Genomic DNA, 49,389 nt, shown 5'->3' with positions numbered 1-49,389 from the left:
CGCGATGTCGCCGTAGACGGGCGATGGTTCGACGTGGCCCGGCGTGATGGTCCGCCGGAGGGGTGGTGTTTTGCCTGCGGGCCGGGTGGGGGCTGGTCGCGCGGTTCCTCGCGCCCCTTTGGGGCGCGCGGCTGTTTCGCGCCTGGCTACCGCCCTGAGCGGCCCGCGCGGCGTCCCGACGGGGCGCTACGCCGGGGCCGCATCGCCCCGTCGGTTGGCCTGCGGCGTCCTCGCGGCTGCACGCCCCGAGGACGGTCGCGCCCTGAAGGGGCGCGGGGCTGTATCGATGTGCGGCTCCGCCGCGTGGGCGCGACCAGCCCCCACCGGCCCGCGGACAAAAAACCGCAGACAACGGACCGCTAGACGACCGGCTTCCCGGTCAACTCCACGCCGGCCGCCCGCAGTTCCTCCAGTGCGCGGTCGGTCGTCTCCTTCGCAACCCCGGCCGTGAGGTCCAGCAACACCTGCGTACGGAACCCTTCCCGCACGGAGTCCAGGGCCGTCGCCTTCACACAGTGATCGGTCGCGACCCCGACGACATCCACCTCGTCGATCTCCCGCGCCCGCAGCCAGTCCCCGAGCGACACCCCGTTCTCGTCGTGCCCCTCGAACCCGCTGTACGCCGCCGCATACGCCCCCTTGTCGAAAACCGCGTCGATCGCGCCGGAGGCGACCACGGGCGCGAAGTTGGGGTGGAAGCCGACGCCCTCCGTGCCCGCGACACAGTGCGCGGGCCAGGAGTGGGCGTAGTCGGGGTTGTCGGCGAAGTGGCCGCCGGGCGCGATGTGGTGGTCGCGGGTGGCCACGACGTGCCGGTAGCCGGCGGGCGCCTGCCCGATCAGCTCGGTGACGGCGGCGGCCACGTCGGCACCACCGGCCACCGCGAGACTGCCTCCCTCGCAGAAGTCGTTCTGCACGTCAACGACGATCAAGGCGCGGCGCATGGTGGTGTCCTTCGACGGTGGGCGAGATTCGAGCCTAGAGACTTCGGCGGCACTGCGGGAGGGTGCACCCCTAATTTTCGTACGGGTCTTAACCAGCGGGTCTTGGTCGGCGGTTCTTAACTACCCGACCGCAGATGCACGTACTCCGTCGGAAGAACAGCCTCCCCGCGCGACAACTGGGCCGCCGACAACGGCAGGTTGGCCCGCGCGACAGCGTGCCGGTCCCGTACGACGTCCAGCGGCTCGCGGGCGACGACCTCACCGCCCTTGACCAGCTCGACGAGCAGTTGCCGGTCGGCCAGCTCGGCCGGGACCGGCCCGGTGCCGATCACCTCGGCCTCCGCGATCCCGTCGCCGTCCAGCCGCCGTGCCGCCCACTTGCGCCCGCCGATCGACGTCTTGCCGCCGCTGGACTTCTTCGCGACCGGCACCAGCGGCGCCTTCGGGTCGGCGGACTCCGCGCGGGCGACCAGCTTGTAGACCATCGAGCAGGTCGGGTGCCCGGACCCGGTCACCAGCTGGGTGCCGACGCCGTACGCGTCCACGGGCGCCGCCGCCAGCGAGGCGATGGCGTACTCGTCCAGGTCGGAGGTCACGACGATCTTCGTGTTGACGGCGCCCAGCTCGTCCAGCTGCTGCCGCACCCGGTACGCGACGAGCAGCAGGTCGCCCGAGTCGATGCGGACGGCGCCCAGTTCGGGCCCGGCGACCTCGACCGCCGTACGGACCGCCTCGGTGACGTCGTACGTGTCGACGAGCAGCGTGGTGTTGCGGCCCAGCGAGTCCACCTGGGCCTGGAACGCGTCGCGTTCGTTGTCGTGGAGCAGGGTGAAGGCGTGCGCGGAGGTGCCGACGGTCGGGATGCCGTAGCGGAAACCGGCCGCGAGGTCGGACGTGGTGGCGAAGCCGCCGACGTAGGCGGCGCGGGAGGCGGCGACGGCGGCCAGCTCGTGGGTGCGGCGGGCGCCCATCTCGATCAGTGGGCGCTCCCCGGCGGCGGAGGCCATGCGGGAGGCGGCGGCCGCGATCGCGGAGTCGTGGTTGAGGATGGAGAGGATCACCGTCTCCAGGAGCACGCACTCGGCGAACGAGCCCTCGACCCGCATGATCGGCGAGCCCGGGAAGTACACCTCGCCCTCCGGGTAGCCCCAGACGTCACCGCTGAAGCGGTAGGCGGCGAGCCACGCCAGGGTCTCCTCGTTGACGACGTTCCGCTCGCGCAGGAAGCCGAGGACGTCCGCGTCGAACCGGAAGTTCTCCACCGCGTCGAGCACGCGTCCGGTGCCCGCGACGACGCCGTAGCGACGGCCCTCGGGCAGCCGGCGGGTGAAGACCTCGAAGACCGAACGCCGGTCGGCCGTCCCCGCCTTGAGGGCGGCCTGCAGCATCGTCAGCTCGTAGTGGTCGGTGAAGAGCGCCGTCGAGGGAACGTCCACCGGCAGCCCAAGGTCCGCTACGTCCACTGAACTCTCCTGGTCGTGGTTTTCCGGGTGCCCCCAGGTCCGCCGGGGGTCCGGGGGTCGTCCCCCGGTGTGTGCCGCATGACGATGGATCGTACTCCCATCTCGTCACTCTGACGATTTGTGGGGTCCATTTGTGCGGAGGCCCCCTTGTGGTGGCAGCATGGGCCGTGTGACGTCACCCGCACCCCTGGAGATCGAACGCACCGAGTCGGCGGAGGAGGTCTTCGCCGTACCCGAGCCGGACGTTCCTTGGGTCACGATCGTCCACAACGACCCGGTCAACCTCATGAGCTATGTCGCGTACGTCTTCCAGACGTACTTCGGCTACTCCAAGGACAAGGCCCACAAGCTCATGCTCGACGTCCACCACAAGGGCCGCGCGGTCGTCTCCAGCGGAAGCCGCGAGGAGATGGAGCGCGACGTGCAGGCGATGCACGGCTACGGTCTGTGGGCCACCCTCCAGCAGGACCGGAAGTAGCGACCCATCCCGATGCCAGGACACTTCGAACCGCTCCGCGACGGCGGCGCCGCCGTCGCCCTCGATGACGTCGAGATCTCGATCATCCGCTCGCTGGCCGTCCAGCTCCTGGAGCTGATCGGCCCCGGCCCGGGTGAGAACGCCTCCGCCGACCCCCTCGCCGAACTCTTCGCCGAGGGCCCGAGCGAGCCGCCCGCCGACCCGGTGCTCCGGCGCCTGTTCCCGGACGCCTACACCGACCCGGAGCAGGCCCCCGACTCTCCGCAGGACGCCGAGGAGAAGCTGGCGCACTCCGCCGAGTTCCGCCGCTTCACCGAGAACGACCTCCGGGCCGGCAAGCGCGAGAACGCCCTCGCGGTCGTCCGCACCCTGGACTCGCTGACCCCCGGCGGCGACGGCGGCGCGATCCTCAAGCTCACCGCCGAGGAGTCCCGGCAGTGGCTCGGCTCGCTCAACGACCTGCGCCTGGCGATCGGTTCACGCCTCGACATCACCGACGAGGACGACACCGACGACCTCTACCGGCTCCCGGACGAGGACCCGCGCAAGCCGATGGTGATGGCGTACCTCTGGCTGGGCGGGCTCCAGGAGACGCTGGTCAACACCCTGATGCGCTGACCGCGACAGCCGCCGTTCCGGTTGATCGGAGTTCGATCGGAGTCCGCTCAGAGGACGCTCAAATCCGGATAACGATCGCGTCACCGCCGTGGCCGGGAATGCCGCGCCCGGCCGCGTTTTGTCCGCTTCTCCCTGTGGCGCGCGCCACAAACTCCGCCGCTGGCCTCCGACGCGACCGTGATAGATCTTCACGACGCCCGGCGGACGCCACCCATGTCCCGCCGGGTTCGCCGTACGCCGACGGACCTCGGCCGGGCAGCTCCAGTCCATGGGGGGATTCGGAGAAAGGCGCACCACACATGACCTCCGCTCAGGTCGAGACGGACAAGACCCCCGAGGAGGGGTACGAGCGCGGGCTCGGCAGCCGTCAGGTCCAGATGATCGCGATCGGCGGTGCCGTCGGCGTCGGACTGTTCCTGGGAGCCGGGGCGAACATCGCCAAGGCCGGTCCCAGCCTCATCTTCATGTACGCCCTCGCGGGCGTGATCATCTTCTTCATCATGCGGGCGCTGGGCGAACTGCTCCTGTACCGCCCGGTGTCGGGCTCCTTCGCGGAGTACTCGCGCGAGTTCCTCGGCCCGTTCTTCGGCTACTTCACCGCCTGGACGTACTGGCTGATGTGGGTGGTGACCGGCATGGCCGAACTCACGGCCGCCGCCATCTACGTCAACTACTGGTTCCCCGCCGTCTCCCAGTGGGTGACCGCGCTCGCCTTCCTGGTCATCCTCTTCGTGGCCAACCTGATCTCGGTGAAGCTCTTCGGCGAGATCGAGTTCTGGTTCTCGATGGTCAAGGTCACCGCCCTGATCGGCATGATCGTGATCGGCCTGGGCGTGCTCACCTTCGGCTTCAGCAGCGCCGGTGACACCGCCTCCGTCGCCAACCTCTGGCAGTTCGACGGCTTCTTCCCCAAGGGCATCGGCTCCTCCCTGATGACCCTCCAGGGCGTCATGTTCGCCTACCTCGCCGTCGAGCTGGTCGGCGTCACCGCGGGCGAGTCCGAGAACCCGGAGAAGACCCTCCCCAAGGCGATCAACACCCTCCCGTGGCGCATCGCCCTCTTCTACGTCGGCGCCCTCACGGTCATCCTCTGCGTCGTGAAGTGGACCGAATTCGCCCCGGGCGTCAGCCCGTTCGTCGAGGCCTTCGCGAAGATCGGCATCCCGGCGGGCGCCGGAATCGTCAACTTCGTGGTCCTGACGGCCGCCCTCTCCTCCTGCAACTCGGGCATGTACTCCACGGGCCGCATGCTCCGCACCCTCGCGGACAACGGCGAGGCCCCGCGCGTCTTCAGCAGGCTGTCCGCCTCCAAGACCCCGGCGACCGGCATCACGATCTCCGTCGCCTTCATGGGCATCGGCGTGGTCCTCAACTACATCGTCCCGGAGAAGGCGTTCGGCTACGTCACCTCGGTCGCCACCGCCGCCGGCATCTGGACCTGGCTGATGATCCTGATCAGCCACGTCCTCTACCGCCGCGCGGTCGACGCGGGCCGCCTCCCGGCCTCGTCCTTCCCGGCCCCGGGCGGCGCGAAGTTCTCCTACGTGGCCATCGCGTTCCTGCTCTTCGTCACCGGCCTCATCGCCTACGACCCCGACTCCCGCGTCTGCCTCTACGTGATGGTGGGCTGGACCCTCGCCCTGGCCGGCGGCTGGTTCGCCCTCAAGTCCCGCAACCCGCGGGTCACCGAGCGCCGCGAGCCGGAGTTCGAGAAGGTCGGCTGATCACTCGGCTCACCATGTGGGCCGTCCCGTACCACCACTCGGTACGGGACGGCCCTTCTGCTTATCCTGACGACCATGCCGACCCTGACCATCACCCAGGCCCTCTTCGACCAGATCGTCGCCCACGCGCGCGCGGACCACCCCGACGAGGCGTGCGGAGTCGTCGCGGGCCCGGTGGGCGAGGGCCGCCCCGAGCGCTTCGTCCCGATGCTGAACGCGGCCCGCTCGCCCACGTTCTACGAGTTCGACTCGCAGGACCTGCTGAAGCTCTACCGCGAGCTGGACGACCGCGACGAGGAGCCGGTGATCATCTACCACTCCCACACCGCGACCGAGGCCTACCCCTCCCGCACCGACATCGCCTACGCCAACGAACCCGGCGCCCACTACGTCCTGGTCTCCACCGCCGACTCCGACGAGGCCGGCCCCTTCCAGTTCCGCTCGTACCAGATCCTGGAAGGCGAGGTCACGGAGGAGGAGGTCAAGGTGGTGGAGTCGTACTGATCCGGTCCTGATCTCGTACTCCGGATGAAATCCGTCCGAAGTGTGAGATCCCCTACCGAGGACCGGACAGGGAATCGATACGATGAGCGCATGGTTCTTCTCGACGTGAGCGACAAGGCGCCGGGCACGCTGCTCGTGGCGCGGCTGCACGTCGACCTGTGCAGGCTGAACAGCGCCATCTGTTGACCCTCGCGCAGTCGCCGTACGGCCCGTGTGCCGCGGCGCGCCCATGCTCATGCTCGTGCCGCGCGCCCACCGAGACCAGACCACTTCCGCTTCCGACAGGAGCCCCTTGCCATGGCCATCGAGGTCCGCATCCCCACCATCCTCCGCACCTACACCGGCGGCGAGAAGGCCGTCGAGGGTGCCGGTGAGAACCTCGCCGCGCTCTTCGCCGACCTCGAGACCCGGCACGCGGGCATCCAGGCCCGCATCGTGGACGGCGGCGAACTGCGCCGCTTCGTCAACGTGTACCTGAACGACGAGGACGTCCGCTTCCTCGACGGCATCAACACCAAGCTGTCGGACGGCGACAACGTCACGATCCTGCCGGCCGTCGCCGGCGGCATGCGCTAAGGCCAGCCGCCCCTCATGCGTTACGACTCCCCGCTGGCCGCGGTGGGCAACACCCCTCTGGTGCGCCTGCCGCGGCTCTCGCCGTCCACCGACGTCCGTATCTGGGCCAAGCTGGAGGACCGCAACCCGACCGGCTCGGTCAAGGACCGCCCGGCCCTGCACATGATCGAACAGGCGGAGAAGGCCGGCCGCCTCACCCCCGGCTGCACCATCCTGGAGCCCACCTCCGGCAACACCGGCATCTCCCTCGCCATGGCCGCCAAGCTCAAGGGCTACCGCATGGTCTGCGTGATGCCCGAGAACACCTCGCGGGAACGCCGCGAGCTGCTCGCCATGTGGGGCGCCGAGATCATCCCGTCCCCGGCCGCCGGCGGCTCCAACACCGCCGTACGGGTCGCCAAGGAGCTGTCCGCCGAGCACCCCGAGTGGGTCATGCTCTACCAGTACGGCAACCCGGACAACGCCGGCGCCCACTACGCCACGACCGGCCCGGAGATCCTCACCGACCTCCCGTCGATCACCCACTTCGTGGCGGGCCTCGGCACCACGGGCACGCTCATGGGCGTAGGCCGCTACCTCCGCGAACACAAGCCGGACGTCAAGATCGTCGCCGCCGAACCACGCTACGACGACCTCGTCTACGGCCTCCGCAACCTCGACGAGGGCTTCGTCCCCGAGCTCTACGACGCCTCCGTCCTCACCACCCGATTCTCGGTCGGCTCGGCCGACGCGGTCACCCGGACCCGCGAACTCCTCCAGCAGGAGGGCATCTTCGCCGGCGTCTCCACCGGCGCGGCCCTGCACGCGGCGATCGGCGTGGGCAAGAAGGCCGTAGCGGCGGGGGAGTCCGCGGACATCGCGTTCGTCGTGGCGGACGGCGGCTGGAAGTACCTGTCGACCGGCGTCTACACGGCGGCGACGACAGAGGAAGCGATCAAGACGCTTCAGGGTCAGCTCTGGGCATGACGCGAGCGCCCCGGGCGGTCACTCCCCGGGGCCGTCGGGGAAGACCGTCGCCGGCGGGGACCAGTCGTTCATGATCCCGTCGTCGACGCGGTCGAGCACCGCGGAGCCGAAGAGCGCGACCGCCATGCGCACCTGGCCCGGGTCGTACGGCTCGGTCGCCGGGCGCGTCGCCGGATCCGGCTCCGCGTGGCGTTCACGCGCCATCCGGAGCACCGCTTCCCCCTCGCCGATCGTGGTGGGCAGTCGGCGCGGCATGGTCGGTCCGTCGGGAAACGCCGTCTTCAGCGCCGCCGCTCCGACGACCAACGCCGGCACGGCCCGGATCCACGCCTGGTCGAGGACCAGCACGGTCACCACCGGCACCGCCGCCGCAGCGGCGATCGCCGACCACCGTCCCCAGAGCCGAGGTTCGCCGGGAACGGGCTCGAACCGACCCCGTGGACAGCCTTCGCAGATCCCGTCAACGCGATCACCGGACAACCCGCGAGTACGAGCCAGTCCGTCATACAGGTCAGTACCCCCACACCCCGGCGCCCGACCCCTCCGCGCACCGACCCCAATTACCCTGGATCCAGAGGCTGTTGCGCACCCCACGCCTACCGGGCGAGGTGACGGACCTGATCCCACAGGACCGGGTCCGCGACACCCACCTTCCGCCGGAAATCAGCGACCGGCACCGAACGCAACTCGTCGGTCTCCAGATAGCTCGCCCGCCCCCGCGCATCGCCGACAGCCCCCGGCGGCAACGGAATCACCCCGGCCCGCTCGTTGTGATACTTGCTGGTGATCTTCGCGACGGTGACCTTCCGCCCCCGCACGGCAAGCACCAGACAGGGCCGGTCCTTGGCCGCCCCGAGCTGATCCTCGTACGGCACATTCGCCCACCAGATCTCCGCGGGCCGCGGCCGATCCCCCCGCACTCTCCGCGAGGACCGGGCCGGCCGGCGCCCCCGCCCCCACCCGTCCACGAGCGTGGCGACCAGCGCCAGCAACATCACCGCCGCGAGCGCGAGCCACCAGGACGTGTCCATGAGGACGACGGTACCGGCGCGCAATCCAAGCCGCGCGCCCTCTTGCAGACCCCACGCGCCCCGGTTCCAGCCGAACCGGTGACACCACAGGTGAGTTCCCCCACAACGGCCCTTGGCGGAGGAGCGACCGGCCCTTTTGCGCCTTACGCTCGACGGACCGCACGACCCCCGTCTCCCAACTCCAGAAGTTACCCGCCAGCGGAGGTTTCTGCTTTATGAAGCTCACCGTCGTCGGCTGCTCGGGGTCGTTCCCGTCCGCGGAATCGGCCTGTTCGAGCTACCTCGTAGAGGCCGACGGCTTCCGGCTGCTCCTCGACATGGGCAACGGCGCCCTTGGCGAGCTGCAGCGCCACTGCGGTCTCTACGACCTCGACGCGATCTTCCTCAGCCATCTGCACGCCGACCACTGCATCGACATGTGCGCGTACTTCGTCGCGCGTTACTACCGCCACGACGGCGGCCGCTGCGACCCCATCCCGGTCTACGGCCCCGAGGGCACCGAGCACCGCCTGACCACGGCCTACGCCGACACCCCCACCGCCTCCTCCATGAGCGAGGTCTTCGACTTCCACACGGTGAAGCCGTCCACGTTCGACGTCGGCCCCTTCACCGTGCACACCGAGCGGGTCCGCCACCCCGTCGAGGCGTACGGCATCCGCGTCGAGCACGGCGGCCGGTCCCTGACGTACTCCGGCGACACGGGCGTCACCGAGTCCCTCGACGAACTCGCCCGGGACACCGACCTGTTCCTGTGCGAGGCCGCGTTCACGCACGGCAAGGAGAACATCCCGGACCTCCACCTCAACGGCCGCGAGGCCGGCGAGACAGCCACCCGCGCCGGCGTCCGCCGCCTGGTCCTCACCCACATCCCCCCGTGGACCGACCCCCAGGCCAACCTGGCCGACGCGCGCGAGGTCTACGACGGCCCGGTGGAACTGGCGGCGCCGAGAGCGGCGTACGAGATCTAGCACTGCCTGATTCGGCACCGCGTGCGCGAAGGGCCCGGCACCAACTCGGTGCCGGGGCCTTCGTCATGGCCGTACGAGGATCACGCCTTGGTGAGGTCCTCGAGCTCCTCCTCGGGCTCGCGGCCCGGGGTGGGGAGATTCCACCTGGTGATCGCGAAGCGGAAGACGAAGTAGTAGACCGCGCCGAAGACCAGACCGATCGGGATGATCAGCCAGGGCTTGGTGGCGAGGTTCCAGTTGAGGGCGTAGTCGATGAAGCCCGCGGAGAAGGTGAAGCCCGCGTGGACGCCGAGGGCCCAGGTGATCGCCATGGAGAGGGCGGTCAGCACCGCGTGGATCGCGTACAGCACCGGGGCGATGAACATGAACGAGAACTCGATCGGCTCGGTCACACCGGTCACGAAGGACGTCAGCGCGAGCGAGATCATCATGCCGGTCACGGCCTTGCGGCGCTCGGGGCGGGCGGTGTGCGCGATGGCGAGCGCGGCGGCCGGCAGGCCGAACATCATGATGGGGAAGAAGCCCGACATGAACTGTCCGGCGGTCGGGTCACCGGCGAAGAAGCGGGTGAGGTCACCGTGGACGACCGTACCGGTGGAGTCCTTGTAGTCGCCGATCTGGAACCAGGCCACGGAGTTGACGAACTGGTGCATGCCGACCGGGATCAGCCCGCGGTTGATCAGACCGAACAGACCGGCACCGAACGCGCCGAGACCGGTGATCCACTCGCCGAAGTTCGAGATGCCCTCGCCGATCGGCTTCCAGATCAGGCCGAAGAAGACACCCATGAGCGTGCCGACGAACGCCATGATGATCGGCACCAGCCGGCGGCCGTTGAAGAAGCCGAGCCAGTCGACCAGCTTGGTCCGGTGGAACTTCTGCCACAGCACCGCGGAGAGCAGACCCATGATGATGCCGCCGAGGACACCGGGGTTGTTGAAGGTCGCCGGTACGTCCGCGCCCTTGAGGATCTGCGCGTCGGTGACGGGGAAGGCCTTGAGCACATTGCTGTAGACGAGGAAGCCGACGAGCGCCGCGAGGGCGGTGGAGCCGTCGGACTTCTTGGCGAAGCCGATCGCGACACCTATACAGAACAGGAGCGGCAGGTTGTCGAAGATCGCGCCACCGGCGGTGGCGAAGACAGCCGTCACCTTGTCCGGCAGATGCAGCTTGTCGTGGATGTCGGCCTGACCGAACCGGAGCAGGATGCCCGCCGCCGGAAGCACAGCGATCGGGAGCTGTAGGCTGCGACCGATCTTCTGCAGGCCCTGGAACAGGCCGGATCCCCACTTCTTCGTGGGGGCCGCCGGTGGCGCGGTGGCGGTGCTCATAGACTTCCTCCATCGGGTGGTGGTCTACACCACTCAGTGGTGTAGACCTGTTGTAGCAGATGAAGTCCGCATAAAGGAACCCGCGAATCCTGCGACCGAATCGCTACGCGACGTACACGGCGACACGCACGGCGAAGGGCCCCCGGACCGATGGTCCGAGGGCCCAACTTGCGTGCTCCGCTTGCCTGTTCTGTCCGATCCGTCAGGCTTTGGTGACGTCCTCGTGCTCACCCTCCGGCTCCCGCCCCGGAGTCCGCAGATCGAACTTCGTGATCGCGAAACGGAAGATGACGTAGTACACCGCCGCGAAGCACAGCCCGATCGGAATGATCGCCCACGGTTTCGTCGCCAGGTTCCAGTTGATTGCGTAGTCGATCAGACCCGCCGAGAAACTGAAACCGTCGTGCACCCCCAGCCCCCAGGTCACCGCCATCGACACACCGGTCAGCACCGCGTGGATGGCGTAGAGGACGGGCGCGACGAACAGGAACGAGTACTCGATCGGCTCGGTGATACCGGTCACGAACGTGGTCAGCGCGACCGAGAGCATCAGACCGCCGACCTCCTTGCGACGGCTCGGCTTCGCGCAGTGTGCGATCGCGAGCGCCGCCGCCGGCAACGCGAACATCATGATCGGGAAGAAGCCCGAGGTGAACTGCCCCGCGTGCGGGTCACCCGCCAGGAACATGTTGATGTCACCGTGCACCACCGTCCCGTCCGGCTTGGTGTAGCTGCCGAACTGGAACCAGATGGGCACGTTCAGGAACTGATGCAGCCCTACGACCAGCAGCGCCCGGTTGGCGAGACCGAACACCCCGGCGCCCAGCGCACCCCGGGCGCTCAGCCAGTCGCTGAAGTGCTCAAGCCCGCTGCCGATCGGCGGCCAGATCCACAGACACACCGCCGCGACCGCGATGGCGACGAACGCCATGATGATCGGCACCAGCCGCCGCCCGTTGAAGAAGCCGAGCCAGTCCACCAGCTTCGTACGGTGGAACCGCACCCAGAAGAACGCGGCCAGCAGCCCCAGCACGATCCCGCCGAACACCCCCGGATTCTGGTACGTGAACGCCGAGACCGTGTGATCGGCGGCCTGACACCCGATCGCGGGCAACGCCTTCGTGCCGCCCGCGCAGTCCTTCGGGAACTGGTGCAGCACGGTGTAGTAGACGAGGAAACCGACGAGCCCGGCCAGCGCCGTCGACCCGTCCGACTTCTTCGCCATGCCGATCGCGACACCCACACAGAACAGCAGCGGCAACCCGAGCGACCCGTCGAGCAGCGCACCGCCCGCGCCCGCCATCACCTTCGAGACATTGGTCCACCCCAGCCCGTCGTCCCCGAACACGTCCGGCTGCCCGAGCCGGTTGAGGATGCCGGCGGCCGGCAGGACGGCGATGGGGAGTTGGAGGCTGCGGCCCATCTTCTGCAGCCCCTGGAACAGGTTGTTCCAATGGGTGCGCCCAGGACTGGCGGCGGCACTGTCGGCACTCATGGACGCCCCTCGGTAATGTGGTGTAGACCAGTTGGCGACGTGATCGTTTCCATCATTCGGCACGCACGACATGACCGCTCGCGAAGCTGGGCCAACTGTGGGTTACTGCGACAAAGCGGTTCGGATCAGGGAGAGAACAACATGGCCACCAAGGCTGAGAAGATCGTTGCCGGGCTGGGCGGCATCGACAACATCGAAGAGGTCGAGGGCTGCATCACCCGCCTGCGCACCGAGGTGAAGGACCCGAGCCTGGTCGACGAGGCCGCCCTGAAGGCCGCCGGCGCCCACGGCGTCGTCAAGATGGGCACGGCGATCCAGGTCGTCATCGGCACCGACGCGGACCCGATCGCGGCGGACATCGAAGACCTGATGTGAAGCGCGGGGATCATCCCCGGCTTCAACCCCGGCGCTGACCCCGGCTTCACGAACGGCGTCACGTACTGAGGGGCTCTTCCCACCGCGGGAGGAGCCCCTTCCCCATGCCCCTTCCCCATGCCTCGTCCCCCTGCCCCGTCCCCCTGCCCACTCCCCATGTACCACTAGGCTCTTCGCCATGTCTCGAATCGACGGCCGCACCCCCGAACAGCTCCGCCCCGTCACCATCGAACGCGGCTGGAGCAAGCACGCCGAGGGCTCCGTCCTCGTCTCCTTCGGCGACACGAAGGTCTTCTGCACCGCCTCCGTCACCGAAGGCGTCCCCCGCTGGCGCAAGGGCAGCGGCGAGGGCTGGGTCACCGCGGAGTACTCCATGCTGCCCCGCGCCACCAACACCCGCGGCGACCGCGAATCCGTCCGCGGCAAGATCGGCGGCCGCACCCACGAGATCAGCCGCCTCATCGGCCGCTCGCTCCGCGCGGTCATCGACTACAAGGCCCTCGGCGAGAACACCATCGTCCTCGACTGCGACGTCCTCCAGGCCGACGGCGGCACCCGTACGGCGGCCATCACCGGCGCGTACGTCGCACTCGCCGACGCGATCACCTGGGCCCAGACCAAGAAGCTGGTCAAGGCGGGCCGCCAGCCCCTGACCGGCACAGTGAGCGCCGTATCGGTCGGCATCGTAGGCGGAGTCCCGCTGTTGGACCTCTGCTACGAGGAGGACGTCCGCGCCGAGACCGACATGAACGTCGTCTGCACCGGCGACGGCCGCTTCGTCGAGGTCCAGGGCACCGCCGAGGCGGAGCCCTTCGCCCGCGACGAACTCAACGCCCTCCTCGACCTGGCGGTCGCCGGCTGCGACGAGCTGACCGCCGTACAGCGAAAGGCACTTGAGGCCGCGCTGGAGAAGTAAGAGGCTTGGCCGGTCAAGTAAAGGACGTACAAAGAGAGGCGGGCCGCAGGGGCAACCCGGTGGCCCGCCCCCGCGTCCCTACGCATACGGAACGGAAACGGGGAGGCCGCCGAGGCCCGCCCCACGGGGAGGACACCGAACCATGGCCGCAAGCCGACGAAGCCGAAGCAGCCGTCGTCGTATCGCCCTGGCCGCCACCGTGGTAGTGGTCGGCCTGACCGCCGGACTCGCCACCGGCTGCGACGCCGTCGGCAAGGCCATCGACTGCGTCCAGACCGCCGACACCATCGCCGACAGCGTCACCGGCCTCCAACAGGCGGTGGAGAACGCGGCCAACGACCCCACCCAGACCGACAAGTCGCTCAACTCCATCGAGAAGGACCTCGACAAGATCGGCGACAAGACCGACAACGCGGACGTCAACAAGGCGGTGGACGACCTCGACAAGGCCGTCGACAACGTTCGTACGGCGGTCAAGAACGGCGACAACACCCCCGACATCAGCCCGGTCACGGACGCGGCGGGCGAGTTGACGAAGGTCTGCACGTCGTAGGTGTACGCAGCCGTAGAGAGGCGGTTGGGATACTGGACGGCATGACACGCCTGATCCTCGCCACCCGCAACGCCGGGAAAATCACCGAACTGAGGTCGATCCTCACCGCCGCGGGCCTGCCCCACGAGCTCGTCGGCGCGGAGTCCTACCCCGACATCCCCGACGTCAAGGAAACAGGCATCACGTTCGCGGAGAACGCCCTGCTGAAGGCCCACGCTTTGGCCCAGGCAACGGGCCTCCCGGCCGTAGCGGACGACTCGGGCTTGTGCGTAGACGTGTTGAACGGCGCCCCGGGCATCTTCTCGGCCCGCTGGTCCGGCCAACACGGCGACGACAAGGCCAACCTGAACCTGCTCCTGGCCCAGCTCTCGGACATCGCGGACGAACACCGGGGCGCCCACTTCGCCTGCGCGGCAGCCCTGGCCCTACCGGACGGCACAGAACGAGTGGTCGAGGGCCAACTGCGCGGCCTGCTCCGCAACACCCCGGCGGGCACGAACGGCTTCGGCTACGACCCGATCCTCCAGCCGGAGGGCGAGACGCGAACCTGCGCGGAACTCACGGCCGACGAGAAGAACGCGATCAGCCATCGGGGGAAGGCGTTCCGGGCGTTGGTGCCGGTGGTTCGGGAGTTGTTGGGCTGAGACGACGGAGGGGCCGTCCTTGCGGGCGGCCCCTCCGAGCGTGCGGCCGATGGGAGTCGAACCCACATGGGCAAATGCCCCGAGGCACCTAAAACCTCTGCTTATACCATTCAGCAACGGCCGCGTGCCCGACCATGCTACCGGGGATGCGCGCGACTGCGGCTCCCACCTCTGCACCACGTGCTCGTGATCGCGTGGCAGTTCGGGCACAGCAACCGCAGGTTCTCCCGCCGGTCGTCACTCCAGTCGCCGTTGATGTGATCGACCTCCAGCGTTATGGGCTTGCCGAGCCACTCGGGGCCGATCCCGCATTCGGCGCACACCTCTGGTGCGCCTACCTCCAGGAGCGCCCGACGCAGCAGGTGGGTTCTCGTTCGGCGGCTGCCGTCGTGCTGGACGAGGATGTTCTCGGCGCGCCGAAGAAGCCCGCCGCCTGACCGTCCTCGCTGGTGCGCCTGTCCTAGAAAGTGGGAGGTGTCGAGGCCGTCTTCCGTCAGCCATTGGCGGAGCAGGGTGCGCAGTCTGCTGTTGTACGGCTCCATCCCCAGTGCGCGGAGCGCGTCCGCGATGGATGTGGCTCCCGCGACGGCGCGGCGCAGTTCGTCGGTGGCCGGTTTGGATGGCGCCGCGTTCGATCGTCTCCGGCGTGGCATGTGGGAGACATCGATTCCGAAGTGGTCGAAACGCCCAAAGAGGTGGCGGCGAAGTTTGCCGTAGGGCTGCGTACCGAAGAAGGCGATGACCTCGTCGATGTCGGAGCAGTGCGTGGCGGCTTCGGTCAGTCGCTCGCGGGTGTACTGCACACCGCTGCTCATGACGTGCCGCCTTTTCCGCGTCCTTTTCCGCGCCCCCGGTAACTGTCGGTCGTCGAATGGCAGTTGGGACACAGGAACCGCAGATTCTCGATGCGGTTGTCGCGCCAGTTGCCGTCGATGTGATCGACCTCCAGCGGGAGCGGATGCCCTCGCCAGACCGGTTCCGTCCCGCACAGAGCGCACCGCTCCTGCATTCCCAGGACTGTCATCGCCCACTTGAGCCGATCACTCGGGATGCGCCGAGCCTGGCCGGTCGGCTGCTCGACGAGTAGTCCCTCAGGTGTCCGTGGGTGCCGGGCTTCGCCACGTCGGGTCGGCAGCCGAAAATGCGAGGTGTCGATGCCGTACGCCTTGATGCGACGGCTTATGTGCGTGTGGTGTCCGCCCACGACCTCCAGCCCGAGACACCGCAATACCTCGCACATGTTCGTCGACGCCGAAACCGCCGCCTGGAGGATCTCCTTCGTCCACTTCGCGCCCTCTCGCTGGAAGTGCGAGACATCCACCCCCAGCTTCTTCATCCGCCCAAGGACATAGCGCCGCGTCGAACTCCCCGGATCCACCCCCAACCTCTCCAACGCCTCCGACAACGTCCGCGCCCCCTGAGCCGCCCTCTCCAGCCGCTCCCGCGAATACGCGCTGACCCCCATCGTTCCCCTCCGATCTCGACCACACGTTCGTGTTCTCGAATGGAGTAACGAGAGGCTTATCGGACAGTCACGCCCGAAACGTAAACCAGTTGGTAGACTGTGGGTCGCTGAAGCCTTCCAGGAACGGACCCTTGTCCGACCGGGAGGCTTTTTTCATGACCTCTTCCACGGCAGCAGTAGACGTACGACCAGCCACCCCCGCCGACCGCCCCACCGTCGAGCGGCTGTGGCTGATGTTCCGGCACGACCTGTCCGAGTTCAGGGACGGAGGGCAACTGCCCAACCCCGACGGGACGTTCCGCAGTGAGCGGGTGGGCGCGGCGTTCGACGACGGGGATGGGGACTGGGTGCCGTATCTGTTCGTGAGCGGCGAGCATCCCGTCGGGTTCGCGTTCGTGCGGGCGGTCGGTGCGCCCACGCGTGTCCTCAACAGCTTCTTCGTCGTGCGCGGCGCCCGGCGTGGTGGGGTCGGGCTGCGGGCCGTGCGGGAGGTCGTCGCGCGGCATCCAGGGGCCTGGGAAGTCGCGTTTCAGGACGGCAATCCTGGCGCCGTGGCGTTCTGGCGGCGGGTCGGCGAAGAGCTCGCCCCGGGGGAGTGGGGCGAGGAGCGCAGGCCGGTGCCCGAGCGGGCCGACCTGCCTCCCGATGTGTGGATCTCGTTCAGGTACGGAAAGGCGGTAGAGGTCTGACAGCCCTGGAGCCCTAGAGCCCTGGAGCCCTAGAGTCCTGGAGTTCTAGATCCCTAGGTCCTTGATGATCTTCGCTACGTGGCCCGTCGCCCGTACGTTGTACAGCGCGTGTTCGACCTTGCCGGACTCGTCCACGATGATCGTGGAGCGGATCACGCCCATGTAGGTCTTGCCGTAGTTCTTCTTCTCGCCGAAGGCCGCGTAGGCGTCGAGGACCTTCTTGTCGGGGTCCGCGAGGAGGGTGACCTTGAGGTTCTCCTTCTCGCGGAACTTGGCGAGCTTCTCCGGCTTGTCGGGGGAGATGCCGATGACGTCGTAACCCGCGCCGGCCAGCACCTCCAGGTTGTCCGTGAAGTCGCAGGCCTGCTTGGTGCAGCCGGGGGTCAGGGCCGCCGGGTAGAAGTAGACGATGACCTTGCGGCCCTTGTGGGCGGCGAGGGAGACCTCGTTGCCGTCGGCGTCGGGGAGCGTGAAGGCGGGGGCAACGTCCCCGGGCTGGAGTCGTTCACTCATCGCGCTAGCGTAACCGGGGGTGCTGACAGTGCACTCCGCCCGAGAGCTGACAGACTGTCCGGCACCAGTACCAGCAGACTTCGGAGGCCGTACGGTGGCGGACACGTCGAACACGCCGGACACCAGAACCCCGGCGCAGATCGAGGCGGACATCAAGCGTCGCCGCGATGTCCTCGCCGACACGCTCGACGAGATCGGGGTGCGGGTGCACCCGAAGACCATCGTGGGCGACGCGAAGGCCAAGGTCGCGTCCACCATCGATCACACCCTCGGCAGGGCGTACGTCGGCGTCAACCGGGTCGTGGGTGAGGTCAAGGGTCAGTTCGTGGACGAAGAGGGCGCGCCGCGCGTCGAGCGGATCGTTCCTGTCGCTCTCGTCGCCGTCGGCGTTGTGGGCCTGTTCGTCCTCGGCTCCCGGCGTCGTAACGGTCGTAAGGGCTGAAACCGTGGGCCACCCGCCCGCGTACGGACGGGTCCTGGGCAGGTAGGTTCGTGGGCGTGAGCGCCAAGAGAGACGAGCAGAGCACCGAGCACGACAAGCTGCCCATCCGGATGCTGCACGACCGTGTGCTCGTGCGGCAGGACAAGAGTGAGGGCGAGCGGCGTTCGGGTGGCGGGATCCTGATTCCCGCGACGGCGGCCGTGGGTCGCCGGCTGGCCTGGGCCGACGTGGTCGCCGTAGGGCAGAACGTGCGGACGGTGGAGCCCGGCGACCGGGTTCTGTACGACCCCGAGGACCGTGCCGAGGTCGAGGTGCGCGGGACCGCCTACGTCCTCATGCGTGAGCGGGATCTGCACGCCGTCGCCGCGGACCGTTTCGAGGGGTCCGAGGACTCGACCGGCCTGTACCTGTAATACGGAGCCTCAAGAAGCCTCAAGGGGCTGGTGACCATGGTCACCAGCCCCTTTTGCCGTTCCATTGCTACGTTGGAAAGGAGCCCGACGAGACGCGCCGTACCGGGACGCAGGCAGAGGCAGGACGCGAAGACGACGCACCCCTGTCAGTCAGGAACGCGTCTCGGAGGTGCCTCCCATGGCCTGGGTTCAGCCGACTCGTCCCCAGTGTGCTCACCGGCGCCGGCGCCGGCATCGTCGCCGGCATGCTGTTGCTCTCGTACGCCGCGAAGTCGCTGCCCATCGGTACCGCCTACGGCGTGTGGGTCGGGATCGGTGCCGCGGGGGCGGCGGTGCTCGGCATGGTGGTGCTGGGGGAGCCTGTCACCGCCGCCCGGATCTTCTTCGTGTGTCTGCTGCTGGTCGCCGTCGTGGGGCTGAAGGCGACCTCCGGTCACTGAGACCGGAGGTCCCCCCTGAGCCCAGCCGTTACTCCTTCTTGCGGCCGGTGCTCTGGGGGCCCGCCGTCGTCCCTGCGGTCGTGGCTCCGGTGGTGCCGTCCGTCGTGGTCCCCGTTGTGCCGCCCGTCGTCGTGGTCCCGCCGTCCGTGGTCGTGCCCGTGGTGCCGCCGCCGGTGGTCGTGGTTCCGCCGTCGGTCGTCGTGCCGCCCGTTGTCGTGGTGCCGTCCGTCGTGGTGCCTGTGGTGCCCGTGGTGCCGCCGGTGGTCGTGGTGCCGCCGTTCGTCGTCGTACCGCCGTTCGTCTGGCCCTGTGTGCGGCCCTGGTCGGTCTGGCCGCCGGTGGTGGTCGTGCCGCCGTTGTCCTGGTTGCCTGTCGTCGCCTGCTGGGTGGGCTGCAGGCTCGGGGGTGCGACGGTCTCGGCGCCGTCCTGGAGCTGGAGGTCGAAGTCGCTCGCCTGGGTGCCCTTGAGGGCGGACTTGGTGAACTGGGCCCAGATCTCGGCGGGCGCCCCGCCGCCGTTGACGCGTTCGAGGCCCATCGCGCCGTAGAGCGACTTGTGGGCGGCGGTGGTCGGGTCCTGGCCCATGACCGAGACGACGGTGGCGAGGTCGGGGGTGTAGCCGGCGAACCAGGCCGCCGTGTCCTCCTCCGCCGTGCCGGTCTTGCCGGCCGCCGGGCGGTCGGCGCCCTGGGCCGCGGTGGCCGTGCCGTTGTCGACGACGCTCTGCAGGACCGAGGTCGTGGTGTCGGCGGACTCGCGGCTCACCGCGCGGGTGGTCTTCCGGGCCGGCAGCTTGATGTCGCTGGTGCCGTCCTTGGTGACCTTCGAGATCATGGTGTACGTGTGCCGCTCGCCGTGGTTGGCGAGGGTGGCGTAGGCCTCCGCCATGTCGAGGACGCTCGCGGTGGACGGGCCGAGGGCGATGGACGGGGTGGCGGTCAGGTCGGGGGTGTCGGACGGGATGCCGAGGCCGATGGCTGTTTGTTTCACCTTGTCGGGGCCTACGTCGACGGCCATCTGCGCGTAGACCGAGTTGACGGACTTGTCCGTCGCCGTACGGACGGTGATGTCGCCGTAGGAGGTGCCGTCCTCGTTCTCGGGGGCGTAGGAGCCGCCGTTCCAGCCTTCCACGGGGCGCTTGTCGGTGCCGTCGTAGTAGGTGTTGGGGGTGATGGTCTGGCCGTCCTGGGTCTGGGAGCCGTTCTGGATGGCCGAGGCGAGGACGAACGGCTTGAAGGTGGAGCCGACTTGGAAGTCGCCGCGGGTCGCGCCGTTCGTGTACTGCTTGACGTAGTCGATGCCGCCGTAGATCGCGACGATGTTGCCGGTCTTGGGGTCGACCGAAGCCCCGCCCGCGCGCACGTAGTTGTCGACCTTGCGGCTCTTCTTGTCGAGCTTGGACATGACTTGGTCGTTGACGGCCTTCACGAAGGCGTCCTGCTTGCTCTTCTGCAGGGTGGTGGTGATGCGGTAGCCGCCGGCTTCGAGGGTGTCCGCGTCGATGATCTTGTTGGTGGTGAGGTAGTCCTTGATCGCGCCGACGATGTAACCGCGCTGCCCTGACATGCTCGTTGAGGCGGTGGCCTCCTTCGGCATCGGGAACTTCATGCCGGTGCGCGCGGACTGGGTGAGCCAGCCCTTCTTGACCATGCCGTCGAGGACGTAGTTCCAACGGGCCACCGCCGCGGCCTTGTTCTCGGGATGCGCTACGACGTCGTACTCGCTCGGCGCGTTCAGGAGCGCGGCGAGGTAGGCGCCGCGGCCGGCGTCGAGTTCGGTGGCGTCCTTGCCGTAGTAGGCCTGGGCGGCGGCCTGGATGCCGTAGGCGTTGCGGCCGAAGTAGCTGGTGTTGAGGTAGCCCTCCAGGATCTCGGACTTGGACTCCGTGCGGTCCAGCTTGATCGAGATGAAGAACTCCTTCACCTTTCGGGTGACGGTCTGTTCCTGGCCCAGGTAGTAGTTCTTGACGTACTGCTGGGTGATCGTGGAGCCGGACTGGGTGCCCTTGCCGGTGGCGGTGTTCCACGCGGCGCGGACCATCGCCTTGGGGTCGACGGCGGACTCGGTGAAGAAGTCCCGGTCCTCGGCGGCCAGTACGGCGTGCTGGGCGTTCGCGGAGATCTGGTCGAGGCCGACGCTCTCGCGGTTGACCTCGCCGTCGCGGGCCAGTTGGGAGCCGTCCGCGTAGAGGTACACGTTGGACTGCTTGGTGGCGAGCGCGTTGGCCGGCGGGATCTTGACCATCGAGTAGCCGAGGTAGAACGCGCCGATCAGCAGCGCCACGAGCGCGACGAACCCGGCGAGCGTCATGCGCCAGGTCGGGATGATCCTTCGCCATCCGGTGCGCTTGGGCCGCTTGGGCTTCTTGCCCCCGGGCTTCCCGGGCTCCTGAACCGCTTCCGGCTCCCTGGGTGCCCAGCCCTGCTCGGGCTGTTGCGGCTGCGGCTGGTCGCTCATGTCGTGCACGGACTCCTGTTTCGCGTCGTACCGTCCCGCACTGCCTCGTACGTTCCTGTACGGCCTTGTGCGCTTCTGCGCCCCCAGACGAAGACTCTCGCACCATGCGTTCCGTTCCCACCGATCGGCACGCACTTGCCCGGAAAATGCGTGGCGTGCGTCACCACCTGCGGACTAGGCTCCTGCGCTTCGGTGTCAAGACGTGGTGGAGGGTGGATTCTGTGGGTGCTGGGCGGTTGTACGCGGCCGTCGCGGCGGGGGGTTTCAGGCGGTACGCGACGTACCGGGCGGCGACGCTCGCCGGGGTGTTCACCAACACCGTCTTCGGCGTGGTCCTCGTCTACACGTATCTGGCGCTGTGGGACGAGCGGCCGCATCTCGGGGGGTACGACCAGGCGCAGGCGGTGACGTACGTGTGGCTGGGGCAGTGCCTGTACGCGACGCTGGCGATCCAGGGCGGCGGGTTCGAGAAGGACCTGATGGAGCGCATCCGCACGGGCGACATCGCCGTCGACCTGTACCGGCCGGCCGACCTCCAACTGTGGTGGCTGGCAAGCGACTTCGGGCGGGCACTGTTCCAACTGGTGGGCCGGGGCGTGATCCCGTTCACGTTCGGCGCGCTGTTCTTCCCGATGGCGCTGCCGACGGACGTCATGTCCTGGGCGGCTCTCCTGGTGGCGCTGCTGCTGGCGATCCTCGTCAGCTTCGGCATCCGCTATCTGGCGGCCCTGAGCGTGTTCTGGCTGATGGACGGCACAGGCATCAACCAGGCCATGATGATCCTGGGGATCTTCTGCTCGGGCATGGTGCTCCCGCTGAACGCCTTCCCGGGCGCGCTCGGCGATGTCGTACGCGCGCTGCCGTGGGCGGCACAGATCCAGGTGCCCGCGGATGTGCTGATGGGGAAGACCGATCCGCTGGGGGCGTACGCCTTCCAGGCGACCTGGGCGGTGGTGCTGCTCGCGGCGGGACGGTTGATGCAGTCGGCGGCTACGCGGAGGGTGGTGGTCCAGGGTGGTTGAGACGACCCGCCGGAACGAGTACCGAACGGCGGAACTGCCGCGCTGGCGCGAGGGGTTGCGTGCCTACGGGATGATCGCCGGGATGTGGATCCGGTCGAGCATGGCCTACCGCGCCTCCTTCGTCATCACGGTGGTCGGCAACCTGATGGTGACCGGCCTCGACTTCGCCACGATCCTGCTGATGTTCTCGCAGGTCCACTCGCTGGGCGGCTGGTCGCTGCCCGAAGTCGCCTTCCTCTACGGCCTGTCGTCGACCGCGTTCGGCATCTCCGACCTGGTCCTCGGCTCGATGGACGTGCTCGGCGCCCGCATCCGCGACGGCTCCTTCGACTCGCTGCTGGTGCGCCCGGCACCGGTGCTGGCCCAGATCGGCGCCGACCGTTTCGCGCTGCGCCGCCTGGGCCGGATCACCCAGGGCGGCCTGGTGCTGGGGTACGCGCTGCTCCACATCGACGTCAACTGGACTGTCGGGAAGCTGCTGCTGGTGCCGGTGATGCTGATCTGCGGTGCGGCGATCTTCGGGGCGCTGTTCGTGGCGGGCGCCGCCTTCCAGATCCTGGCGCAGGACGCGGCCGAGGTGCAGAACGCGTTCACCTACGGCGGCAACACGCTGCTGTCGTATCCGCCGGCGGTGTTCGGCAAGGACTTCGTGCGGGGCGTGACCTTCATGCTGCCGCTCGCCTTCGTCAACTGGGTGCCCGCCTCCTATGTGTTGGGGCGGCCGTACCCGCTGGATCTGCCGCCGGGCGCGGCGTTCGCGTCGCCGCTGGTGGCGCTCGCCTGCTGTGTGCTGGCCGGGCTGGCGTGGCGGGCGGGACTCAAGTCGTACAGGAGCACGGGGAGTTGAGCGTGACAGAGCAGGCGTTCATTGAACTGGACCGCGTCGAGAAGGTCTTCGACGTGCGCAAGAAGACCGGGTTCATGAAGCGGGAGCGGCGGCAGGTGCGGGCCGTCGACTCGATCTCCTTCGGTGTGGCGCGCGGTGAGATGGTCGGCTACATCGGTCCGAACGGTGCCGGGAAGTCCACCACCATCAAGATGCTGACCGGCATCCTCACCCCGAGCGGGGGCCGGTTGCGGGTCGCCGGCATCGATCCGTCCCGCGAGCGGACGCGGCTCGCGCACCGTATCGGCGTGGTGTTCGGCCAGCGATACCGCGAACTATCCAGTGACGATGGATCAAGTGTACTGCTGTGGTCGGTCGTTGGGCACGCCTCCTGACCTGCCCAGACGCCCCCAGGGTCCATGATCGTCCGGCCCTGCGCCAGCGCCAGGTCCAAAGATGATCTTGCCGCCACGCGCAAGCCTGGTGCTTTCCGGCCATATCAGGCGCACTCTTAGGACATGACAGACGACAGCAGTCTTCAGGCTGCGCTCACGGTCTACGCCATGACGTTTGCTGAAGCCTTCGACAAGTTCGCCGTCGATGACATCCGTCCGGCGCTCCAAAAGATGATGGACAACCACTGCCGGGACGCAGCCAAGAACCTGCGGGCCGCGCTAGAAGAGCAGATTGACTTCCAGGATGACCCCATCTTCAACGACCCAAGCTTCACCGAAGAGCGCCGGAGTCAGGCCGCAATGAAGGTCATCGACGGCAAGGTCGAGCGCGAGCAAGAGAAGCTGAACCTCTTGGTCCGTCAACTCCTACTGTGGGATCAAGACTTGGGCGTCCACACTCTGATGCAGATCGGTGAGGTCATCCGGTCCCGTTTCCCTGAGGACGCGACCGAAGAGCAGAAGTGGGACGTCATCAAGGGGACGTTGGGCGTATGAAGACCGGCAAGCTCTGGAGCGCGATGATCCTGCTCCTAGTGGCCATCATGCTGTTGTCGGTCCTGATAGATCTGATGCGCCGTGACTTCTGGTGGATAGCCGGTGGTGCATTGGTCCTGGTGGTGGTTGTCGGGGGCGGTTACAAGCTCGTCCGCGTCGCGATCACTCGGACATGGCACCACTGATGTGCGAAGATCATATGCGTGGAAACTGCTTTATCCCTTATAGGGAGTCGCAGGATGGCCACACAGCGCCCCGTTGACGACTCGCGCCGGACGTACCTCGTAACGTTCCCGCGCGAGGTAGCGCATGACTCCGTCCTGAACTTCATCCGCGCCCTGTCTGGACTACCGAAGCCCCGGCTTCTTCGCCGTATCCACACGGTTGTCTTCGAGACCTACGCCGATGCTGCCGGGATCAAGCACTACATGAGCATCCCCGGTCACGTCGTGGCAGACGTCGAGGGACAGCTACGGACTCACGTACCCGGCGCCAGCTTGCTTGCGATTGAGTCCACCGAGGACTTCATCGGTCTAACAACTTGGGATCACGTCCTTGAGATCGGTATGTCCCACGGAGCCGTGCCGTTGCACATCGTTAAGCCTGAGGCCGTTGTCGCCACGATGCTGACACCGTTCAGCCCGCTCAAGCCCCGCCAGTCCGTGATGATGCAGTGGGTCATCTCCCCGGCCAAACGCCAGGCCCCGCCCGCTAAGAAGGATGAGGACCGCCGTCCGCCGTGGCCTAACAAGCATGTCGACCCGGCAAGACGACGAGACAAGCTCAAAGAACCGACCTTCATCGCCATGGCTAGGATCGCGGCCGGCGGGCCGGATGCCGAGGACGTAACGCAGCGCGTCTACGGGGCGCTTGCTTCGACTCACTCCTACGGGGTCAGCTTCACCAAGCTCTTGGGCAGTCAGAAAGCCAAGCAGGAGCGGTTGAAGGCTCGGGCTACAAGCCTGGTTCTGCCCTGCCACCTCAACGCCTATGAACTGTCTGCGGTCATCGGTATCCCGTTCGGTATGCCCAACGTTCCGGGACTGCCTCAAGGGCGTGCGCGTCACCTCGCGCCGGATGCTTCTATCCCTAGTACTGGGGTCCTTGTTGGGACGAGCACCTACCCCGGTTTGCACCGGCCGCTTGCCATAGACCCGATGGGCACCGGGCATCGGCATGTCCTAGGTAAGACCGGCACCGGCAAGAGCACCTTCATGGGTAACACGTTCATCCAGGAGATGGACCAGGGCTTTGGTGGGGCGCTCATCGACATCCACGGCGACCTAGCCGAGGACGTCATGGCTCGCATCCCGCGTCATCGCATCGGGGATGTCATCGTCTTCGACCCCACCGACACAGACCATCCCATCGGGTTCAACGTCTTCCACGGCAACACAAGCCCGGAGGTTGTGGCCGACCAGATGATGGCGATCTTCCACGGGATCTACAAAGACTCGGGGATCTACGCCAACAACTACCTACGGGCCGTCATCCAAACGCTCGCGGCTGTACCGGGCATGACTCTGGTAGAGGTGCCGCATTTCCTCAGTGACGAGGGGTTCCGCCGCTCCATCGTGTCGCAGACAACCGACCCTGTACTGAAGAGCACCTGGAATACCTATGACAGCAGCAAGCAGGCTACTCAAGCGCAGATGGCCGCGCCGGCGATCCACCGAGTCCAACCGTTGCTCATGCGGAGTGCCGTCCGGCTAAGCCTGGGACAAAGCAACAACAGTCTGAATATGCGCGAGATTATCCTTGGAAAGAAGATCTTGATCGTCTCCATCCCTAAGGGGTTGCTCGGCCCTGAGACGTCGATCCTCTTCGGTTCACTGGTCGTGGCTCAGCTCTACCAAGCCGCCCAAGGCATCGCTCCTGCGGATCGGTACCCGTTCCACTTCTACGTGGACGAGGCTCAGAACTTCCTCAACATGCCACAGTCGTTGCCGGACATGCTGAGCGAGGCGCGGAAGTACAAGCTCAACTTGACGCTAGCCCACCAACTCGAAGCTCAGATGCCCTTGCTCTTCCGGGAAGGACTGCACTCCAACACCCGGAGCAAGTTCATCTTCCAGGTCAGTTCGTCCGATGCTGCGGGAGCCGTCAAGGAGATAGGCCCGCCGCTAACGCCGGTTGACTTCACCTCGCTCGGACAGTTCGAGATGGTCATGCAGACCACAACCCACGAGAACAAGACCAGCGCACCTGCGACAGTCCGCACCAATGACTGGCTGCCAAAGACGATCTCTCCGGCCGCTCTACGCGTCGCCTCACGCACGCAGTGGGCTCGAACCGCATCCGAAGTCGAGTCAGAGATCAGGACGCGTCAGACGGCTTCTCAGCAGGTCAAACACAAGCCAGCAGTGGGTTGGAAGTCAGAGGGGGCAACCAATGACTGATCTTGTGGTTGATCCTTGTGCTGTCTCGCTCGGCGTATCCCTCCCCGGCTCGGTCGCTGTATCGGCGGCGATACGGGGGCTAGGGCTGTGGCCTGCGTGGGGACGTCAGACGAAAGTAGGACGTGGGTCCGCCCATGTCTGACTCATACCTCTCCACACGGGACCAGGCCATCATCCGTTCCATCCACCTCCTCAGACAGCTTACTTCCACCCAAATCTCCAGACTGTACTTCCAGGACAACAGCCCAGTATCAAGATCGGCTAACGTCCGGCGGTCCCTGCGAAGACTGGTCAAGTGGCAAGAGATAGCCCGGATTGAAGAGCGGGCTATCGGAGGGTGGGCTAGTGGCTCACACGGCTATGTCTACGTGCCGCCTAAGAGCAGTCCCCAGATACGAGACCCGCACACCTTGGCTGTCACTGAGCTGTACGTAAGGCTTAAGGAAGCCGAAGCCGCCGGGGGCCGTCAGGTAGTGGACTACGAGCCAGAAGCCCGGATTAAAGGTATGACCGCCATACCTGACGCGGAGATAGTTCTAGGCGGCGGGCGCTGGGTCTGTCTTGAGGTAGACCACTCAACCGAGAGTAAGAGCCGGATAGTCGCCAAACTCGAAGCTTACGAGAAGGCTTACCGGGCCTGGACGCGGCCGACGTTCCCTTTGGTGCTCTTCACGACCCGGGACGACTACCAACAGCGGATGATTGAGCGGGTCATTGCTCAGAGTCGTGAGTCGGAGTTGTTCGTGGTTAAGCCTTTTGATGAGGCAGTGCCGTTTCTACTTTCTTAGGCCAGCCCTGCGCTCGTCTATGCCCTTACTAAAGGCTGACCCACGGGGCGCGTCCTTCCAGCGGTTACGACGCTTCATTTCAGCTTTTACGAGCTCATAGAGCATCTGGCGCGGCTTCATAGCTGCCAGCTCTTTTTGTAGTTCATTGAGGTCTATCATGTAATGCAGCTTAACACGTCCTAATCGACAATAAAAGTATTGCAATTGCATATCTACACGTGTTAATATACATACATAAGTAAGGATCAATCGAAATGGCACGAATATATGGACGAGACTTAAAGCCGGGCATGATGATTCAGAGTTGGATGCCTGGCCACTCCGAACGAGTCGAGCGCATCGGGGAGTACCGTACGCAGGTGCTCGATGGTGAAGAACATCGGCTAGCCACAGCCTTCTGCACAAACAACTACAATGTAACTATTCTTCTTGATCACCGAGACATCAGGTTGCATGAACTGGTAGCGGCGTAATGGCACTACAACCATGCACCCTAGATAACTTACGTGTGGTCTGCGAGGTGAAGCAATTCGACCATTTTACAGTCGACAGTATTGGCGACCCATTAGAAGTGACAAAGGAAGAAGTAGAGGAATCCAATATAGCCCTCTTCCGGCCCTACTACTGCCTCAAGTGTAGCAAGCAGTTTAATAACTGGGGCGAAGCCAAGACCCACGCGGGGGCTGCCAAATGATTACCACCCCACACCTCACCGACTGGCTCGTCAACAATGACCTCGAAGTCCAACTAGCCAACCGCGATTACAACGCCATCTTTGAGTACATGATTGACGGTCACCCCGACCCAGACGGCGAGAACATCAGCGACGAGCAGCTAAAGGAAGCTGTAGAACTGGCGTTAGACGACTCGTATGTGCAGACGTTCGCGGTCCCATTGGTTAAGCAGGAGACCGTATAGCATGGCACGAGAGATTAAATTCAGGGCGTGGGACATCGGCAAATCTAAGATGGTCCAGACAAATCGTCACGCATTGAACTTCGATGGTACTGGTGTCGCCTATCATCAAACTGCGGGGCGTTGGAACTATCTAGGTAGTGATAGTTACCAGCTCATGCAATACACCGGCCTCAAAGACAAGAACGGGGTGGAGATTTATGAAGATGACATCGTTGAGATAAAGGGCTCAGATAGGCTCGGCGGTTTTGGTACCGGCTATCAAAGAGGCGTGGTCGAGTGGGACGGGTTCGGTTTTGCCATAGACCGCACGTTGACTGGAAAAAAGTACGGCGGTCATGATCTCGGGTTCCTTCGCCTTGAGTTAGCCGTCATCGGCAACATCCACCAGAACCCCGAGCTCCTAGAGGCCAACCATGGAGCATGAGCTATTCGGCAAGTACGCCGACCTCTGGCCTGAATATGTTGCTCACATCGACGCGCTGAACGATGATCTATTGAAGGATCGCAGAGTTGAATACGAAGTCCGCCAAGCGGAGCACGAGCGCAGTCAGACGGAGTACGATGCTCTCCCCTTTTATCGTAAATGGGGACGACCAAACCCCGACGGAACTTTTAGCCATGTGCTACTACGCCCTAGATTTCCAGGCTATACCGCCACGGTTGAAGACTTCTTGATATGGGCCGCTCACCAAGAGAAGAAGCCATGACCTACGTCGTCAAAGCCACCGGCGAGATTATCGAGCCAGCTCAACTCGCCCGCTACCGAGTCCGCGCTAGAACCCACGAGCCCACCCCTAAGCGCAAGAGCAGACGGAAGCCGGCGCGCTGGTTGTCTCACCTGGTATGGGCGGTCGTATGCACGCTACTGGCTTCTGTCCTACTGGTCCTGACCGCATAAAGAAAAGACCCTCGGCTCCTTGGAAGGGCTAGGGATCTTTGCGTAGGAGGTAACTAACCTCTGAAACGTTCTCTTTTGGTACGAGCACACCAGGTTGCTTAGGCTCACATTAACATAAGACTATTGCCAACGATATAGTCAATAGCGTAATGTACGAAGCAAGCTGGTCCATACTTCAATGAACTAGCCCAGAGGAAGTATTCATTGCTTTTATGGCTAGTTTTGCTATGCTTAAAGAGAAGTATGGACTACCCCCTCGAACCCCGAGGGGTTTTTCTTTTTCCCTCGCAAGCCTGACACCCGGGCTCTGTCTAAACAAACGGGTACCGGCACCGATCCGGGCGCACATTCATAGGCTGATCGCGGCTGCTAATGCCCTAACCAGGCGTGAATCGGCCGGGAGCTATTTCGTGGCAACGTAGGCTCCTATGGAGAGCTGGCATGGTGCCAGCCTGCAACCCTGCAGCCGCCGCGATCAGCCTATGAACAAAGCGCATCCCGGCACGCACCAGGCCAGACCTAAAGGCTTCCCACCGCTCGATCTGTTTGAGGCTTCGGCACCAACCAGGCAGACGAGTACCGTGCAACATAAGAGAGTGGCTAACAAGAGGCGCCTAAAGAATTTTAGGCCAGGGAAGTATGTAATAGAGATGGGACGGCCGTAGGCTAAAGACCATCAGTAGACCTGTGCATAACCTCGGAAACTGTGGATAACTCCCACCTAACAGGTACGAAATAATACCCTTGCTTTTTACTGCGCTTGCTTCATACTTAAGTCATAAGCAAGGAACAATCAAATGCACGTATCAACCCCACCGGCGGACTTCAAGCCCCGCCACGGCCGCAAGCCATTAGACACCTCTCCGATAGAAGCCATTGGCGCAGTTGTCTTCATGGTCGGTGCCCCGTTCGTACTCGTCATAGCAGCTAAGCTCTTGGCCTCGTAATGGCACCGATCGACGGACCAGTAATGTATGGCCTGATGGCTGTGTCGCTTGTATTAGTGGCTGCAGGTAACCGTACCTATCGAGGTACAGCGTTGCATAACTACGCGATCTATTACCTACTTCTGGCTATCGCTTATGCCCTAGCTCGGATGCTTGTGCTGTGAGGCCCGAGTACGACCAAAAGCGCTTCTTCGAGGTCATACCCGAGAAAATCGCTGATACCCCAGTCGAAGCGCCGGCCGAGGTAGTCACGTACGGCAATGCTGACATCAACGAAGTCATCGCGTACTTCGAGACAGCGTTCAATCTGACCATGCCCCGAGCCAAGCAGCAGCGCTGGGCTGCTAAGAGAATGCTCACCAAGCACGGTATGGCCGACCTCAAGCAGGTTATCGACGCCGCTAGAGCTGTCCGCGGCATCCAATACGCCCCGGTCATCCTGAGTCTTGAAGACCTCGCCGAGAAGTGGAACAAGCTCGCCGAGTTTTACCGGAAGCAGCGCAATAACAAGACCTGGTCAATCTGATGGGCCAGAACTGGTGGAAAGCTACCCGCTTCGATCACGACGACTTGTATATCAAGCCTAACGAGGCCATGTTCATCATTGAGGCCCAGGGCAGTAAACGCCCCGTCTTCCTCTCACGCTTGAAGATGTCGATCCAGTCAGAGAAGTGGGAGCTGACCGAGACTCAGCGCAAGGTAACTGACTCCCTCGTAGCGCTACCTTCCTATAAGGAAGAGTCGACTGACCAGGACGCCGTCATTATGACTGAGCGCGGCGCCAGGGCTCGCTATGTAGCTCGTGACATCCCCGAGCAGCAGTGGGCCAGCAAGAGCACTCTATGGAAGTTCAGCCATCTGCCGCTTCACCAGAATGCCGACTATGGCACTTTGACCATCGTGTGCACTCGCGTTATCACCCGCAGAGAGCTTGACCCTAAGAACCTCCCCGAGGGCTTGAGACCGCTGGAGGACTGGGAAGAAGAGCTGATGCAGAAGAAGTTCCCGGCCAGACGATGAGTCAGATGGACTACGCGGAGCATCAGTGCTTCTCATGCGATCAGCCGGCGGCCGGATACATGAAGGGCAAAGGCCATGAGTACTACTTCTGCACCAAGCATTTCGACGAGATGCACGCTAAGTGGTTCAAGGTCCCTCGCCCTCCCGGCATTGGGCGGTTCATCGCCGCAGAGCGCCGAGAGAGGGCGAACAAGAAGTAACAGATCAAACAATAAACAAGGATCCATAACCATGGGTCGTATCGGAAACTCAACTAAGCGCATCCCCAACTCGGGTGGCGTATTCATAAAATTTAACGATGGTGACAAGTTCAGGTTCCGCCTCCTAGAAGAGCCGTGGGTCCGCATCACTCAGTACGGTAATGACGACCCTTCTCACAGCTACCTGTTCCCCGTCTGGGACTACGCAGCCGAGAAGGTACGCATCCTCTCGCAGAGCATCGCTGGCGCTAAAGCCATTGACGATATGAACGATGAGTGGGGCGGTGAGGAATACCCGTCCAAGTTTGACCTCACGGTTTCTGCAGTCGGCTCCGGACAGAACGGCCGTAAGTACACCCGTACTTCCTCACCACATCAGGGCACGATGCCGCCCAGCAACCAGTTAGAAATGATTGATATGGCCAAGGTAGCCGATGGCGCTATCCCCTTGGTCGACTTCGAGGCCGGCAAGGATCCTGAGGTCCGGACATTGGACAATGCAGAAGAGCCTAAGGCTCCGAAGTCGGATGATGTCTTGCCCACTGAGGCTGACCTTAAGAACATCAACCTTGACGACATCCCCTTCTAATGGCACCCCGAGTAGCCGCTAGAACCGAGAAAGACTTCGCGGCCATCAAGGCTTATGCCGAGAAGCACAACCTCAAGCCTGAGCTTTCCGCCTGGCCACAGATGCGCTTCACTAACCGGGACACGGGGGAGGAGGTGAAAATACTCCTCTCCCATATCAAGGACGAGCTTAAAGCGGATGACGCCAAATGAGCGGCCTCATAGTACAGCGCAAAAACAACTGGGTCTCGCTGAAGTTCCCGAGTCGGTTCAGCACCGTCCTCATATCCGCTACCGACTTCGCCGCCCTACTGGCCGAGATGAGAACTCCGGACAACGATGCCCAGACAGAGCTACGAGCGCTAGACGAGCTGTTAGAGGCTGCGGGAGATGGTAAGCGAGTGAGTGTTGCATATTTCCGCGACTATATCGCACGCAGGCTCTCAGCCCGTCAGAACTTAACTAACGAGGAGGCATAGACATGCCTGGAACAGTCGAAGGAGGCAAGCGCGCCGCCGCAACTAACAAGCTCAGGTACGGGGATAACTTCTATCGCCTTATAGGTCGCCGCGGCGGCACCGTTTCCCGAGGGGGGGGGTTCGCCAAAGACCCCGATTTAGCTCGTTGGGCTGGCTCATTAGGCGGTCGCGCATCACGTCGCACCAAGCAGAGCGGTTAGATGAGGACTAAAACCTTCATCTGTCGCAAAGAAGGCTGTGTCATCGAGACCGAAGTTCCTTATGTATCAGGTCGTCAATACTGCGACACCCACCGCCCACGTCCGTCTCAAGCAAAACTTACCCCTGAACAACTCCTCAAACGGATGCAGGCCGGCGCCCGTAATGGACTTAGAGGCTTCGCGGTATCAGAGGAAGCAGCCAGAACCGCTGGCAGTAAGGGCGGATTGATCTCATCCAAGCAACGTAACCAGGAGAAGTCTAATGCCAACTCAAACTAAGCCCGTATCAATCCCAGTCCGCAACAAGCGCCTAATCTGCCTCTACTGCAAGCTAGCTAAGCCTGGTCTATGCCGTTACCACGTCGTGAAGGCGGTGGAGGGGAAGAAGCGATGAGCAACCAGGACGGCTACAACAGGCCCACATATGATGATGCGCTGAAGTCGATTCAGGAGTCCGACCACACTAAGAGGCACTCCCGAACCGATGCGGCCCCAGGAGTCTCAACGGATTCGCTGCCCAATAGTGAGCCCACTAAGCCGGAGACATGCCCAGACTGCCAGCATGTCAGTAGAAGCAAGTATGGGCTATGCGACAAGTCGGTTGGACAAAAGAAGTACCACATGTGCATGTGCAGAAATACCAGCCATGCTTACGTGCCCACTCCTGTATTAGAGGGTGATGAGCTAGCGCGGCTAATCAAGAATTTTGAAGATGGAGAACTCGGCCACCCCATAGCTACAAGCGGGCGGAGAGAAAACCTCATCAGGTCTATAGGCGCCCTCATCACCAAACAGAACCAGGCCTACCACGCCGCTGGGTTGAGGGAGCTGCAACAAGCCTGGCTCACTGGTTATGACGGAGCCATGGTCTACAAAGAGCATTTCGACCAGGCAATAGCCAAAGAGGAGAGCAAATGAGTGACTATCGACGAAGCATTTAAGGCAGGCCATACCAAGCTCCGACTTGAGAAGTGGGCCTTACCCGAAGACCACATTGAACTCTACGACGCAGGTAATGGCTATCTTGGCCCATGGGTGCACTTCCACTCGCCATTACTAGATAAGCCCCATCCAATATTCATCGGCGATGCGGAGCAAGAAATTGACTGGGTACCGTATTCGGCGGCATTACCGCCTCAACCACAGCCCAGACCGGCAGAGAGTGACGCTGCCAAGCCAGTAACCAAAGAACAGGAGAATAGCAGGTGAAAGCATACCTTTTGTCAGTAAAAGATGAGGACGATGCCGGTCAAGCGGTGGTGTTTGCCAATACCGCCAAAGAGGCTAAGAAGCAGGTTTTCGCACACGACTCATTGGTCGAAGCACTAGAAGGTGGATGGATTGACCTGAGGGTGCATCGTAGCAAGCGATACGACGGCATGGAAAAGCTCAGTGCTGCCGAGCTAGCGCTGCATCAGTGGCCTGATGGCTGGCAATGGTTTGACATGGATTTCCCCTACCCAGACGAGTCCACCGACGCCGAGTTTATCGAATGGTACAACGATACCTTTCCCACCCCAACCAAGAAGGAGAACAGTCATGAGTAAGACATATGTAGTGGCCGTAAATTGCCCCGGTTATCAACGGTTCGTCGTCGAGGCCGATGACAAAGAAGATGCTGAGCGTAAGGCAGAATGCGCCTTTCAGTGCGACCAGGTGGGCGGAGAGGCTGTTGGTGAGGACACCGAAGAAATAGCCCAGGCCACGGCTAAGCACGAGCATGGCACCCATATCGACTACGAGGAATACCCCGATGCCAAGTAACCCCAACACAAATACCCCATGCAAAACCTGCGGAGGCGTCGGGAAAGCAGCACCTATGCGGATGTTCAACTGCCGCGATTGTGACGGCACCGGCATACAGCCCACAGAGAGCTTTGAAGACCAGCTCTACACCGAACTTCACGATGTTTCCGCACTAGTTGGTGACACTTCCCGTGAGGGCCGTGAATGGTTAGCCCGCGTGCAATCGCTTATCCAAGCCACCACAGACCAGAGAGTAGCTGAAGCCCGCATCGATGAACTTACCGGCATGGAAATGGCCAGCGTGAGAATCCTGCATAAAGACGGCTTCCGTTCATGCATAGACGTTGATGTGGTCAGCCGCCGTAAAGCGAAGCTAGCCGCCAGCCTCACTAAGAAAGAAGGAGACAAGTCATGAAGACGAAAAAGCCAATGGTAAAAGCGCACAAGCCCCTGTTCCCCCGCTTCATATCCGAATGGTTATGCCGTAGACGTGGCCATTGGCCGCAGAAACATGCCCGACTAGTCTGTGTGCGCTGCGGAGATTACCTAAGTGTAGATGGGCCGATTGACCGTAACTATGAGGGGGACAGGTAAATGGACGACACCGCTATCACCGAGGAGCCAAGGGGCTTACGCATTTGGGGCGGTCTATCTAGGGATAACATTGCACTGCCGTTCTCAATCAGCTACATGACTGGCGGTGGGTACTTATACGTGGGTCTGCACGTGCTGTGCTTCATGGTCGCGTTTAACTACTCGCCCAAGGAGCAGGTGTGACCGGCGAAGAACGCTGGGCTCTCCTCCAGAAGAAGCCTGTAGCTAAGAAGACCCCCAAGCCAATCAAGCAGGTTGGCAAGGTAGGTGAAGCACGAGCCGCGGACCGCAAGGCCAAGCTCAAGGCTGAGCCGGCCAACCACCAAGGCTTGCGCCAGTGTTACATCGGCCTAGAGTGGACTGAGAACGTAATCAATGAACACGTCATCGACGCTAGCTCCCGACCTGATCTCCGGCATAACCCCGATAACCACCGTTATGCTTGTAATCCACATAACCTAGCCAAGAAGAACGGCACACTAACTAAAACACAGCAGATGCGCGTAGCTACGGCCGTCGAGGAAGTCTTGGAGGCAACCAATATGGGGTCATAGGTGCCAGAAAACACGGTGTTTCACTTGACTGCAAAGATTAGTTGTTGACTGATTGACCTTAAGACCTCCTGCGGGCCAGTAGGCCCGTAACTAAAGGAGGCACTATGCCAGACGAAACATCAGCAGAGCGTGAACTAACTTATGGTGAGAAGGCTGTTGGACTGACGTTCAACCCATCGGGCAACGAAACCGTTCAGGCCATCAAGGTGGCTTTCGCAGCTGCCATTGATGTGATTCAAGAAGAACGCCTTAAGGACACAACAGCGAGCGAAAAGGGTGCGATGCTTACGCTCGCGATCCGTGAGGCGCAAGCAGCTCAGATGTGGGCGGTCAAGGCCGCTACCTGGAAGAGCTAGTCAGCTCAGATCAAAGAACCCTCGGCACTATCGGGGGTTCTTTTCTATGTCGCCTAATACTGCCTCCAATATACATTGGGCGACCCGAACAAGCTGCTTCTCGCTCAAATCATTGACGACTCGGCCGCACTCTTGTGTGACCGAGTTTTTCTATTGCTCGGCTGATATGCAGCTATGCCATGTCGTCCCGTGGGTTGTAAATAGCGTTCGGTGTCACCTTTGACAAACAGGGCTAACGATTAGATTCTATCGAAACTTGACGCTCTTAAGCCATTGCTTCAATATAGGACGGGTTGGTTCATTCACAACGACTAAGGCAGCTGTATGGTCAGCCACACGGTTCTGCTCATAAAGGTATTTCCGACGTGCTTTCAGTACGAGACCGTCGACAACGTGGTCACTCGATGCCCTAAGTCATCAACGAACGTGTTGGTACTGGGGGGCGTCTTCCACTTCTACTGCGACGATCACATAAAGCACTTCGTCGGAGTGCTTCTGTCCTTCATCTCGGAGCAAGCGCTGATAGCGAAGGGCAGCCCGAAATGCGAGTACATCGGGGTCATCCCCGGTTCGGAAGAGTTGTACCAATGCCCGTTCGCCGCAATATGGCTCGTTGGATGCGACGAGGCCGAGGTGAAGTGTTGCCACCCACACAAAGACGACTTCCTCAAGGACGAGCCCGGCGCACGGGTTGAACGTCTGGATAGGAACGACCCTTTCTGATCCCGAGGCATAAGCCTCCCAATCCCATAGGGGACCAGCATGGCACGCAAGGTAGTCCAGATCGATGACCTCGATCCGGAGCAGGAGGCCGAGCGCACACTGACGTTTGGCTGGAACGGCGACTACAGGGAGATTGACCTCTCAACGGAGAACATCAAGAAGTTCGCCGATGCGATGGCTCCGTTCTTCAAGGCTTCGCGGCCGATCGACCCCAAGACCGGTCAACGCCGCTTCGCCAACGGAAGCAACGGTCAAGGCGTTCTCTCCTACGGTGACTTCGAGCCGAGTGAGGTACGAGCATGGGCAGCTGACAACGGCGTCGAGGTGAGCGATAAGGGGAGGATTCCCCAGGACATCGTGAACCAGTGGCAGTCCGCCATGAAGAAGAAGGCCGAGGAAGAAGCCGCCGCTAAGGCTGCTCCCGCCCCGGCGACCCCGCCGCCCCCGGCCAAGGCCGGAGCAACATCGAAGTGATCGTCAGATCGCTTCTCTACCCCTGACATAGTCGGGGGGCTTTTTCTTTGCTACTCGACTAGCTATTGCTCCGCTTATGAGTAAGCTTCTCCTTGCAACTCCCGTACGAGCAAGGGGGCCTGGTGGCCAAGAAGACCGTAGTCATAGACGACCTCGATGGGACCGACGGCGCCGAGACCATGACCTTTGGTCTGGACGACAAGCGGTACAGCATCGACCTGGGCGAGAAGAATGGCAAGAAGCTCCGCGAGTTCCTGGCTAAGTACATCGAGGTGGCTGAAGAGATCGAGGAGCCGGCGCCTACGATGAAGGTGACTGGTCCGCGTAAGGCAACCAGTGATTACGACCCGGCCGCGGTACGTCAGTGGGCGACTGAGAACGGCATTGAGGTCAACCTCAAGGGGCGGGTGCCGGAAGCCATCATCAGTCAGTGGCGGCAGGCTACGGCCCCCAAGGAGGAGCCTGAGTCGGAAGACAAGACGACGCCGGCGGATGCGGAAGAGAAGGCGACCGCCTAAGGTTCAAGACGGCTAGACCCCCGACAGGACACAGCCTGTCGGGGGTCTAGTGTTTCCTACTGTCACGAACTACTACAGGTCGAACTCCCCTGCCTGTACTCCGCTCTTGAACGTGGCCCACTCTCCGGGGGTGAAGACCAGCACCGCACCATCAGGGTTCTTGCTGTCGCGCATAGCGACAGCTCCAATCACAAACGCCACTTCGACGCAGTCACCGTTCGCTTGACTTGCCGAAGCCTTAGTCCACTTTGCTTCGCTGAGGTCTATCATTCCCTTACCAGCTTCTTCATGAGCGCCTGCGTCTGCGGGACGCTAAGCGCGGCGGCCCTTAGGTTATCGAAGATGAGTCCATACCGCTCTATGTCGCCCTCGCGGTCTGGATAGGGGTCGCTACTGCTTTCCAGATAGACGACGTCCGGATCAGCTGGATGTACATACTTGAGGATGTTGAACGCTCCTACAAGTGTTCCGTGATGCGCCCCGGCCGAGAACGGGATTACTTGGATGATGATGTTGTCTTGGTCGCCCAGCTTTAAGAGATGTTCGAGCTGAGCCTTCATCACTTCCTTACCGCCGACCTCTCGGCGCAGTGCGGCTTCGTCCAGCACTGCCCTAAGCTCCAAAGGCTCTGGCTTAGCAAGGACAGCTTGGCGTTGCATACGGACCTCTAGACGTGTTTCTAGAGCATCGTCCGTCAGGCCATTCATAGTGGCTTGGTTGATGGCCCTGGCGTAGTCCTCTGTCTGCAAGAGGCCGGGGATCACATGCTGATAGGTCAGCAGGGTCGTGGCTTCTGCCTCAAGACCGATGTACGTGGAGTACGGGATATCGCTGTAGAGCTGCCACCATCCCTTCCGCTTGGCTTCGCGGTTGAGTCGGTTCAGCTCGTCCTGGCGTTCTTTGTCCGCCACGCCGTACAGCTCGATCAGCCGTGCTAGGTCTCCGGCTGTGACCGGAGACCGTCCCAGCTCGATGCGCGACAGCTTGGAGTTGGACCACGTCAACTGTCGGGCTGCTTCGTCACCCTTGAGTCCAGCGGCCTCCCTGAGCGCACGAAGTTCCAGGCCAAGCCGCCTGCGGCGCACCACTGGGCTTGTCGTCGTCATGGCTACCAGTGTCGTCACAATCCGTCGTCGTAGCAAGCGCCCGTGGGATTGCATGAGGAGACGGTATTGCATGGATCTGTGGTTGTGGAGCAGACTCGTGCAACAACGTAACAACCATCCCCGACCCAGGGGGCAAGACCGCAATGAACCAACCCCCACCTCCCAGCAGTCGGTTGGAGTTGATCTGTGAAGAGTCGTCCGTTCGTTGGGCACGCGTACACACGCGCGATGTGCTGAGCAAGTGGTCGGTACCTGACTCGGTCCTCCAGGACGTGGTCCTGGTGGTCTCCGAGCTGTCGACCAATGCCGTCAAGCACACCCGGCGACCTGCGACTTTGCCGCAGATGCCTGCACCGGCTCCGCTCAAGTTCGTCTTAACGCTCTGGTTCATGCCGGAGTACGTCATGGTCTACGTCTACGACCAGGACAGAACGCCGCCTGCTATCCGCAGGGCTAACCCTGATGCCGACGGCGGCCGTGGGCTGGCCCTGGTAGAGCAGCTGACTAGTGAGTGGGGCTACATCTACCCGACTCCCTACTCGGGCAAGGCCGTGTACGCCAAGGTCCTGATGCCCGGCAACCCACTGCCAACTGACCTACCGGCAGCGGAAGTGCCTCTGCCTCGCGGTCGGAACCTGTACATAGTGCGTGAGGGATTGAGCTATGCCTGAGCCCAAGCAAGTCGGTCTCTGGAGGCCGCTGGAGAACGGCTACCTGTGCCAGTTCCTCTATCTGACTGGCACCCGGCAGAAGGTGACGCCGGTCTACGTCTCCTACCGCGTAGTCGCGTCACCGTTCGAGGGACTGCGCTGGCTGCACGAGGTCATGGCCCCTCTGCCGCAGACCAACAAGGGCAACTACTTCGAGCGGCGCGGCTACTGGTGCATCAAGGACGAGCTCCAGGACGTCATAGAGGTCGTTGAGCTCGGTGGCCGGTGGTGGTCTACCTCGTTCAACGTCCTGCGGGGTCAAGTGCAGATCGTCGTCAGTCCTGTGCCTGTACTCCCGCTTGTCCCGCCGGATAGCAACGTCCGCCGGCCTCCGTTGGCTAACCCGCCATCCCTCACCGCGGCAAGGGACATCCCGTAGGGAGAACAACTCCATAAGCGAAGCCCCCGAGGGATTTGAGTCTGACTCTTCCTCGGGGGCTTCTTTGTGTTCATAGGCTGGTTCAGAGCAGGGCGGCACATAGCGCTGGTGGTCATCTAACACCTCACGGAGGGAACTTGTCCTCGACGCTTAGCCCTGAATCAGCCTATGAACCTGTCAACGATCTGCCAGTATATCGGCGGCTAACTCTGGTATCTCCTTAGCGAGTCCGGACCAAAAGAGACTAGCTACACTAACCTTCTCGCCGTTGTTGCGCGTTCGGGCTATCTCGTCAATCTTGGCCTTAAGGCTCGGACTTGGCGTGAGGTGAACGTGCCCCTTGGCTTTGCGCTTACCCATTACGTCTGGCCTCCTTAGCCTGATGACTTAGCCAGGCGCTAAAGACAGTCTTAGCGCTTTTGACGAAGTGGGCTCGTGATCGCGGCTGTATGACGACGTTACGACCTTGCTCCCAGCACTCCAGTAGCAGTACCTCGTTGGGTCTTGGTCGACGACCTAGGAATTGCTCGGCAAACTCTATGAGGTTGATGTCTCGCTTAGCCATGGGGATGCTCCGCACAGGCTGGCGCACTACCCGGGGTCGCACCATGAACCTCGACAACGATGAGATCAGGCGCGAGGTGATACATGCATGAGTACGTCTTGGATCCGGTACCGGCTTGTAGTTCCACGCTAGGGACGAACGGCGCCGGTGTTGGCTCGACGGTAGGCGTGGGCTCTGTGGCCGTTGCTGTGGCGCTAGGAGCGTTGGCAGCCACGGCGCCGGCGGATGGGTTACCTACCAGGGCAACGCTTATCTCAGGGCTCGTAGATGGCTCAGGTGTAGGAGCGGCATCCGTGTTAGTCGTGACCTCAACGGACGGCCGAGGGGTTGCTGTCTCTTGGTCGGCCTTACCAGTGCCGGTGAGATTAAAACTTCCGGTGACTAGAACAGCGGCGGAGACGGCTAGAGTTATGACCTGTTTCTTCATGGGGTGGTTCCTGTTTAACGCTACTCACCTCGTCTTCGATTATCTAAAGGAGGGTGCATTCAGATAATCGAAGACCAAGCGGGTAACTGCTTTGATGATACGCGTAATGATCATCAATTGCAACACCCCTATGGCTATTTAGATGATCAATGCCGTACTATGCAAATAGATAAGCAAGGAAGAGCGCAATGCCAGGTGGACGACCGACAAACTATTCATCAGAGATGGTTGACCTGGCGGCGAAGTACCTTAAGGGCTGCAAAGATTCGTATAAGCTCGTTAGTGGAACACAGACCACTGACGAGCGCATAGAAGAAAAAGACGGCGAGAAGGTGACGACTGTCCGTACTTCTAGTCGTAAGGCGCGCGAGCTACACGTTAAGTTGCCCAGCATCGAGGGCCTTGCTTTATATCTGCACATCCGGCGTTCTACAGTCTATGACTGGCAGAAAGCACACTCAGAGTTTTCCGACATTGTCGAGGAGATTTTGACGACCCAGGCCGAGCGTCTGCTTAACGGCGGGGCCTCGGGGCGCTATAACCATTCGATCTCTAAGCTCATCCTAACCAAGCATGGTTACGTGGATAAAGTTGAAACACGCGAGGTCGAAGACTGGGATGACTTAGTAAACAAGGCCGACGAAACCAATGCCGACAGCGGAACAAGCCAAGAAGGTAACTGAAGCCTGCCGCCGGTCTCCGCGCTTCTTTCTGATTGATTACATAGGCGCCGACCCCTGGTATAAGCAGCTCGACATCATCGAGAGCGTCAGGGACAACCGCGTTACTACTGTCCGGTCATGCCACGGCATCGGCAAGAGTTGGATAGCGGCCCGTACCGCGGCTTGGTTCCTCTTGGCCTACCCAAACTCGGTAGTGGTCACTACGGCTCCCACCGGACGCCAGGTCAAAGAGATCCTTTGGCGTGAGTTCCGTGTGGCAGTCCGCAAGTCTAAATACCGCTTTCCTGGCAAGACGCTCACCCAACAGCACGAGATATCAGAGAAATGGTATGCGGTAGGGGTAAGCGCCAAAGATCCTGACGCCTTCCAAGGTTTCCACGCTGATCACATCCTTGTCATCGTGGACGAAGCGGCCGGTGTAGCCGAGCCCATTTTTGAGGCAGTGGACGCTCTTGTCACCAGTACCAACGGCCGTGTGCTCTACATCGGCAACCCGACCAGCGTCGGCGGGACGTTCAAGGAAAGCCACCGCTCGCACCTGACAAACAAGATTCATGTGTCGGTCTGGATGACACCCAACTTCACCGTCAACGGGATAGCCAAGTGCACAGATCCAGGGTGTGAACGGCCATTCCATCCGGCCGAGGCAGTAGTAGAAGCCATTGAGAGCGGGCGAGAACTCAAGGTAGCCAACCCGCACTTGGTCTCCCCCATGTGGGTCTATGAGCGCATCTTCAAGTGGGGGATAGGGACGCCTCTTTGGGATGCTCGTGTAGAGGGAGAGTTCCCGTGTACGAGTATGAGTTCGCTGATACCACTGAACCTCGTTGAGGCGGCTATGACCGAAGAACGCCACAACGAGGTGGCCGTAGGCTCCTCTTGCTTTGGCATCGACGTAGCCGGCCCCGGCGCCGACAAGAGCGCTATCTATCATCGCAAGGGTCAAAAGGGGGAGTCTATCCGCTCTTACCACACGCCTGACACCACCACCCTTAACGACGACATCGAGCAACTCAACCCCTCGGATCACTTGACCCATGTGGTGATTGAGGCGGCGGGTATTGGTATCCCGGTGTACGACCACGCGTTACGTCGAGCGAGGGAGAAGCCGGGCACGCTGCATAAGATCCTTGCTTTCCGGCCATCAGGAGCCCCGACTGTCAAGGACCCGATGCCCGGTCAAGAGGACTTCGTTAATCAGCGAGACGAAATGTGGTGGAAGGTTAGCCGCATGTTTGTCAATGGCACCATTGCTATACCTGAGGACGATGAGCTAGTAGCAGAGCTATCCGCGCTTGAGTGGAGCGATCAGGGCGGCAAGATTAAGGTGGAGAAGAAGGAAGACTTTAGAAAGCGGCTCGGCCGGTCACCGGACAAGGCAGACGCATTGATGATTTCGTACGCTGCAGTCGGGGTTCAGAACGTACTCCAGTTAGAAGAAATACCCTACACCACCCCCGACACATATACGGCTGGCTTGCTCGGTAAAGAGTTTTAAGCGCATAATGGCGGCAATGGATACAGAAGCCCAGAAGATAGAGGCCGCCGCAAAGACCGCCGCTCAATACGGTGAGCTTGGTCGTTCCGGCACGCTTATCTTCAGCGGCATCATCACTGGTGAGGAGTACAGCTCTGATCTTACTGGGCATCAGGCTGTAGTCGTTTACGACAAGATGCGTCGTGGTGATGCGACTGTTCGGGCTTCATTAGCTGCCTGCTATCTGCCGATTGAGCAGGCTCAATGGGAGTTCGACGCTGCTAGTGACGACCCTATAGACCAAGACGTTGCCGAGTTCTGCGACGAGGTTTTCATCAAGGGGCTCAACTGGCACGGCTTTATCTCGGAAGCCTTGACATTCTTGCCGTTTGGCTTCTCGGTCTTCGAGATGGTCTTTGGTATGAAGAAGGTCAACGGCAAGGATCGCATCGTCATCACTAAGTTAGCTTTCCGCAAGCAGAAGACTATCTACAAGTGGACCAGTGATAAGTACGGCGAGGGCATCACGCAGATGATCGCGGATGGTTCCACTCCCGAGATCCCCTGGAGCAAGCTCGTCGTCTTCACTAACCAGAAGGAAGGTGATAACCACGAAGGCATTAGCGTTCTTCGGTCGGCCTATAAGCATTGGTTTATCAAGGACACGCTCTACCAGATTGACTCAGTAGCACACGAGCGTCATGCCCTGGGCGTAATTGACATCACCGAGCCAGAGCAGGCAGACGACAAGGACCGGCAGAAGCTCATTACGGGGGCTCGCAACCTCCGCGCCAATGCTCAGTCTTACGTCAATCACAAGGTTGGCTGGACCGTTGGCTTCATGGACATGAAGGCTGGCACGCTGCGCGACATGAAACCGAGCATTGACCACCATGACCGACAGATAGCCAAGAACACATTGACACAGTTCCTGGAGCTTGGCTCTAACAGCTCGGGTAGCCGTTCGTTGAGCGAAGACCACAGTGCATTCTTCACCTTGGCCGAGAAGTCAACAGCTCAGATCATCATCGATACTTTGATGCAGACAGCCGTTAAGACAGTCGTAGACCTTAACTTCACTGTGGACAAATACCCGCAACTTAAGGCTACTGGCCTCGATGACCAGAACATCACTCTGTTCTCTGATGCGTACGAGAAGATCGTAGGAGCTGGCGGTATCGTCCCCACCGACGAGGATGAGAACTTCCTCCGTAGCACGTTAGGTATGGCCGACAAGGCCGAGGGCGCCACTGGTCGCAAGCCAACGGACAAGGCCAAACCTAAGGCTGACGTCAAGAAGGAAACGGCTCCGGTACCCGAGGACAAGACCAAGGCAGCCATCGTCCGTGCCAACCAGCTCTACGACGAGCTGACCGAGGCCCACCGTGCACAGCGAGCTGCTTGACGCCCGTGAGCGTCTGGGCGTAGTCATCCGTGCCTCAGACGACTGGGAGGACGACTACCGGGCAGACCCGGCAGCGTTCAAGCAGCTAGTCAAAGCTGAGAGAGCGTTAGAGCGCAGTGTACTGACCTACCTTGGCGGCTTAGCTGACCGGGTGCCGGCGCTCGTCCAATGGCACCAGCTATCTATTAGGGCTGCCGCGGACCCTCAGGTCATAGACCCGAACGATCCCCGCCTCCAGGAGGAGAAGACCGAGTTCTTTCGTCAGATGTACGACGGCATAGAGAGCCTGGTCTTGCTCGGTGGTCTGTCGGGTGAGTACCTGTATGGCGTGCAGCTCGGGCTCAACCCGGCCAACACTCTAATCCTCGATGCTGCCCGCTCTCATACGGGCACGCTCATCAAGGAGATCACGGCAACCAACCTCAGGTTGATCCGGCAGTCCATCGGTACAAGCATCGAGCTAGGCGAGGACGGTAGCGCCACCATCGACCGCGTACAGAAGGTCATAGCCAACCCTGTCCGGTCAGAGATGATCGCTCGTACTGAGACGGTCAATGCGTATCAAATTGGGCTTGAACAGTTCGCCCACCTGACTAATGCAGTGTCTAAGACCTGGCAAGCAAAGCAGGCCGGCGCCTGCCGTGTGTGTGCGCCTTTGAATGATGTAACTGTGGCCATAGATGAATCATTCGCCACCCTACTCGGTCCCAGGATACGACCGACTGCTCACCCTCGATGTCGCTGTGGTCTGCGCTATAACTATAAATAAGATTGACAAGCGTATTCGCTAAGCCGCAATATAAAACAAAGAACGCCGGGCAAGCGGCGTCCTGGGTTAATCATAAGGGACGCACGTCTTGCCAGCAATGAAGGTCAGCCAGCCGATTGAGCTTAAGGCATCCGCACAGGGTGGCCAGGCTGCTGAGTTGCCGACAGAGATTCAGGTTGTCCGTCCTGGTGTGTGGAAGACCCCCAACCATGGCGATTTCACCATTGCCGATAGCGATCTAGTACAGGCTGCTGAGAACTTTCAGAAGTTCTTCAAGGCCAAGGGTCGTCAAGCCCCCATCGATTATGACCACAACGACGTCACCAAGGGTGCCGCTGGTTGGATTAAAGACGTCTACGTCAAGGCCGGCGAAGGTCTATGGGCAAGCGTCGAATGGACGGACATCGCGGCTCAACAACTGAAGAATCGGGTTTTTCGGTACCTCTCACCCGAGTACTACTTCAAGGGCTGGGAGAATCCCGAAGTCAAGGGCGAGTTTCACGACAACGTCCTATCTGGTTTTGCTGTCACCAATCACCCGTTATTCAAAGACCTGCACCCGCTCGTCGCGAATGAGCAGGGTGGTAAGGGTCAGATGTTCATTTATGTTAAAGGAGACGACCGTATGAAGTTAGAAGATGTACGCAAAAAGGCTCTCGCTGACTTGACCAAAGAAGAGAAAGACTTCTTGGCTAAGAACAAGGCTGAGCTGACTGACGCCGAGCGCAAGACGTTCGAGTTGGGTGAGACGGAGGCAGAAGCTAAAGCTGCCAAGGAAGCAGCTGACAAAGTTGCGGCCGAGAAGGAAGCTGCTGATAAGGCAGTAGCCGGTAAAGCCGCTGCTGATGCTGCCGCCGAGGCCGCCAAGGTCGAGGGTTCAGTCAAGATCAGTGCTAGCGAACTGAGCGCACTGAAGGCCGCCGCGGCTCGTGGTATTGAGGCTGCCGACAAGTTGGAGAAGAACGAAGCTACGGCTTTGGTTAAGGGCCATGTCGGGCGCGGCGCTATCAAGAGCGACGAGGCTGAAGAGGCTGTTTCTATCCTCCTGGCTTCTGCTCCTGCTCTCCGTACCCGACTTGAGATATTCCTAGGCAAGTTGCCAGACAACGAACTGCTCAAGGGTAGTGAGCTAGGCAACGGCGGCGAAGGTTCCGCCAATGCTGAGGCAGCTGCAGCCGAGATGAGCAAACTCGCTGAAGAGCGTGCAGCCAAGGAAAAGATCAGCTTCGGCCAAGCCATGAAGCTTGTTGCTAGCGAGAAGTCTGAGCTGGCCAAACTGGCAACCGTAGTAACTAAGAGCGAGGACAACTAGCAATGACTACCTTTGTAAACGGTAATCACCGCAGCGCGCCGGCTGGCGCTGACCTATCAGCCAAGCAGTATTACATCGTGAAGCAATCAAGCGGTAACACCGTTCTGGCTTCTGCCGCGACTGACAAAATCACCGGTGTCTTGATGAACTCTCCGGTAAGCGGCGAGTTGGCACAGACCTGGCTCCGTTCCGCCGCTGGAACTCTAAAAGTCGTCCTAGGTGGCACCGTCACAGAAGGCGCTGCTGTTACTTCAGACGGCAGCGGCAAGGGAATTGCTACCACTACACCAGGTGACCAGATCCTCGGTTACAAGATGGGCTCTGGTAGCAACATAGCCGGTGACATCGTCGAATTAATGCCCTCAACAGCTAAGTACTAAGGAGTATCGTTAAATGCCGCAGTTAAAAGACTTACGCCGTAATCCGATACTGACCAACATATCGAAGGCGTTTCGTAATGATCAAGCTAACTACATCGGGATGTCGTTGCTACCTGAGTTACCAGTAGCAGAAGACGCCGGTTTCTACTACGTCTATGACAAGTCTGGTATGAAGGTCGTTGAGACCCGCATCACGCCCAACGTCAAGGCGTCCGTAGCTGAAGTAGAGCGCAACCTGAGCAAGGTGCCCTATGGCCCCCTGGAGAAGCAGGCCCTCGACGAGTTCCTGAGCGATGATGAAATTAAGCGCTCCAAGGATCCGTTGAACGCTCGCATCGACACCACCGAGAACGTCACTGACGTCTTCTTGCTAGCCAAGGAAGCTAAGGCCGCCGCTCTCTTGAGTAGCACCAGCGTCCTGACTCAGAACACGACTCTGTCCGGTACCTCTCAGTGGAGTGACTTCGGTAACTCCAATCCGTTCAATGACATCCGCGTCGCTAAGAACTCAGTGAAGGCCAACGGCCTTCGTCGGGTCAACACTGCTTGGATGAGCTTTGAAGTCTGGTCCATCATTGAAAACCACCCTGACTTCCTGGACCGCATCAAGTGGAGTGAGCGCGGCATCATGACGCCCGAGATCTTCGCTTCTCTGATCGGTGTGAAGCAGATCCTCATTGGCGACGCTGCCAAGAACACCGCCGTAGATGGTCAGACTGATGTCCTAGCTTCCGTCTGGGGCAAGCACTTCGGCTTGGCTTACATCGAGGCTCGTCCGGGCTTGAAGCAACTGTCATTGGGTTACACCCTGCAGTTAGAAGACGGTCGCGGTATGGAAACCATCGACAGCCGCAAAGAGATGGGTGAGTACGAGCGCATTAGCGACTACTACCTGCAGTACGTCATGACTCCGGAAGTCGCCTACTCAATCCAAAACGCAGTAGCTTAAGGAGGCCCTCAAATGATGAACAAACAAGCTGGCCGACAGGTCATCGATAATCTGCAGTCTGCCAACGGAGCGATCCGTCGGCAGGCGTGGACAGACGTTCTCGTTGATACGGCCAAGACCTATGTGAAAGCTGCGGTAGCCACCTCGGCTTCGCTAGTCACCACGACAACGACCTTTACGCATCAGCCTGACTTCCCTCGCAACATCGTGATCACACCTGGTGGCACGACCGCAGATGTTCCCGCCGGCGACATCACTGTCTCTGGTACAAACATCCGCGACGAGGTGATTAGCGAAGTGTTCACACTGACCGCTAACCAGACGGCTGCCTCGACCGGCTCGAAGGCTTTCAAGACTCTGACGAGTGTTGTCTTCCCGATCCAGGACGGCGCCGCGGCAACCTATGACCTCGGTCTAGGAGTCAAGCTCGGGCTCGACCGCAAGCTCACTGAAGCATCTGTCATTGATGCTTACGTGGGTGGCGTACGCGAGGCTACGTTCCCGACTGTGGCCATTAGCTCCTCTGCCATCGAGAGCAACACTATGTCCACCAACACAGCACCTAACGACACCCGCGACTTCTCTGTCTTCTTCATTACGACTGAGAAGACCCTCGCGGCTGGCACCACAGCTTAAGGAGCAACATGCAAGTTAAAGCAACACGCAACGTAAACCATGATGGCACCCTCTACACCGAGGGAACCCTCTTTGAAGTCAACGAAGCAGACGGCCAGGCGCTCGTAGAGGTCGGTGCTGCTGTCCAGGTCGAAGTAGCAAAGCCAGTTGTATCTCAAGGTCCGTCTTACGACGAACTCAAGGCTCGTGCTAAAGAGTTAGGACTTGCGGCCAACGGTAGCCGTGATGCTCTAATTGAGCGCATTGCGGAAGCCGAAGATGCCAACGCAGCCAAGGAAGCTGAGGACGAGGCCGATGCACAGGCGGCCGAGGAAGAGGCAGCAGCTAAAGCTGCTCAAGACTTAGTCGACGCTCAAAGCTCTAAGAAGCCGTCTGACGCTCCTGAAAACAAGGACGGTGAGTCAGGCCAGTCTGCCGACAGGACACAGCCTGAGGGCGACGGCAGCAAGTCTGAGGTGTAAGCCATGGGCAAGTTCCGTATTCAGCGCGTCAAGGCTTCTCTGACGATCCTTAACACCACGACTACGATCGTAAGTGCTGCCATTCCATTGAATGGCCTCTTACGGGGCATCATCGTGGCGGCACCGGATCTATCCAGTACCAACACCTACGCAGCCACGGTTAAGGACGTAGACGGTTACACGGTCTACACCAAGGCTGCCCTCGTGAAGAACACGACGACTGCAGCGTTCATCGACGCTAATAACCAGCCGTTGCAATTGCCCCTTTCGGGTGACCACACCATTACCCTCACATCGAGTGGTACTGAAGGAGCTGATCGCGTATTTAGTGTTACGCTACTAATAGATCGAGGATAACCACATGGCGGATAACGTCCCCGTACATACAGAGGTTGGTGCCACAATCGCCACCGATGAGATCGGGGGCGTTCACCACCAAAAAGTGAAGCTGGAGTACGGCGGCGCCGACTCAGCCACGCCGGTAGATGCGAACAATCCTCTACCGGTAACGCAATCATCTCAGCCGCTACCTACGGGTGCGGCTACCTCTGCTAATCAGGCTTCTGAGCTGAGCGCATTAGCCGCTATCGTCACCGCGTTGGGCCTTACCCTCACGGTAGACGCGTCCGGCCACACCATAACCATCTCAGATGGTGGTGGGTCCATCACTATCGACGCTGCCGCATTGCCATTGCCTACTGGGGCCTCGACTTCGGTTAAGCAAGACACCGGCAATACGTCTCTCGCGTCCATAGACACGAAGCTAAGCAGTACGGCTACAGAAGCCACGCTCGCCGGTATCAAGACGGGTACCGACAAAATCCCGTCCGCGCCGGCTCAGGAACACACCGCCGCGGCTTCGCCTACTTCTACGCGCCTGTCTAACGGCACTGCCTTCATCACGCCCACGACCCCGAGCGACACTCAGCCAGTTAGCGCCGCGAG

Annotated in this window: 61 protein-coding genes, 1 tRNA gene and 2 pseudogenes; 51 read left to right on the top strand and 13 right to left on the bottom strand. The window is 61.9% G+C overall.

Going from position 1 to position 49,389, the window contains the following annotated elements:
• Positions 1-359: 359 nt before the first annotated feature.
• Together ACFWP5_RS09120 and ACFWP5_RS09115 are read right to left on the bottom strand one after the other, a co-directional pair.
• Positions 360-944, bottom strand: coding sequence for an isochorismatase family protein (locus ACFWP5_RS09120; RefSeq protein WP_384152614.1), 585 nt, complete (start codon positions 942-944; stop codon positions 360-362).
• A 116-nt stretch (positions 945-1,060) separates the two neighbouring features.
• Entirely contained in the window at positions 1,061-2,407 is a 1,347-nt protein-coding gene (locus tag ACFWP5_RS09115; RefSeq protein ID WP_384152611.1) for a nicotinate phosphoribosyltransferase, read from the bottom strand.
• 160 nt (positions 2,408-2,567) lie between these two features.
• On the opposite strand from ACFWP5_RS09115, the gene clpS reads away from it, so the two are divergent.
• From clpS to ACFWP5_RS09080, 7 genes are all read left to right on the top strand, one after another.
• On the top strand, positions 2,568-2,885 hold the full coding sequence (gene clpS, locus ACFWP5_RS09110; RefSeq protein ID WP_019056726.1) for an ATP-dependent Clp protease adapter ClpS: 318 nt from the start codon (positions 2,568-2,570) through the stop codon (positions 2,883-2,885).
• A 12-nt stretch (positions 2,886-2,897) separates the two neighbouring features.
• A complete protein-coding gene (locus ACFWP5_RS09105) occupies positions 2,898-3,503 on the top strand; it encodes a DUF2017 domain-containing protein (RefSeq protein ID WP_384152608.1) in 606 nt (201 codons plus the stop codon).
• Between the two features lie 299 nt (positions 3,504-3,802).
• Entirely contained in the window at positions 3,803-5,227 is a 1,425-nt protein-coding gene (locus ACFWP5_RS09100) for an amino acid permease (protein ID WP_384152605.1), read from the top strand.
• Between the two features lie 75 nt (positions 5,228-5,302).
• Positions 5,303-5,731 carry a Mov34/MPN/PAD-1 family protein gene (locus tag ACFWP5_RS09095; RefSeq protein WP_384152602.1) on the top strand — a complete coding sequence of 143 codons (429 nt, stop codon included), beginning with the start codon at positions 5,303-5,305 and terminating at the stop codon, positions 5,729-5,731.
• A gap of 90 nt (positions 5,732-5,821) precedes the next feature.
• Positions 5,822-5,917: a putative leader peptide gene (locus tag ACFWP5_RS09090; protein ID WP_019065921.1), complete on the top strand. Its 96-nt coding sequence runs from the start codon at positions 5,822-5,824 to the stop codon at positions 5,915-5,917.
• Positions 5,918-6,028: 111 nt separating this feature from the next.
• Positions 6,029-6,307: a MoaD/ThiS family protein gene (locus ACFWP5_RS09085; protein WP_033286046.1), complete on the top strand. Its 279-nt coding sequence runs from the start codon at positions 6,029-6,031 to the stop codon at positions 6,305-6,307.
• 15 nt (positions 6,308-6,322) lie between these two features.
• Positions 6,323-7,273, top strand: a complete 951-nt coding sequence (locus ACFWP5_RS09080; RefSeq protein ID WP_384152599.1) for a PLP-dependent cysteine synthase family protein — start codon at positions 6,323-6,325, stop codon at positions 7,271-7,273.
• An 18-nt stretch (positions 7,274-7,291) separates the two neighbouring features.
• Here the strand turns inward: ACFWP5_RS09080 and ACFWP5_RS09075 are convergent, their stop codons facing one another.
• Entirely contained in the window at positions 7,292-7,627 is a 336-nt protein-coding gene (locus tag ACFWP5_RS09075; protein ID WP_384152596.1) for a hypothetical protein, read from the bottom strand.
• Positions 7,628-7,869: 242 nt separating this feature from the next.
• The gene (locus ACFWP5_RS09070; protein ID WP_384152593.1) at positions 7,870-8,304 is read right to left on the bottom strand and encodes a type II toxin-antitoxin system PemK/MazF family toxin; all 435 of its coding nucleotides are present in this window, start codon (positions 8,302-8,304) and stop codon (positions 7,870-7,872) included.
• A 215-nt stretch (positions 8,305-8,519) separates the two neighbouring features.
• On the opposite strand from ACFWP5_RS09070, the gene ACFWP5_RS09065 reads away from it, so the two are divergent.
• Entirely contained in the window at positions 8,520-9,272 is a 753-nt protein-coding gene (locus ACFWP5_RS09065; RefSeq protein WP_384152590.1) for an MBL fold metallo-hydrolase, read from the top strand.
• An 80-nt stretch (positions 9,273-9,352) separates the two neighbouring features.
• Here ACFWP5_RS09065 and ACFWP5_RS09060 read toward each other — a convergent pair whose 3' ends face one another.
• A complete protein-coding gene (locus ACFWP5_RS09060) occupies positions 9,353-10,603 on the bottom strand; it encodes a PTS transporter subunit EIIC (RefSeq protein WP_384152587.1) in 1,251 nt (416 codons plus the stop codon).
• A 202-nt stretch (positions 10,604-10,805) separates the two neighbouring features.
• Positions 10,806-12,098 (bottom strand): PTS transporter subunit EIIC, encoded by a 1,293-nt coding sequence (locus ACFWP5_RS09055; RefSeq protein ID WP_384152585.1) that lies wholly within the window; start codon positions 12,096-12,098, stop codon positions 10,806-10,808.
• Between ACFWP5_RS09055 and ACFWP5_RS09050 the strand changes: the two genes are divergently transcribed.
• The 4 genes from ACFWP5_RS09050 (at position 12,057) to rdgB (ending at position 14,586) form a co-directional block, all read left to right on the top strand.
• Complete coding sequence (locus tag ACFWP5_RS09050; protein ID WP_384152582.1) at positions 12,057-12,473, top strand: glucose PTS transporter subunit EIIB; 417 nt, start codon at positions 12,057-12,059, stop codon at positions 12,471-12,473. The two genes, ACFWP5_RS09055 and ACFWP5_RS09050, sit on opposite strands and share 42 nt — an antisense overlap.
• A 178-nt stretch (positions 12,474-12,651) precedes the next feature.
• Positions 12,652-13,389 carry a ribonuclease PH gene (gene rph, locus ACFWP5_RS09045; protein ID WP_384152579.1) on the top strand — a complete coding sequence of 246 codons (738 nt, stop codon included), beginning with the start codon at positions 12,652-12,654 and terminating at the stop codon, positions 13,387-13,389.
• 142 nt (positions 13,390-13,531) lie between these two features.
• On the top strand, positions 13,532-13,942 hold the full coding sequence (locus ACFWP5_RS09040) for a hypothetical protein (RefSeq protein ID WP_384152576.1): 411 nt from the start codon (positions 13,532-13,534) through the stop codon (positions 13,940-13,942).
• A 41-nt stretch (positions 13,943-13,983) separates the two neighbouring features.
• A complete protein-coding gene (rdgB, locus tag ACFWP5_RS09035; RefSeq protein WP_384152573.1) occupies positions 13,984-14,586 on the top strand; it encodes an RdgB/HAM1 family non-canonical purine NTP pyrophosphatase in 603 nt (200 codons plus the stop codon).
• Positions 14,587-14,627: 41 nt separating this feature from the next.
• Here rdgB and ACFWP5_RS09030 read toward each other — a convergent pair.
• The 3 genes from ACFWP5_RS09030 to ACFWP5_RS09020 form a co-directional block, all read right to left on the bottom strand.
• A tRNA-Leu gene (locus ACFWP5_RS09030) sits at positions 14,628-14,710 on the bottom strand.
• Positions 14,711-14,723: 13 nt separating this feature from the next.
• Positions 14,724-15,401, bottom strand: a complete 678-nt coding sequence (locus tag ACFWP5_RS09025; protein WP_384152570.1) for an HNH endonuclease — start codon at positions 15,399-15,401, stop codon at positions 14,724-14,726.
• Entirely contained in the window at positions 15,398-16,051 is a 654-nt protein-coding gene (locus ACFWP5_RS09020) for an HNH endonuclease signature motif containing protein (RefSeq protein WP_384152566.1), read from the bottom strand. The genes ACFWP5_RS09025 and ACFWP5_RS09020 overlap by 4 nt, the downstream gene beginning before the upstream one ends.
• 155 nt (positions 16,052-16,206) lie before the next feature.
• On the opposite strand from ACFWP5_RS09020, the gene ACFWP5_RS09015 reads away from it, so the two are divergent.
• On the top strand, positions 16,207-16,740 hold the full coding sequence (locus tag ACFWP5_RS09015; RefSeq protein ID WP_384152563.1) for a GNAT family N-acetyltransferase: 534 nt from the start codon (positions 16,207-16,209) through the stop codon (positions 16,738-16,740).
• Positions 16,741-16,785: 45 nt separating this feature from the next.
• On the opposite strand, the gene bcp is transcribed toward ACFWP5_RS09015, so the two are convergent.
• Positions 16,786-17,253 (bottom strand): thioredoxin-dependent thiol peroxidase, encoded by a 468-nt coding sequence (bcp, locus tag ACFWP5_RS09010; protein ID WP_384152560.1) that lies wholly within the window; start codon positions 17,251-17,253, stop codon positions 16,786-16,788.
• A 94-nt stretch (positions 17,254-17,347) separates the two neighbouring features.
• Between bcp and ACFWP5_RS09005 the strand changes: the two genes are divergently transcribed.
• The 3 genes and pseudogenes from ACFWP5_RS09005 to ACFWP5_RS08995 form a co-directional block, all read left to right on the top strand.
• Complete coding sequence (locus tag ACFWP5_RS09005; protein WP_384152557.1) at positions 17,348-17,695, top strand: DUF3618 domain-containing protein; 348 nt, start codon at positions 17,348-17,350, stop codon at positions 17,693-17,695.
• Between the two features lie 56 nt (positions 17,696-17,751).
• A complete protein-coding gene (locus ACFWP5_RS09000) occupies positions 17,752-18,108 on the top strand; it encodes a GroES family chaperonin (protein ID WP_384152554.1) in 357 nt (118 codons plus the stop codon).
• Between the two features lie 185 nt (positions 18,109-18,293).
• Positions 18,294-18,548, top strand: a pseudogene (locus ACFWP5_RS08995) (DMT family transporter); the annotation flags it as partial.
• 28 nt (positions 18,549-18,576) lie between these two features.
• On the opposite strand, the gene ACFWP5_RS08990 reads toward ACFWP5_RS08995, so the two are convergent.
• On the bottom strand, positions 18,577-21,006 hold the full coding sequence (locus ACFWP5_RS08990) for a transglycosylase domain-containing protein (protein WP_384152551.1): 2,430 nt from the start codon (positions 21,004-21,006) through the stop codon (positions 18,577-18,579).
• A 221-nt stretch (positions 21,007-21,227) separates the two neighbouring features.
• Between ACFWP5_RS08990 and ACFWP5_RS08985 the strand changes: the two genes are divergently transcribed.
• From ACFWP5_RS08985 to ACFWP5_RS08875, 23 genes and pseudogenes are all read left to right on the top strand, one after another.
• On the top strand, positions 21,228-22,028 hold the full coding sequence (locus tag ACFWP5_RS08985) for an ABC transporter permease (protein ID WP_384152548.1): 801 nt from the start codon (positions 21,228-21,230) through the stop codon (positions 22,026-22,028).
• 70 nt (positions 22,029-22,098) lie between these two features.
• The gene (locus tag ACFWP5_RS08980; protein WP_384152629.1) at positions 22,099-22,875 is read left to right on the top strand and encodes an ABC transporter permease; all 777 of its coding nucleotides are present in this window, start codon (positions 22,099-22,101) and stop codon (positions 22,873-22,875) included.
• 2 nt (positions 22,876-22,877) lie between these two features.
• Positions 22,878-23,180 (top strand): annotated as a pseudogene (locus ACFWP5_RS08975) (ATP-binding cassette domain-containing protein); the annotation flags it as partial.
• 192 nt (positions 23,181-23,372) lie between these two features.
• Positions 23,373-23,804, top strand: coding sequence for a hypothetical protein (locus ACFWP5_RS08970; protein ID WP_384152545.1), 432 nt, complete (start codon positions 23,373-23,375; stop codon positions 23,802-23,804).
• The gene (locus ACFWP5_RS08965) at positions 23,801-23,989 is read left to right on the top strand and encodes a hypothetical protein (protein WP_384152542.1); all 189 of its coding nucleotides are present in this window, start codon (positions 23,801-23,803) and stop codon (positions 23,987-23,989) included. The genes ACFWP5_RS08970 and ACFWP5_RS08965 overlap by 4 nt, the downstream gene beginning before the upstream one ends.
• A gap of 54 nt (positions 23,990-24,043) precedes the next feature.
• Entirely contained in the window at positions 24,044-26,203 is a 2,160-nt protein-coding gene (locus ACFWP5_RS08960) for a type IV secretory system conjugative DNA transfer family protein (protein ID WP_384152539.1), read from the top strand.
• Positions 26,204-26,337: 134 nt separating this feature from the next.
• The gene (locus ACFWP5_RS08955; RefSeq protein ID WP_384152536.1) at positions 26,338-26,991 is read left to right on the top strand and encodes a replication-relaxation family protein; all 654 of its coding nucleotides are present in this window, start codon (positions 26,338-26,340) and stop codon (positions 26,989-26,991) included.
• Positions 26,992-27,681: 690 nt separating this feature from the next.
• On the top strand, positions 27,682-27,909 hold the full coding sequence (locus ACFWP5_RS08950; protein WP_384152533.1) for a hypothetical protein: 228 nt from the start codon (positions 27,682-27,684) through the stop codon (positions 27,907-27,909).
• Between the two features lies 1 nt (position 27,910).
• Complete coding sequence (locus tag ACFWP5_RS08945; protein WP_384152530.1) at positions 27,911-28,333, top strand: YopX family protein; 423 nt, start codon at positions 27,911-27,913, stop codon at positions 28,331-28,333.
• A 1,581-nt stretch (positions 28,334-29,914) separates the two neighbouring features.
• Complete coding sequence (locus ACFWP5_RS08940) at positions 29,915-30,280, top strand: hypothetical protein (protein WP_384152527.1); 366 nt, start codon at positions 29,915-29,917, stop codon at positions 30,278-30,280.
• Positions 30,280-30,774, top strand: a complete 495-nt coding sequence (locus tag ACFWP5_RS08935; protein ID WP_384152524.1) for a hypothetical protein — start codon at positions 30,280-30,282, stop codon at positions 30,772-30,774. The genes ACFWP5_RS08940 and ACFWP5_RS08935 overlap by 1 nt, the downstream gene beginning before the upstream one ends.
• A gap of 231 nt (positions 30,775-31,005) precedes the next feature.
• Positions 31,006-31,563 (top strand): hypothetical protein, encoded by a 558-nt coding sequence (locus ACFWP5_RS08930; protein ID WP_384152522.1) that lies wholly within the window; start codon positions 31,006-31,008, stop codon positions 31,561-31,563.
• A 187-nt stretch (positions 31,564-31,750) separates the two neighbouring features.
• A complete protein-coding gene (locus ACFWP5_RS08925; RefSeq protein WP_384152519.1) occupies positions 31,751-32,020 on the top strand; it encodes a hypothetical protein in 270 nt (89 codons plus the stop codon).
• A gap of 590 nt (positions 32,021-32,610) precedes the next feature.
• Positions 32,611-33,138 (top strand): hypothetical protein, encoded by a 528-nt coding sequence (locus ACFWP5_RS08920; protein WP_384152516.1) that lies wholly within the window; start codon positions 32,611-32,613, stop codon positions 33,136-33,138.
• A complete protein-coding gene (locus ACFWP5_RS08915) occupies positions 33,139-33,429 on the top strand; it encodes a hypothetical protein (protein WP_384152513.1) in 291 nt (96 codons plus the stop codon).
• Positions 33,426-33,767 carry a hypothetical protein gene (locus tag ACFWP5_RS08910; RefSeq protein WP_384152510.1) on the top strand — a complete coding sequence of 114 codons (342 nt, stop codon included), beginning with the start codon at positions 33,426-33,428 and terminating at the stop codon, positions 33,765-33,767. Before ACFWP5_RS08915 ends, ACFWP5_RS08910 begins: the two co-directional genes overlap by 4 nt.
• Positions 33,760-33,984 carry a hypothetical protein gene (locus tag ACFWP5_RS08905; protein ID WP_384152507.1) on the top strand — a complete coding sequence of 75 codons (225 nt, stop codon included), beginning with the start codon at positions 33,760-33,762 and terminating at the stop codon, positions 33,982-33,984. The genes ACFWP5_RS08910 and ACFWP5_RS08905 overlap by 8 nt, the downstream gene beginning before the upstream one ends.
• A gap of 55 nt (positions 33,985-34,039) precedes the next feature.
• A complete protein-coding gene (locus tag ACFWP5_RS08900; protein ID WP_384152504.1) occupies positions 34,040-34,381 on the top strand; it encodes a hypothetical protein in 342 nt (113 codons plus the stop codon).
• Positions 34,382-34,739: 358 nt separating this feature from the next.
• Positions 34,740-35,114, top strand: a complete 375-nt coding sequence (locus ACFWP5_RS08895) for a hypothetical protein (protein ID WP_384152502.1) — start codon at positions 34,740-34,742, stop codon at positions 35,112-35,114.
• A 104-nt stretch (positions 35,115-35,218) separates the two neighbouring features.
• A complete protein-coding gene (locus ACFWP5_RS08890) occupies positions 35,219-35,470 on the top strand; it encodes a hypothetical protein (protein ID WP_384152499.1) in 252 nt (83 codons plus the stop codon).
• Between the two features lie 324 nt (positions 35,471-35,794).
• The gene (locus ACFWP5_RS08885; RefSeq protein WP_384152496.1) at positions 35,795-36,193 is read left to right on the top strand and encodes a hypothetical protein; all 399 of its coding nucleotides are present in this window, start codon (positions 35,795-35,797) and stop codon (positions 36,191-36,193) included.
• A gap of 39 nt (positions 36,194-36,232) precedes the next feature.
• Positions 36,233-36,667 carry an Lsr2 family protein gene (locus ACFWP5_RS08880; protein ID WP_384152493.1) on the top strand — a complete coding sequence of 145 codons (435 nt, stop codon included), beginning with the start codon at positions 36,233-36,235 and terminating at the stop codon, positions 36,665-36,667.
• A gap of 122 nt (positions 36,668-36,789) precedes the next feature.
• A complete protein-coding gene (locus tag ACFWP5_RS08875) occupies positions 36,790-37,185 on the top strand; it encodes an Lsr2 family protein (protein WP_384152490.1) in 396 nt (131 codons plus the stop codon).
• A gap of 72 nt (positions 37,186-37,257) precedes the next feature.
• Here the strand turns inward: ACFWP5_RS08875 and ACFWP5_RS08870 are convergent, their stop codons facing one another.
• Together ACFWP5_RS08870 and ACFWP5_RS08865 are read right to left on the bottom strand one after the other, a co-directional pair.
• Positions 37,258-37,455: a DUF397 domain-containing protein gene (locus ACFWP5_RS08870; protein WP_384152487.1), complete on the bottom strand. Its 198-nt coding sequence runs from the start codon at positions 37,453-37,455 to the stop codon at positions 37,258-37,260.
• Positions 37,452-38,291, bottom strand: coding sequence for a helix-turn-helix domain-containing protein (locus ACFWP5_RS08865; protein ID WP_384152484.1), 840 nt, complete (start codon positions 38,289-38,291; stop codon positions 37,452-37,454). The genes ACFWP5_RS08870 and ACFWP5_RS08865 overlap by 4 nt, the downstream gene beginning before the upstream one ends.
• Positions 38,292-38,434: 143 nt before the next feature.
• Here ACFWP5_RS08865 and ACFWP5_RS08860 point away from each other — a divergent pair, with 143 nt between their 5' ends.
• From ACFWP5_RS08860 to ACFWP5_RS08805, 12 genes are all read left to right on the top strand, one after another.
• The gene (locus tag ACFWP5_RS08860; protein WP_384152481.1) at positions 38,435-38,962 is read left to right on the top strand and encodes an ATP-binding protein; all 528 of its coding nucleotides are present in this window, start codon (positions 38,435-38,437) and stop codon (positions 38,960-38,962) included.
• Positions 38,955-39,380 (top strand): hypothetical protein, encoded by a 426-nt coding sequence (locus ACFWP5_RS08855; RefSeq protein WP_384152478.1) that lies wholly within the window; start codon positions 38,955-38,957, stop codon positions 39,378-39,380. The genes ACFWP5_RS08860 and ACFWP5_RS08855 overlap by 8 nt, the downstream gene beginning before the upstream one ends.
• Before the next feature lie 1,180 nt (positions 39,381-40,560).
• Positions 40,561-41,055, top strand: a complete 495-nt coding sequence (locus tag ACFWP5_RS08850) for a terminase small subunit (protein WP_384152475.1) — start codon at positions 40,561-40,563, stop codon at positions 41,053-41,055.
• Positions 41,021-42,553, top strand: a complete 1,533-nt coding sequence (locus ACFWP5_RS08845; protein WP_384152472.1) for a hypothetical protein — start codon at positions 41,021-41,023, stop codon at positions 42,551-42,553. The genes ACFWP5_RS08850 and ACFWP5_RS08845 overlap by 35 nt, the downstream gene beginning before the upstream one ends.
• 16 nt (positions 42,554-42,569) lie before the next feature.
• Positions 42,570-43,937 (top strand): DUF935 family protein, encoded by a 1,368-nt coding sequence (locus ACFWP5_RS08840; RefSeq protein ID WP_384152469.1) that lies wholly within the window; start codon positions 42,570-42,572, stop codon positions 43,935-43,937.
• Positions 43,918-44,706, top strand: coding sequence for a phage minor head protein (locus tag ACFWP5_RS08835; RefSeq protein WP_384152466.1), 789 nt, complete (start codon positions 43,918-43,920; stop codon positions 44,704-44,706). The genes ACFWP5_RS08840 and ACFWP5_RS08835 overlap by 20 nt, the downstream gene beginning before the upstream one ends.
• A 97-nt stretch (positions 44,707-44,803) precedes the next feature.
• Positions 44,804-46,018, top strand: a complete 1,215-nt coding sequence (locus ACFWP5_RS08830) for a phage protease (protein ID WP_384152626.1) — start codon at positions 44,804-44,806, stop codon at positions 46,016-46,018.
• 2 nt (positions 46,019-46,020) lie between these two features.
• A complete protein-coding gene (locus tag ACFWP5_RS08825) occupies positions 46,021-46,398 on the top strand; it encodes a hypothetical protein (protein WP_384152463.1) in 378 nt (125 codons plus the stop codon).
• A gap of 13 nt (positions 46,399-46,411) precedes the next feature.
• Positions 46,412-47,347: a hypothetical protein gene (locus ACFWP5_RS08820; protein WP_384152460.1), complete on the top strand. Its 936-nt coding sequence runs from the start codon at positions 46,412-46,414 to the stop codon at positions 47,345-47,347.
• Between the two features lie 12 nt (positions 47,348-47,359).
• On the top strand, positions 47,360-47,983 hold the full coding sequence (locus tag ACFWP5_RS08815; protein ID WP_384152457.1) for a hypothetical protein: 624 nt from the start codon (positions 47,360-47,362) through the stop codon (positions 47,981-47,983).
• Between the two features lie 8 nt (positions 47,984-47,991).
• On the top strand, positions 47,992-48,444 hold the full coding sequence (locus ACFWP5_RS08810) for an SAP domain-containing protein (RefSeq protein ID WP_384152454.1): 453 nt from the start codon (positions 47,992-47,994) through the stop codon (positions 48,442-48,444).
• A 3-nt stretch (positions 48,445-48,447) separates the two neighbouring features.
• Positions 48,448-48,801 carry a hypothetical protein gene (locus ACFWP5_RS08805; protein WP_384152451.1) on the top strand — a complete coding sequence of 118 codons (354 nt, stop codon included), beginning with the start codon at positions 48,448-48,450 and terminating at the stop codon, positions 48,799-48,801.
• The last annotated feature ends 588 nt before the right edge of the window (positions 48,802-49,389 follow it).

This window comes from Streptomyces sp. NPDC058469 (genome assembly GCF_042721125.1).
In the GTDB taxonomy this organism is placed as follows: domain Bacteria; phylum Actinomycetota; class Actinomycetes; order Streptomycetales; family Streptomycetaceae; genus Streptomyces.
Note: the sequence above shows the minus strand (reverse complement) of the source record. Positions and strands in the feature narration are given on the sequence as shown.

Bases quoted from the DNA above. Each gene is read 5' to 3' on its own strand.
- ACFWP5_RS09120 (WP_384152614.1), bottom strand. From the start codon at position 944: ATGCGCCGCGCCTTGATCGTCGTTGACGTGCAGAACGACTTCTGCGAG.
- clpS (WP_019056726.1), top strand. From the start codon at position 2,568: ATGGGCCGTGTGACGTCACCCGCACCCCTGGAGATCGAACGCACCGAG.
- ACFWP5_RS09105 (WP_384152608.1), top strand. From the start codon at position 2,898: ATGCCAGGACACTTCGAACCGCTCCGCGACGGCGGCGCCGCCGTCGCC.
- ACFWP5_RS09100 (WP_384152605.1), top strand. From the start codon at position 3,803: ATGACCTCCGCTCAGGTCGAGACGGACAAGACCCCCGAGGAGGGGTAC.
- ACFWP5_RS09095 (WP_384152602.1), top strand. From the start codon at position 5,303: ATGCCGACCCTGACCATCACCCAGGCCCTCTTCGACCAGATCGTCGCC.
- ACFWP5_RS09090 (WP_019065921.1), top strand. From the start codon at position 5,822: ATGGTTCTTCTCGACGTGAGCGACAAGGCGCCGGGCACGCTGCTCGTG.
- ACFWP5_RS09085 (WP_033286046.1), top strand. From the start codon at position 6,029: ATGGCCATCGAGGTCCGCATCCCCACCATCCTCCGCACCTACACCGGC.
- ACFWP5_RS09080 (WP_384152599.1), top strand. From the start codon at position 6,323: ATGCGTTACGACTCCCCGCTGGCCGCGGTGGGCAACACCCCTCTGGTG.
- ACFWP5_RS09070 (WP_384152593.1), bottom strand. From the start codon at position 8,304: ATGGACACGTCCTGGTGGCTCGCGCTCGCGGCGGTGATGTTGCTGGCG.
- ACFWP5_RS09065 (WP_384152590.1), top strand. From the start codon at position 8,520: ATGAAGCTCACCGTCGTCGGCTGCTCGGGGTCGTTCCCGTCCGCGGAA.
- ACFWP5_RS09060 (WP_384152587.1), bottom strand. From the start codon at position 10,603: ATGAGCACCGCCACCGCGCCACCGGCGGCCCCCACGAAGAAGTGGGGA.
- ACFWP5_RS09050 (WP_384152582.1), top strand. From the start codon at position 12,057: ATGGGTGCGCCCAGGACTGGCGGCGGCACTGTCGGCACTCATGGACGC.
- ACFWP5_RS09055 (WP_384152585.1), bottom strand. From the start codon at position 12,098: ATGAGTGCCGACAGTGCCGCCGCCAGTCCTGGGCGCACCCATTGGAAC.
- rph (WP_384152579.1), top strand. From the start codon at position 12,652: ATGTCTCGAATCGACGGCCGCACCCCCGAACAGCTCCGCCCCGTCACC.
- ACFWP5_RS09040 (WP_384152576.1), top strand. From the start codon at position 13,532: ATGGCCGCAAGCCGACGAAGCCGAAGCAGCCGTCGTCGTATCGCCCTG.
- rdgB (WP_384152573.1), top strand. From the start codon at position 13,984: ATGACACGCCTGATCCTCGCCACCCGCAACGCCGGGAAAATCACCGAA.
- ACFWP5_RS09025 (WP_384152570.1), bottom strand. From the start codon at position 15,401: ATGAGCAGCGGTGTGCAGTACACCCGCGAGCGACTGACCGAAGCCGCC.
- ACFWP5_RS09020 (WP_384152566.1), bottom strand. From the start codon at position 16,051: ATGGGGGTCAGCGCGTATTCGCGGGAGCGGCTGGAGAGGGCGGCTCAG.
- ACFWP5_RS09015 (WP_384152563.1), top strand. From the start codon at position 16,207: ATGACCTCTTCCACGGCAGCAGTAGACGTACGACCAGCCACCCCCGCC.
- bcp (WP_384152560.1), bottom strand. From the start codon at position 17,253: ATGAGTGAACGACTCCAGCCCGGGGACGTTGCCCCCGCCTTCACGCTC.
- ACFWP5_RS08990 (WP_384152551.1), bottom strand. From the start codon at position 21,006: ATGAGCGACCAGCCGCAGCCGCAACAGCCCGAGCAGGGCTGGGCACCC.
- ACFWP5_RS08980 (WP_384152629.1), top strand. From the start codon at position 22,099: ATGATCGCCGGGATGTGGATCCGGTCGAGCATGGCCTACCGCGCCTCC.
- ACFWP5_RS08970 (WP_384152545.1), top strand. From the start codon at position 23,373: ATGACAGACGACAGCAGTCTTCAGGCTGCGCTCACGGTCTACGCCATG.
- ACFWP5_RS08965 (WP_384152542.1), top strand. From the start codon at position 23,801: ATGAAGACCGGCAAGCTCTGGAGCGCGATGATCCTGCTCCTAGTGGCC.
- ACFWP5_RS08960 (WP_384152539.1), top strand. From the start codon at position 24,044: ATGGCCACACAGCGCCCCGTTGACGACTCGCGCCGGACGTACCTCGTA.
- ACFWP5_RS08955 (WP_384152536.1), top strand. From the start codon at position 26,338: ATGTCTGACTCATACCTCTCCACACGGGACCAGGCCATCATCCGTTCC.
- ACFWP5_RS08950 (WP_384152533.1), top strand. From the start codon at position 27,682: ATGATTACCACCCCACACCTCACCGACTGGCTCGTCAACAATGACCTC.
- ACFWP5_RS08945 (WP_384152530.1), top strand. From the start codon at position 27,911: ATGGCACGAGAGATTAAATTCAGGGCGTGGGACATCGGCAAATCTAAG.
- ACFWP5_RS08935 (WP_384152524.1), top strand. From the start codon at position 30,280: ATGGGCCAGAACTGGTGGAAAGCTACCCGCTTCGATCACGACGACTTG.
- ACFWP5_RS08930 (WP_384152522.1), top strand. From the start codon at position 31,006: ATGGGTCGTATCGGAAACTCAACTAAGCGCATCCCCAACTCGGGTGGC.
- ACFWP5_RS08925 (WP_384152519.1), top strand. From the start codon at position 31,751: ATGAGCGGCCTCATAGTACAGCGCAAAAACAACTGGGTCTCGCTGAAG.
- ACFWP5_RS08920 (WP_384152516.1), top strand. From the start codon at position 32,611: ATGAGCAACCAGGACGGCTACAACAGGCCCACATATGATGATGCGCTG.
- ACFWP5_RS08905 (WP_384152507.1), top strand. From the start codon at position 33,760: ATGAGTAAGACATATGTAGTGGCCGTAAATTGCCCCGGTTATCAACGG.
- ACFWP5_RS08900 (WP_384152504.1), top strand. From the start codon at position 34,040: ATGCGGATGTTCAACTGCCGCGATTGTGACGGCACCGGCATACAGCCC.
- ACFWP5_RS08890 (WP_384152499.1), top strand. From the start codon at position 35,219: ATGCCAGACGAAACATCAGCAGAGCGTGAACTAACTTATGGTGAGAAG.
- ACFWP5_RS08885 (WP_384152496.1), top strand. From the start codon at position 35,795: ATGGTCAGCCACACGGTTCTGCTCATAAAGGTATTTCCGACGTGCTTT.
- ACFWP5_RS08880 (WP_384152493.1), top strand. From the start codon at position 36,233: ATGGCACGCAAGGTAGTCCAGATCGATGACCTCGATCCGGAGCAGGAG.
- ACFWP5_RS08870 (WP_384152487.1), bottom strand. From the start codon at position 37,455: ATGATAGACCTCAGCGAAGCAAAGTGGACTAAGGCTTCGGCAAGTCAA.
- ACFWP5_RS08865 (WP_384152484.1), bottom strand. From the start codon at position 38,291: ATGACGACGACAAGCCCAGTGGTGCGCCGCAGGCGGCTTGGCCTGGAA.
- ACFWP5_RS08860 (WP_384152481.1), top strand. From the start codon at position 38,435: ATGAACCAACCCCCACCTCCCAGCAGTCGGTTGGAGTTGATCTGTGAA.
- ACFWP5_RS08855 (WP_384152478.1), top strand. From the start codon at position 38,955: ATGCCTGAGCCCAAGCAAGTCGGTCTCTGGAGGCCGCTGGAGAACGGC.
- ACFWP5_RS08850 (WP_384152475.1), top strand. From the start codon at position 40,561: ATGCCAGGTGGACGACCGACAAACTATTCATCAGAGATGGTTGACCTG.
- ACFWP5_RS08845 (WP_384152472.1), top strand. From the start codon at position 41,021: ATGCCGACAGCGGAACAAGCCAAGAAGGTAACTGAAGCCTGCCGCCGG.
- ACFWP5_RS08840 (WP_384152469.1), top strand. From the start codon at position 42,570: ATGGATACAGAAGCCCAGAAGATAGAGGCCGCCGCAAAGACCGCCGCT.
- ACFWP5_RS08830 (WP_384152626.1), top strand. From the start codon at position 44,804: ATGAAGGTCAGCCAGCCGATTGAGCTTAAGGCATCCGCACAGGGTGGC.
- ACFWP5_RS08825 (WP_384152463.1), top strand. From the start codon at position 46,021: ATGACTACCTTTGTAAACGGTAATCACCGCAGCGCGCCGGCTGGCGCT.
- ACFWP5_RS08820 (WP_384152460.1), top strand. From the start codon at position 46,412: ATGCCGCAGTTAAAAGACTTACGCCGTAATCCGATACTGACCAACATA.
- ACFWP5_RS08815 (WP_384152457.1), top strand. From the start codon at position 47,360: ATGATGAACAAACAAGCTGGCCGACAGGTCATCGATAATCTGCAGTCT.
- ACFWP5_RS08810 (WP_384152454.1), top strand. From the start codon at position 47,992: ATGCAAGTTAAAGCAACACGCAACGTAAACCATGATGGCACCCTCTAC.
- ACFWP5_RS08805 (WP_384152451.1), top strand. From the start codon at position 48,448: ATGGGCAAGTTCCGTATTCAGCGCGTCAAGGCTTCTCTGACGATCCTT.